Origin of the sequence: Pantoea septica (assembly GCF_002095575.1) — a bacterium.
Classification (GTDB): Bacteria; Pseudomonadota; Gammaproteobacteria; order Enterobacterales; family Enterobacteriaceae; genus Pantoea; species Pantoea septica.
In genome coordinates, this window is record NZ_MLJJ01000002.1 from 112,698 (window position 1) to 170,368 (window position 57,671).

The 57,671-nt window shown below is 59.2% G+C and carries 51 protein-coding genes (2 of these 51 cut by a window edge); 32 read left to right on the top strand and 19 right to left on the bottom strand.

All coding sequences use genetic code 11. The features are described from left to right. The 5 genes from leuD to leuL all read right to left on the bottom strand — a co-directional run. A protein-coding gene (gene leuD, locus HA46_RS01650; protein WP_084881983.1) for a 3-isopropylmalate dehydratase small subunit crosses the window boundary here: on the bottom strand, positions 1–140 show its start. 466 nt of this gene lie to the left of the window's left edge; 140 of the gene's 606 nt are visible here — the first part of the coding sequence; the start codon lies at positions 138–140; its stop codon lies beyond the left edge, outside the window. Positions 141–142: 2 nt separating this feature from the next. Further along, positions 143–1,546, bottom strand: coding sequence for a 3-isopropylmalate dehydratase large subunit (leuC, locus tag HA46_RS01655; protein ID WP_084881984.1), 1,404 nt, complete (start codon positions 1,544–1,546; stop codon positions 143–145). Between the two features lie 4 nt (positions 1,547–1,550). Further along, entirely contained in the window at positions 1,551–2,642 is a 1,092-nt protein-coding gene (leuB, locus tag HA46_RS01660; RefSeq protein WP_084881985.1) for a 3-isopropylmalate dehydrogenase, read from the bottom strand. A gap of 2 nt (positions 2,643–2,644) precedes the next feature. Then, entirely contained in the window at positions 2,645–4,201 is a 1,557-nt protein-coding gene (gene leuA / locus HA46_RS01665; RefSeq protein ID WP_033793477.1) for a 2-isopropylmalate synthase, read from the bottom strand. Between the two features lie 90 nt (positions 4,202–4,291). Next, positions 4,292–4,375 carry a leu operon leader peptide gene (gene leuL, locus HA46_RS21510; protein ID WP_127908400.1) on the bottom strand — a complete coding sequence of 28 codons (84 nt, stop codon included), beginning with the start codon at positions 4,373–4,375 and terminating at the stop codon, positions 4,292–4,294. 728 nt (positions 4,376–5,103) lie between these two features. Between leuL and ilvI the strand changes: the two genes are divergently transcribed. From ilvI to mutT, 22 genes are all read left to right on the top strand, one after another. Further along, complete coding sequence (gene ilvI / locus HA46_RS01670; protein ID WP_033793478.1) at positions 5,104–6,828, top strand: acetolactate synthase 3 large subunit; 1,725 nt, start codon at positions 5,104–5,106, stop codon at positions 6,826–6,828. 2 nt (positions 6,829–6,830) lie between these two features. Then, entirely contained in the window at positions 6,831–7,322 is a 492-nt protein-coding gene (gene ilvN, locus HA46_RS01675; protein WP_033749472.1) for an acetolactate synthase small subunit, read from the top strand. Between the two features lie 188 nt (positions 7,323–7,510). Beyond that, on the top strand, positions 7,511–8,521 hold the full coding sequence (gene cra / locus HA46_RS01680) for a catabolite repressor/activator (protein ID WP_033793479.1): 1,011 nt from the start codon (positions 7,511–7,513) through the stop codon (positions 8,519–8,521). Between the two features lie 488 nt (positions 8,522–9,009). Then, a complete protein-coding gene (gene mraZ, locus HA46_RS01685; RefSeq protein ID WP_033749475.1) occupies positions 9,010–9,468 on the top strand; it encodes a division/cell wall cluster transcriptional repressor MraZ in 459 nt (152 codons plus the stop codon). 2 nt (positions 9,469–9,470) lie between these two features. Then, on the top strand, positions 9,471–10,412 hold the full coding sequence (rsmH, locus tag HA46_RS01690; protein ID WP_084881986.1) for a 16S rRNA (cytosine(1402)-N(4))-methyltransferase RsmH: 942 nt from the start codon (positions 9,471–9,473) through the stop codon (positions 10,410–10,412). Continuing rightward, positions 10,409–10,729: a cell division protein FtsL gene (ftsL, locus tag HA46_RS01695; protein WP_033749477.1), complete on the top strand. Its 321-nt coding sequence runs from the start codon at positions 10,409–10,411 to the stop codon at positions 10,727–10,729. The genes rsmH and ftsL overlap by 4 nt, the downstream gene beginning before the upstream one ends. Before the next feature lie 16 nt (positions 10,730–10,745). Beyond that, on the top strand, positions 10,746–12,512 hold the full coding sequence (locus HA46_RS01700) for a peptidoglycan glycosyltransferase FtsI (protein WP_084881987.1): 1,767 nt from the start codon (positions 10,746–10,748) through the stop codon (positions 12,510–12,512). Continuing rightward, a complete protein-coding gene (gene murE, locus HA46_RS01705) occupies positions 12,499–13,986 on the top strand; it encodes a UDP-N-acetylmuramoyl-L-alanyl-D-glutamate--2,6-diaminopimelate ligase (protein ID WP_084881988.1) in 1,488 nt (495 codons plus the stop codon). Before HA46_RS01700 ends, murE begins: the two co-directional genes overlap by 14 nt. Then, positions 13,983–15,341: a UDP-N-acetylmuramoyl-tripeptide--D-alanyl-D-alanine ligase gene (gene murF / locus HA46_RS01710; protein ID WP_084881989.1), complete on the top strand. Its 1,359-nt coding sequence runs from the start codon at positions 13,983–13,985 to the stop codon at positions 15,339–15,341. The genes murE and murF overlap by 4 nt, the downstream gene beginning before the upstream one ends. Then, the gene (mraY, locus tag HA46_RS01715) at positions 15,335–16,417 is read left to right on the top strand and encodes a phospho-N-acetylmuramoyl-pentapeptide-transferase (RefSeq protein ID WP_033749483.1); all 1,083 of its coding nucleotides are present in this window, start codon (positions 15,335–15,337) and stop codon (positions 16,415–16,417) included. The genes murF and mraY overlap by 7 nt, the downstream gene beginning before the upstream one ends. 2 nt (positions 16,418–16,419) lie before the next feature. Continuing rightward, positions 16,420–17,736: a UDP-N-acetylmuramoyl-L-alanine--D-glutamate ligase gene (gene murD / locus HA46_RS01720; protein WP_033793485.1), complete on the top strand. Its 1,317-nt coding sequence runs from the start codon at positions 16,420–16,422 to the stop codon at positions 17,734–17,736. Then, positions 17,736–18,962 carry a cell division protein FtsW gene (gene ftsW / locus HA46_RS01725; protein WP_033793486.1) on the top strand — a complete coding sequence of 409 codons (1,227 nt, stop codon included), beginning with the start codon at positions 17,736–17,738 and terminating at the stop codon, positions 18,960–18,962. Before murD ends, ftsW begins: the two co-directional genes overlap by 1 nt. Then, positions 18,959–20,017: an undecaprenyldiphospho-muramoylpentapeptide beta-N-acetylglucosaminyltransferase gene (gene murG, locus HA46_RS01730; RefSeq protein WP_033793487.1), complete on the top strand. Its 1,059-nt coding sequence runs from the start codon at positions 18,959–18,961 to the stop codon at positions 20,015–20,017. The genes ftsW and murG overlap by 4 nt, the downstream gene beginning before the upstream one ends. A 69-nt stretch (positions 20,018–20,086) precedes the next feature. Beyond that, positions 20,087–21,562: a UDP-N-acetylmuramate--L-alanine ligase gene (gene murC / locus HA46_RS01735; protein WP_033793488.1), complete on the top strand. Its 1,476-nt coding sequence runs from the start codon at positions 20,087–20,089 to the stop codon at positions 21,560–21,562. After that, a complete protein-coding gene (locus HA46_RS01740) occupies positions 21,555–22,475 on the top strand; it encodes a D-alanine--D-alanine ligase (protein WP_084881990.1) in 921 nt (306 codons plus the stop codon). The genes murC and HA46_RS01740 overlap by 8 nt, the downstream gene beginning before the upstream one ends. Position 22,476: 1 nt before the next feature. Beyond that, positions 22,477–23,313: a cell division protein FtsQ gene (ftsQ, locus tag HA46_RS01745; RefSeq protein ID WP_033793492.1), complete on the top strand. Its 837-nt coding sequence runs from the start codon at positions 22,477–22,479 to the stop codon at positions 23,311–23,313. Further along, positions 23,310–24,566 carry a cell division protein FtsA gene (gene ftsA / locus HA46_RS01750; protein WP_033749492.1) on the top strand — a complete coding sequence of 419 codons (1,257 nt, stop codon included), beginning with the start codon at positions 23,310–23,312 and terminating at the stop codon, positions 24,564–24,566. Before ftsQ ends, ftsA begins: the two co-directional genes overlap by 4 nt. Positions 24,567–24,635: 69 nt before the next feature. Further along, positions 24,636–25,790: a cell division protein FtsZ gene (ftsZ, locus tag HA46_RS01755; RefSeq protein ID WP_033749494.1), complete on the top strand. Its 1,155-nt coding sequence runs from the start codon at positions 24,636–24,638 to the stop codon at positions 25,788–25,790. Between the two features lie 101 nt (positions 25,791–25,891). Next, on the top strand, positions 25,892–26,809 hold the full coding sequence (gene lpxC, locus HA46_RS01760; RefSeq protein ID WP_033749496.1) for a UDP-3-O-acyl-N-acetylglucosamine deacetylase: 918 nt from the start codon (positions 25,892–25,894) through the stop codon (positions 26,807–26,809). 304 nt (positions 26,810–27,113) lie between these two features. Next, complete coding sequence (gene secM, locus HA46_RS01765) at positions 27,114–27,620, top strand: secA translation cis-regulator SecM (protein ID WP_200879026.1); 507 nt, start codon at positions 27,114–27,116, stop codon at positions 27,618–27,620. 70 nt (positions 27,621–27,690) lie between these two features. Next, positions 27,691–30,396, top strand: a complete 2,706-nt coding sequence (secA, locus tag HA46_RS01770) for a preprotein translocase subunit SecA (RefSeq protein ID WP_084881991.1) — start codon at positions 27,691–27,693, stop codon at positions 30,394–30,396. A gap of 117 nt (positions 30,397–30,513) precedes the next feature. Further along, complete coding sequence (mutT, locus tag HA46_RS01775) at positions 30,514–30,909, top strand: 8-oxo-dGTP diphosphatase MutT (RefSeq protein ID WP_033793494.1); 396 nt, start codon at positions 30,514–30,516, stop codon at positions 30,907–30,909. Between the two features lie 24 nt (positions 30,910–30,933). On the opposite strand, the gene yacG is transcribed toward mutT, so the two are convergent. From yacG to coaE, 3 genes are read right to left on the bottom strand one after another with little or no spacing between them, the layout of a single operon-like run. Beyond that, entirely contained in the window at positions 30,934–31,131 is a 198-nt protein-coding gene (gene yacG / locus HA46_RS01780; protein WP_033793495.1) for a DNA gyrase inhibitor YacG, read from the bottom strand. A gap of 8 nt (positions 31,132–31,139) precedes the next feature. Beyond that, positions 31,140–31,883 carry a cell division protein ZapD gene (gene zapD / locus HA46_RS01785; RefSeq protein WP_033793496.1) on the bottom strand — a complete coding sequence of 248 codons (744 nt, stop codon included), beginning with the start codon at positions 31,881–31,883 and terminating at the stop codon, positions 31,140–31,142. A 4-nt stretch (positions 31,884–31,887) separates the two neighbouring features. Continuing rightward, positions 31,888–32,496 (bottom strand): dephospho-CoA kinase, encoded by a 609-nt coding sequence (gene coaE / locus HA46_RS01790; RefSeq protein WP_084881992.1) that lies wholly within the window; start codon positions 32,494–32,496, stop codon positions 31,888–31,890. Between the two features lie 216 nt (positions 32,497–32,712). Between coaE and HA46_RS01795 the strand changes: the two genes are divergently transcribed. Beyond that, the gene (locus HA46_RS01795; protein WP_033793498.1) at positions 32,713–33,753 is read left to right on the top strand and encodes a GMP reductase; all 1,041 of its coding nucleotides are present in this window, start codon (positions 32,713–32,715) and stop codon (positions 33,751–33,753) included. Between the two features lie 32 nt (positions 33,754–33,785). On the opposite strand, the gene hofC is transcribed toward HA46_RS01795, so the two are convergent. From hofC to nadC, 4 genes are all read right to left on the bottom strand, one after another. After that, positions 33,786–34,985 carry a protein transport protein HofC gene (gene hofC / locus HA46_RS01800; RefSeq protein WP_084881993.1) on the bottom strand — a complete coding sequence of 400 codons (1,200 nt, stop codon included), beginning with the start codon at positions 34,983–34,985 and terminating at the stop codon, positions 33,786–33,788. Next, positions 34,972–36,363 carry a type II secretion system protein GspE gene (gene gspE / locus HA46_RS01805; RefSeq protein ID WP_084881994.1) on the bottom strand — a complete coding sequence of 464 codons (1,392 nt, stop codon included), beginning with the start codon at positions 36,361–36,363 and terminating at the stop codon, positions 34,972–34,974. Before gspE ends, hofC begins: the two co-directional genes overlap by 14 nt. Further along, complete coding sequence (ppdD, locus tag HA46_RS01810; protein WP_084881995.1) at positions 36,350–36,805, bottom strand: prepilin peptidase-dependent pilin; 456 nt, start codon at positions 36,803–36,805, stop codon at positions 36,350–36,352. The genes gspE and ppdD overlap by 14 nt, the downstream gene beginning before the upstream one ends. 181 nt (positions 36,806–36,986) lie before the next feature. Continuing rightward, complete coding sequence (gene nadC, locus HA46_RS01815) at positions 36,987–37,883, bottom strand: carboxylating nicotinate-nucleotide diphosphorylase (protein WP_084881996.1); 897 nt, start codon at positions 37,881–37,883, stop codon at positions 36,987–36,989. Positions 37,884–38,081: 198 nt separating this feature from the next. Here nadC and ampD point away from each other — a divergent pair, with 198 nt between their 5' ends. Together ampD and ampE are read left to right on the top strand one after the other, a co-directional pair. Then, positions 38,082–38,633, top strand: a complete 552-nt coding sequence (gene ampD / locus HA46_RS01820) for a 1,6-anhydro-N-acetylmuramyl-L-alanine amidase AmpD (RefSeq protein ID WP_084881997.1) — start codon at positions 38,082–38,084, stop codon at positions 38,631–38,633. 16 nt (positions 38,634–38,649) lie between these two features. Continuing rightward, positions 38,650–39,504, top strand: coding sequence for a beta-lactamase regulator AmpE (ampE, locus tag HA46_RS01825; protein ID WP_033793505.1), 855 nt, complete (start codon positions 38,650–38,652; stop codon positions 39,502–39,504). Here the strand turns inward: ampE and HA46_RS01830 are convergent. The 3 genes from HA46_RS01830 to aroP form a co-directional block, all read right to left on the bottom strand. After that, on the bottom strand, positions 39,486–40,445 hold the full coding sequence (locus HA46_RS01830; protein WP_084881998.1) for a glycoside hydrolase family 43 protein: 960 nt from the start codon (positions 40,443–40,445) through the stop codon (positions 39,486–39,488). The genes ampE and HA46_RS01830 overlap by 19 nt on opposite strands. Beyond that, positions 40,442–41,854, bottom strand: a complete 1,413-nt coding sequence (locus tag HA46_RS01835; RefSeq protein ID WP_084881999.1) for a glycoside-pentoside-hexuronide (GPH):cation symporter — start codon at positions 41,852–41,854, stop codon at positions 40,442–40,444. The genes HA46_RS01830 and HA46_RS01835 overlap by 4 nt, the downstream gene beginning before the upstream one ends. Before the next feature lie 167 nt (positions 41,855–42,021). Next, positions 42,022–43,377 carry an aromatic amino acid transporter AroP gene (gene aroP / locus HA46_RS01840; RefSeq protein WP_033793508.1) on the bottom strand — a complete coding sequence of 452 codons (1,356 nt, stop codon included), beginning with the start codon at positions 43,375–43,377 and terminating at the stop codon, positions 42,022–42,024. 515 nt (positions 43,378–43,892) lie between these two features. Between aroP and pdhR the strand changes: the two genes are divergently transcribed. The 4 genes from pdhR (at position 43,893) to lpdA (ending at position 51,089) form a co-directional block, all read left to right on the top strand. Further along, positions 43,893–44,657, top strand: coding sequence for a pyruvate dehydrogenase complex transcriptional repressor PdhR (gene pdhR, locus HA46_RS01845; protein ID WP_033793510.1), 765 nt, complete (start codon positions 43,893–43,895; stop codon positions 44,655–44,657). A 132-nt stretch (positions 44,658–44,789) separates the two neighbouring features. Then, entirely contained in the window at positions 44,790–47,456 is a 2,667-nt protein-coding gene (gene aceE / locus HA46_RS01850; protein WP_033793512.1) for a pyruvate dehydrogenase (acetyl-transferring), homodimeric type, read from the top strand. Positions 47,457–47,470: 14 nt separating this feature from the next. Further along, a complete protein-coding gene (gene aceF, locus HA46_RS01855; RefSeq protein WP_033793513.1) occupies positions 47,471–49,366 on the top strand; it encodes a pyruvate dehydrogenase complex dihydrolipoyllysine-residue acetyltransferase in 1,896 nt (631 codons plus the stop codon). Between the two features lie 298 nt (positions 49,367–49,664). Next, on the top strand, positions 49,665–51,089 hold the full coding sequence (gene lpdA, locus HA46_RS01860) for a dihydrolipoyl dehydrogenase (RefSeq protein WP_033749657.1): 1,425 nt from the start codon (positions 49,665–49,667) through the stop codon (positions 51,087–51,089). Positions 51,090–51,131: 42 nt separating this feature from the next. On the opposite strand, the gene HA46_RS01865 is transcribed toward lpdA, so the two are convergent. Beyond that, positions 51,132–51,587 carry an NUDIX hydrolase gene (locus HA46_RS01865; protein WP_084882000.1) on the bottom strand — a complete coding sequence of 152 codons (456 nt, stop codon included), beginning with the start codon at positions 51,585–51,587 and terminating at the stop codon, positions 51,132–51,134. 362 nt (positions 51,588–51,949) lie between these two features. Between HA46_RS01865 and acnB the strand changes: the two genes are divergently transcribed. Together acnB and yacL are read left to right on the top strand one after the other, a co-directional pair. After that, positions 51,950–54,547, top strand: a complete 2,598-nt coding sequence (gene acnB, locus HA46_RS01870; RefSeq protein ID WP_143807567.1) for a bifunctional aconitate hydratase 2/2-methylisocitrate dehydratase — start codon at positions 51,950–51,952, stop codon at positions 54,545–54,547. A 153-nt stretch (positions 54,548–54,700) separates the two neighbouring features. Beyond that, the gene (gene yacL, locus HA46_RS01875; protein WP_033749520.1) at positions 54,701–55,063 is read left to right on the top strand and encodes a protein YacL; all 363 of its coding nucleotides are present in this window, start codon (positions 54,701–54,703) and stop codon (positions 55,061–55,063) included. 1 nt (position 55,064) lies between these two features. Here yacL and HA46_RS20675 read toward each other — a convergent pair whose 3' ends face one another. Beyond that, entirely contained in the window at positions 55,065–55,205 is a 141-nt protein-coding gene (locus HA46_RS20675; protein ID WP_143807568.1) for a type II toxin-antitoxin system VapC family toxin, read from the bottom strand. Between the two features lie 168 nt (positions 55,206–55,373). Here HA46_RS20675 and bla point away from each other — a divergent pair, with 168 nt between their 5' ends. After that, the gene (gene bla, locus HA46_RS01880) at positions 55,374–56,249 is read left to right on the top strand and encodes a class A beta-lactamase (protein WP_084882002.1); all 876 of its coding nucleotides are present in this window, start codon (positions 55,374–55,376) and stop codon (positions 56,247–56,249) included. Positions 56,250–56,296: 47 nt separating this feature from the next. Here the strand turns inward: bla and HA46_RS01885 are convergent, their stop codons facing one another. After that, positions 56,297–57,616 (bottom strand): MFS transporter, encoded by a 1,320-nt coding sequence (locus HA46_RS01885; protein WP_084882003.1) that lies wholly within the window; start codon positions 57,614–57,616, stop codon positions 56,297–56,299. A gap of 42 nt (positions 57,617–57,658) precedes the next feature. Next, positions 57,659–57,671 carry the 3' end of a phosphoglycerate dehydrogenase gene (locus HA46_RS01890; RefSeq protein ID WP_084882004.1) on the bottom strand. Its footprint extends 941 nt past the window's final position, so the window shows 13 of its 954 coding nt (coding positions 942–954); the start codon falls outside the window, past its right edge — the gene reads right to left on this strand; the stop codon is at positions 57,659–57,661.

Consider the following 57,671-nt stretch of genomic DNA (forward strand, 5'->3'; position numbering starts at 1 on the left):
CAGTCGTGAAACAGATGGGCGCCAAAGCCGGTGCGCGTCACCTTCTGCAGAAACTGCTTGGGAATAATGGCGTCGGTGTCGACATTCGCCGCGTCCAGCGGGGCGACGATGCCGGTATGCTGAGTAAATTTATTCGCCATGATTACGCTCCTGTCAGTTCACGAATGTCGGCAAAATGGCCGGAAACCGCGGCGGCGGCGGCCATCGCCGGGCTGACCAGATGCGTGCGTCCGCCGCGGCCCTGGCGCCCTTCAAAGTTACGGTTGCTGGTCGAGGCGCAGCGCTCGCCCGGATTCAGACGGTCGTTGTTCATCGCCAGGCACATCGAGCACCCCGGCAGGCGCCATTCGAAGCCCGCTTCGAGAAAAATCTTGTCCAGACCTTCCGCTTCCGCCTGCGCTTTCACCGGACCGGAGCCCGGCACCACCATCGCCACCACGCCCGGCGCGACCTTGCGCCCTTTGGCGATAGCCGCAGCGGCGCGCAGATCTTCAATGCGCGAGTTGGTGCAGGAGCCGATAAATACCTTGTCGATCGCCACGTCAGTCAGACGAATGCCCGGCTGCAGATTCATATAGGCGAGCGCCTTCTCGGCCGAGGCGCGCTCGACCGGGTCGGCAAACGAGGCCGGGTTCGGGATCGGCTCATCCACGGCGATCACCTGGCCCGGGTTGGTGCCCCAGGTCACCTGCGGCGCGATATCGGCGGCGTTCAGCGTCACCACGGCGTCATAGCGCGCGCCTTCGTCCGACTTCAGGGTGCGCCAGTACTCTACCGCCTGCTCCCACTTCTCGCCCTGCGGCGCGAACTGCCGGCCCTTCAGGTAGTTAAAGGTGGTATCGTCCGGCGCGACCAGGCCCGCCTTGGCGCCCATCTCGATCGCCATATTGCACAGCGTCATGCGACCTTCCATGCTCAGCGCTTCGATAGCCGGGCCGCAGAACTCGACCACGTGGCCGGTGCCGCCCGCGCTGCCGGTTTTTCCGATAATCGCCAGCACGATATCCTTCGCGGTGATGCCCGGCGCGGCGTCGCCCAGCACCTCGATTTTCATGGTCTTCGCACGACCCTGCTTCAGCGTCTGGGTCGCGAAAACATGCTCGACTTCCGAGGTGCCGATGCCGAAAGCCAGCGAACCGAACGCGCCGTGCGTAGCCGTGTGCGAATCGCCGCAGACGATGGTCATGCCCGGCAGCGTCATGCCTTGCTCCGGCCCGATAACGTGCACGATGCCCTGGAACGGGTGATTCAGATCGTAGAGCTGCACGCCGAACTCGGCACAGTTCTTCATCAGCTCCTGCATCTGGATGCGCGCCATCTCGCCGGAGGCGTTGATATCTTTGGTCTGGGTCGAAACGTTATGGTCCATGGTGGCGAACGTCTTCGACGGCTGACGCACTTTGCGGCCGTGGGCCCGCAGACCGTCGAAAGCCTGCGGCGACGTCACCTCATGGATCAGGTGACGATCGATATAGAGCAGCGGCGTCTCGTCAGGCGCTTCGTGAACGACATGTGCATCAAATAACTTCTGGTATAAGGTTTTCATTATTTTATTTTTCCTCGGCGATAAAGCGGGCAATCACGCTGCCCATATCATCCGTGGTGACGGCGGGGCCATCACCGGCCAAATCTCGGGTGCGGTAGCCTTCTTCCAGCGCGCGGCTGACGGCGCGCTCAATGCTGTCGGCGGCGGCGTCCGCATTCAGGCTGTAGCGCAGCAGCAGCGACAGCGACAGGATCTGCGCCACCGGGTTCGCGATATTCTGCCCGGCGATATCCGGCGCGGATCCGCCCGCCGGCTCATACAGACCGAAACTCTCTTCATTCAGGCTGGCTGACGGCAGCATGCCCATCGAGCCGGTGATCATCGCGCACTCGTCGGAGAGAATGTCGCCGAACAGATTGGAGCAGAGCAGTACGTCGAACTGGGACGGGTCTTTAATCAGCTGCATGGTGGCGTTATCGATATACATATGGCTCAGCTGCACGTCGGGATAATCCTGCGCCACTTCATTGACGATTTCGCGCCACATCACGGAGGTCTGCAGCACGTTGGCTTTATCGACAGAGGTGACTTTATTGCGACGCTTGCGCGCTGACTCAAAGGCGATGCGAGCGATGCGTTCAATCTCGAAACGGTGATAAACCTCGGTGTCGAAGGCGCGCTCATGCGGGCCGCTGCCTTCACGACCTTTCGGCTGGCCGAAGTAGATACCGCCGGTCAGCTCGCGCACGCACAGAATATCGAAACCTTTCGCGGCGATATCGGCGCGCAGCGGACAAAAAGCTTCCAGCCCCTGGTAGAGCGCGGCGGGACGCAGGTTGCTGAACAATTTGAAATGCTTGCGCAGCGGCAGCAGCGCGCCGCGCTCCGGCTGCGCGGCGGGAGGCAGATGCTCCCATTTGGGGCCGCCGACCGAGCCGAAAAGGATGGCGTCGGCCTGCTCGCAGCCTGCGACGGTGGCGGGCGGCAGCGGTTCGCCGTGACGGTCGATGGCGATGCCGCCAACGTCATACTCGCTGGTAGTGATGCGCATATCAAAGCGGTGACGAATGGCGTCCAGCACTTTCAGGGCCTGCGCCATGACTTCGGGGCCGATGCCGTCGCCGGGCAATACTGCGATATGAGAAGAGGTAGACATAGTTACACCGTTTCCTTCTGAAATTTGCGCTGCAATTCTTTTTCGACTTCTTTGGCGCGCCAGATATTGTTCAGCGCGTTCACCATCGCTTTCGCGGAGGATTCGACGATATCGGTCGCCAGACCCACGCCGTGGAATTTGCGTCCGTTATAGTTGACTACGATATCCACCTGGCCCAGCGCGTTCTCGCCGTGGCCTTTCGCCGTTAACTTGTAGTTCACCAGCTCGGCTTCGAAGCCGGTAATGCGGTTGATCGCCTGATACACCGCGTCGACCGGGCCGTTGCCGGTGGCGGCGTCTGCTTTGGTCTCTTCGCCGCAGCCCAGCTGCACCGAGGCGGTCGCCGTGACGCTGGAGCCGGTCTGCACGTTGAATTCGTTCAGCTGGAAATATTCCGGCTCTTCATGCTGTTTATTGATAAAGGCCAGCGCTTCCAGATCGTAATCGAACACCTGGCCTTTCTTGTCGGCCAGTTTCAGGAAGGCGTCATACAGCGCGTCCAGGCTGTAGTCGCTCTCTTTGTAGCCCATCTCTTCCATGCGGTGTTTCACCGCTGCGCGGCCGGAGCGCGAGGTCAGGTTCAGCTGGATTTTGTGCAGGCCGATCGACTCCGGCGTCAGGATTTCGTAGTTCTCGCGGTTTTTCAGCACGCCGTCCTGATGAATGCCGGAGGAGTGGGCGAAGGCGTTAGAGCCGACCACCGCTTTGTTGGCCGGGATCGGCATATTGCAGATCTGGCTGACCATCTGGCTGGTGCGGTAGATCTCCTGGTGATGGATATTGGTATGCACGTTCAGGATCTGCTGGCGGGTTTTGATCGCCATGATGACCTCTTCCAGCGCGCAGTTGCCGGCGCGCTCGCCCAGACCGTTCAGCGTGCCTTCCACCTGGCGCGCGCCCGCCTGGACGGCAGCCAGCGCATTGCCGGTCGCCATGCCTAAATCGTCATGGGTATGCACCGACAGAATCGCTTTGTCGATATTGGGCACGCGATTGATCAGCTGGCTGATGATGCTGGCGTATTCGCCCGGCAGGGTGTAACCCACGGTGTCTGGGATGTTGATGGTGGTGGCGCCGGCGTTAATCGCCGCCTCCACAACGCGGCACAGATCGTCGATCGGCGTGCGGCCGCCATCTTCGCAGGAGAACTCTACGTCGCTGGTATAGTTGCGCGCGCGTTTCACCATGTGCACCGCGCGCTCGATCACCTCAGGCAGGGTGCTGCGCAGTTTGGTGGCGATATGCATCGGCGAGGTGGCGATAAAGGTGTGAATACGATAGGCCTCCGCCACGCGCAGCGCTTCATAAGCGGCATCGATATCTTTCTCGACGCAGCGCGCCAGCCCGCAGACGCGGCTGTTTTTAATGGTGCGCGCGATGGTCTGTACGGATTCAAAGTCGCCCGGCGACGAGACCGGAAAACCGACTTCCATCACGTCGACACCCATGCGCTCCAGCGCCAGTGCGATCTGCAATTTTTCTTTCACACTCAGGCTGGCCTGTAATGCCTGCTCACCGTCGCGCAGAGTGGTATCGAAAATAATGACTTGCTGGCTCATCGTATTCATCCTTATGCGTTAACTTCACCGTGCAACGAGCATAAAAAAACCCGCGCAAGGCGCGGGTTTTTAACTTTCAGCAGGTTCGAATCAGTGTTTGATTCTGCCCACGAGTCTACCGCGCAAACTGAATGCGTTAAGTAGTAGACCGAGTAGGCGGAATGAATGAAACATGGATTCGAACCTCGTAAAATTTTGTGCTGCACATATTGGTACTGGAATCGCGACGTGATGTCAACCATAAGTAAAAGGGTATTTTCGGCGGACGTTAAGGAAATAATTCTGCGATTTCGCGCCAGATCAGTGGAACAGACAATGTACGGGGAAATGGCGCGCGGAAGAGGCGGCGTGCTGCGATGATTTTATTTTATCTGTTTGATTTTATGTTCTTTTTAAGGCTCGTCTCAACCGCGGGAGCAGAACTGTTTTACCGCTGCTCGGCAGCATATTGTCGTGCATCGCCTTTATTTCAGAGTTAATTACGCCAGAAATGAATTTCGCAGGAAAATTGTGGGCTGACGCAGGCGGAATTAATTTTTTATTATTTCTTATAACCCGCTGAAAATGATTTCGTCTTCAGCATTTTCTTCTGCCTAACTTCCGGTGAATTAGATAATTCCTCGCGCGCTTAACTTATCGCGCAGAGGCTTTACGGCCGGCTTCACGATAAGTGCAGATTCTGACGTTTGCCTGCCAGGTTTTCTACGGTTATGGTAATCGACCAACTCTTAAAACAATCAACCAAGCAGATTTCTCTGTATCTGGATGTCGGAAAGGCGTTCCGGCGTCTGCGCATAAACATAAGGTTTTGATCTTAACTGGCGAATGTGGGGCAGGATGCCAGTGGCGCGCAGGAACAGCGAGCGTCAGTGGATTCAGTTCCTCAAGCCTGGAGGCAGAAAATGGAGATGTTGTCAGGAGCCGAGATGGTCGTCCGTTCGTTAATCGATCAGGGCGTAAAACAGGTGTTCGGTTATCCGGGCGGCGCGGTGCTGGATATTTATGATGCGCTGCAAACCGTCGGCGGAATCGATCACGTTCTGGTGCGGCATGAACAGGGCGCGGTGCATATGGCAGACGGCCTGGCGCGCGCGACCGGCGAAGTCGGCGTGGTGCTGGTGACGTCGGGGCCCGGCGCAACCAATGCGATTACCGGTATCGCCACCGCCTATATGGATTCGATTCCGCTGGTGATCCTGTCGGGGCAGGTGCCGTCCTCGCTGATTGGCTACGACGCCTTTCAGGAGTGCGACATGGTGGGGATTTCCCGTCCGGTGGTGAAGCACAGCTTTCTGGTAAAAAGCACCGAAGAGATCCCGACCGTGCTGAAAAAAGCGTTCTGGCTGGCGGCCAGCGGGCGTCCGGGTCCGGTGGTGATCGATCTGCCGAAGGATATTCTAAATCCGGCCAACAAACTGCCTTATGTCTACCCGGAATCGGTGAGCATGCGCTCCTATAACCCGACGATCCAGGGCCACAAAGGACAGATCAAGCGCGCCCTTAACACGCTGCTCGCCGCGCGCAAGCCGGTGATGTATGTTGGCGGTGGCGCGATTACCTCGGCGTGCGAGGCGGAGCTGTTGCAGCTTGCGGAGCAGCTGAACATTCCGGTCACCAGCTCGCTAATGGGGCTGGGCGCTTTCCCCGGCACTCACCGCCAGTCGGTAGGCATGCTCGGCATGCACGGCACCTACGAAGCCAATATGACGATGCATAACGCCGATCTTATCTTCGCCGTCGGCGTGCGCTTTGACGATCGCACCACCAATAACCTGGCTAAATATTGTCCGAACGCGACCGTGCTGCATATCGACATCGATCCTACTTCGATCTCGAAAACCGTGGCGGCGGATATTCCTATCGTCGGCGATGCGAAACAGACGCTACAGCAGATGCTCGATCTGCTGGCGCAGAGCGAGACAAAGCAGGATCTCGATAGCCTGCGCGACTGGTGGCAGAGCATCGAGGGCTGGCGCAGTCGTAAATGCCTGGCGTTCGATCGCAATAGTGAAAAGATCAAGCCGCAGGCGGTGATCGAAACGATCTTTCGCCTGACAAACGGCGACGCCTACGTGACGTCAGACGTCGGCCAGCATCAGATGTTCGCGGCGCTCTATTATCCCTTTGATAAACCGCGCCGCTGGATCAACTCCGGCGGGCTCGGCACCATGGGCTTCGGGCTGCCGGCCGCGCTGGGCGTGAAAATGGCGCTGCCGGAAGAGACGGTGATCTGCGTGACCGGCGACGGCAGCATTCAGATGAATATTCAGGAGCTCTCCACCGCGCTGCAGTACGATTTGCCGGTGCTGGTGCTGAGCCTGAACAACCGCGTGCTCGGTATGGTGAAGCAGTGGCAGGATATGATCTATTCCGGCCGCCATTCGCAATCTTATATGGAATCGCTGCCGGACTTCGTGCGCCTGGCTGAGGCGTACGGTCACGTCGGCATCGCGATTCAGCATCCTTCCGAGCTGGAAGAAAAGCTGCAGCTGGCGCTGGATACGCTGGCGAAAGGGCGGCTGGTGTTCGTCGACGTCACCGTCGACGGCAGCGAGCACGTCTACCCGATGCAGATCCGCGGCGGGTCGATGGATGAGATGTGGCTGAGCAAAACGGAGAGGACATAATTATGCGTCGTATTTTATCGGTTCTGCTGGAGAACGAATCCGGCGCATTGTCTCGCGTGGTGGGCCTCTTTTCCCAGCGCGGCTATAACATCGAGAGTCTGACCGTCGCGCCGACCGACGATCCCACGCTGTCGCGTATGACCATCCAGACCGTCGGCGACGAAAAGGTGCTGGAGCAGATTGAAAAGCAGCTGCATAAGCTGGTGGATGTGCTGCGCGTCAGCGAGCTGGGGCAGGGCGCCTATGTCGAACGCGAAATCATGCTGGTGAAACTTCAGGCCACCGGTTACGGCCGCGAAGAGGTGAAACGCAGCGCGGAGATCTTCCGCGGTCAGATTATCGACGTGACGCCGACGCTGTACACGGTTCAGCTGGCAGGCACCAGCGACAAGCTCGACGCCTTCCTGAATACCGTGCGCGAAGTGGCGGAAATCGTTGAAGTGGCGCGTTCTGGCATCGTCGGCGTATCGCGCGGCGATCGCATTATGCGGTAATTGCTCAAGGTGACTGTCTCTAACCCGGCGTAATGCCGGGTTTTTTTATTTTATGCGCCAGGCGGAGATCGCTAAGAAAAGCGGTTGCTCAGCGCGAAGTTCTGCTGTTAGATGTTACAAACGAGTTACCCTTAGCTTAGTTGCGGGCATCTGCCGCAACGCGGCTCGCCGTGAAGTATGGAGTTATCGTGAAACTGGATGAAATCGCACGCCTGGCAGGCGTGTCGCGCACCACGGCCAGTTATGTCATCAATGGCAAAGCGCGGCAGTATCGTGTCAGCGAAAAAACCGTCGAGAAAGTGATGGCGGTCGTGCGTGAGCATAACTACCACCCCAACGCCGTGGCGGCGGGCCTGCGTGCCGGCCGTACGCGCTCGATCGGCCTGGTGATCCCCGATCTGGAAAACACCAGCTATACCCGCATCGCCAACTATCTTGAACGTCAGGCGCGTCAGCGCGGCTATCAGCTGCTGATCGCCTGTTCGGAAGATCAGCCCGACAATGAAATGCGTTGCATTGAACATCTGCTGCAGCGTCAGGTCGATGCGATAATCGTTTCAACCTCTTTGCCGCCTGAGCATCCCTTCTACCAGCGCTGGATCAACGATCCGCTGCCGATTATCGCGCTGGACCGCGCGCTGGATCGTGAACACTTCACCAGCGTCGTCGGCGCCGATCAGGACGACGCCTTTACGCTGGCGGCTGAATTGCGTCAGCTGCCGGTGAAAAACGTGCTGTTTCTCGGCGCGCTGCCCGAGCTTTCCGTCAGCTTCCTGCGCGAAATGGGCTTCCGCGACGCCTGGAAAGATGATCCGCGTTCCATCGACTATATCTACTGCAACAGCTTCGAGCGCACGGCGGCGGCGGCGTTATTTGAGAAGTACCTTGACGATCACGATATGCCGGAAGCGCTCTTTACCACGTCGTTCGGGCTGCTGCAGGGCGTAATGGACGTGACATTAAAACGTGACGGACGCCTGCCGACCGACCTCGCGATCGCGACATTTGGCGACCACGAATTACTGGACTTTTTAGAGTGTCCGGTGCTGGCGGTGGGGCAGCGTCATCGCGACGTGGCGGAGCGCGTGCTGGAGTTAGTCCTGGCTTCGCTTGATGAACCGCGAAAACCGAAACCGGGATTAACGCGTATTCGACGAAATTTATTTCGTCGTGGTCAGCTGAGCCGCAAAGTTAAATAGCCGACAGGGCAGCAATGCCGCTGCCCTTAAATTTTCGCGTATTAATAGTTGCCATTTTCCAGGGTAAAAAAGCGTAAAGCTGCGACACCTCATCTAACAAATTAACGGCGATGTGATTGTTAAATGTCCATTTCTTTGGGCTGGCGCGCACTCCTGACCTGCCTGAAGCGGCGGGTATCGCTTTCGGAACTCCCCTAAAATGCAGCCCCTGTCTCAGAAACAGTGAAGAATATTAGCGCAGGTCGTTAGGCTTATTTTTAAGCGTTTTTTAAAGCGACGTGGTTTTTATTCCATTATTCATCAGGTTAATTTTTAAAATTGACCTTTTGCCCGGTTTGCTGCTTTTCAATCAGCGAAATCACCCCTTGTAAATAGTTATATTCCCGCCGCGCTTCGGCTTGACAACGATTTCATCGCCTCCGTAAACTCGTGGCGTGGTAAAAAGTGGGGTAAAGTGGTGAAAATGGGGAGCTGAGGGGAAGGCTGGCATGTTCCGTGGAGCAACGTTAGTCAATCTCGACAGCAAGGGGCGACTGGCCGTACCAACGCGCTATCGCGACACGCTGATCGGGGAATCTCAAGGGCAGATGGTTTGCACCATCGACCTTCATCAGCCATGCCTGCTGCTTTATACCCTGCCCGAATGGGAAATCATCGAAAAAAAGCTGTCTCGCTTATCCAGCATGAACCCCGTTGAGCGACGCGTACAGCGTCTGCTGCTGGGACATGCCAGTGAGTGTCAGATGGACAACGCAGGCCGTTTGCTGCTGGCGAATACGCTTCGGCAACACGCGCACCTGACAAAAGAAGTGATGCTGGTCGGCCAGTTCAACAAGTTTGAACTGTGGGATGAACAGACCTGGTATCAACAAGTCAAGGATGACATTGACGCAGAACAGTCGGCTCAGGAACCTTTATCTGAGCGGTTGCAGGACTTGTCGCTATAGCTATGCAGGAAAATTTTAAACATACCACGGTGCTGCTGGACGAGGCGGTTAACGGCCTTAACATCAGGGAAGACGGTATCTACATCGACGGCACCTTTGGGCGCGGCGGACATTCACGTTTGATTCTGTCGCAGCTGGGCCCGCAGGGACGTCTTATCGCCATCGATCGCGACCCGCAAGCTATCGCCGCCGCCGCCGAGATCGCCGATCCGCGCTTCTCGATCGTGCACGGCCCCTTTTCCGCGCTGGCCGACTATGTCGAGGAGCTGGGATTAAGCGGGAAAATCAGTGGCATCCTGCTCGATCTGGGCGTCTCGTCGCCGCAGCTGGACGATGCGGAACGCGGCTTCTCCTTCATGCGCGACGGGCCGCTGGATATGCGTATGGACCCGACGCGCGGCCATTCCGCTGCCGAATGGCTGCTGCAAGCGGATGAGGCGGATATCGCCTTCGTGCTGAAGACCTATGGCGAAGAGCGTTTTGCTAAACGCATCGCGCGCGCCATCGTCGAGCGCAACCGCGAACAGCCGATGACGCGCACCAAAGAGCTGGCAGACGTTATCGCGGCGGCAACGCCGGTAAAAGATAAGTTCAAGCATCCGGCAACGCGCAGCTTTCAGGCGATCCGTATCTGGATCAACAGCGAGCTGGAAGAGATTGAAAAGGCGCTGAAAGGCGCTTTAACGGCGCTGGCGCCTGAAGGACGCCTCTCCATTATCAGCTTTCACTCGCTGGAAGATCGCCTGGTGAAACGCTTTATGCGTGACCAGAGCCGCGGCCCGCAGGTGCCGGCCGGTTTGCCGATGACCGAGTCGCAGCTTAAAGCGCTGGGCGGACGTCAGCTGAAGCTGCTCGGCAAAATGACGCCGGGCGACGCGGAGGTCGCGGACAACCCGCGCGCGCGCAGTTCGGTTCTGCGCATCGCGGAGAGAACCGACGCATGATCGGCAACGAACGTCACAGCCTGCCCGGCGTCATTGGCGGCGATCTATTGCGGTTCGGCAAAATCCCGCTGATTTTGCTGATAGCCGTACTGGTGTCGGCCGTGATGGTGGTGACGACGACGCACAAAACGCGTCTGCTGACCGCGCAGCGCGAACAGCTGGTGTTAGAGCGCGACGCGCTAGACATTGAATGGCGTAACCTGATCCTTGAGGAGAACGCGCTGGGCGATCACAGCCGGGTGGAGCGCATCGCCACCGAGAAGCTGCAGCTACAGCATGTAGACCCATCTCAGGAAAATATTGTGGTACAGAAATAAGGAACGCTAAATCGCAATGAGCGGCGCAAGCAAAACGCTGAAGTTAAAAAAACAGGAAGATAAAGCCAGCTTTGTAAGCTGGCGTTTTGCGTTGCTGTGCGGCTGTATTTTACTGGCGCTTTTCGGTCTGCTCTCACGCGTCGCCTGGCTGCAGGTCATCAGCCCGGACAAGCTGGTGAAGGAGGGCGATCTGCGTTCGCTGCGCGTACAGGCGGTGCCTACCGCACGCGGCATGATCAGCGATCGCGCCGGTCGTCCGCTGGCGGTCAGCGTGCCGGTCAACGCCATCTGGGCCGACCCGAAAGAGCTGCACGATGCGGGCGGCGTGACCCTCGACAGCCGCTGGAAAGCGCTCGCCGACGCGCTCTCTATTCCTCTCGATCAGCTGGCGACGCGCGTCAACGCCAATCCTAAAGGACGCTTTATCTATCTGGCACGCCAGGTTAATCCCGCCATCAGCGACTACATCAAGAAGCTCCGGCTGCCCGGCATCCATCTGCGCGAAGAGTCGCGCCGCTACTATCCGGCCGGTCAGGTGACATCTCATCTGATCGGCTTTACCAATATTGACGGCCAGGGTATCGAAGGCATTGAGAAGAGCTTCGATAAATGGCTGACCGGTGCGCCGGGCGAGCGAACGGTGCGTAAAGACCGCAACGGCCGCGTGATCGAAGATATCTCGTCGGTGGACAGCCGCGCCGCCCATAACCTGACGCTTAGCATTGACGAGGGCCTGCAGGCGCTGGTTTACCGCGAACTCAATAATGCCGTGGCGTTCAACAAAGCCGAATCGGGCACTGCCGTACTGGTGGACGTCAATACCGGCGAAGTGCTGGCGATGGCCAACAGCCCGGCCTACAACCCCAATAACCTCAGCAACACGCCGAAAGAGATGATGCGTAACCGCGCCATCACCGACATCTTCGAGCCTGGCTCGACCGTCAAGCCTATGGTGGTGATGACGGCGTTGCAGCGCGGCGTGGTGCGGGAAAACAGCGTACTTAATACCGTGCCGTACCGCGTTAACGGTCATGAGATCAAAGACGTGGCGCGCTATAACGAATTGACCCTTACCGGGGTTCTGCAGAAGTCGAGTAACGTCGGCGTTTCACGGCTGGCGTTAGCGATGCCCTCCTCAGCGCTTGTAGATACTTATGCGCGCTTTGGCCTGGGTAAACCGACCAATTTGGGGCTGGTCGGGGAAAGTAGTGGCTTATACCCTCAAAAACAACGGTGGTCTGACATAGAGAGGGCCACCTTCTCTTTCGGCTACGGGCTAATGGTAACGCCGTTACAGTTAGCGCGTGTCTACGCGACCATCGGCAGCTACGGCATTTTCCGGCCGCTGTCGATCACGAAAGTCGATCCGCCTGTCGCGGGCGAGCGCGTCTTCCCGGAATCGCTGGTGAAAACCGTGGTTCATATGATGGAAAGCGTCGCGCTGCCGGGCGGCGGCGGCGTAAAAGCGGCAATCAAAGGCTATCGCATCGCGATTAAAACCGGTACGGCGAAAAAAGTCGGACCGGACGGCCGCTACGTCAATAAATATATCGCATACACCGCAGGCGTCGCGCCTGCCAGTCATCCTCGTTTTGCGCTGGTGGTGGTGATCAACGATCCCCAGGCCGGCAAGTATTACGGTGGTGCGGTTTCCGCGCCGGTGTTCGGTGCCATCATGGGCGGCGTTCTGCGCACCATGAACATCGAGCCGGACGCGTTGCCGACCAATGACAAAAACGAGCTGGTGACAAACAGAAGTGAGGAAAAAAGTGACAGATCGTAACCTGCGCGACTTGCTGGACCCGTGGGTGCCAGGCGCGCCGGCGCGTCCCCTGGGTGACATGACACTGGATAGCCGCAAGGCGGCATCCGGCGATCTGTTTGTGGCCGTCGCAGGCCACCATGCCGATGGACGGCGTTTTATTCCGCAGGCGATCGCGCAGGGAGTTTCCGCCGTGATCGCAGAGGCCGAAGGCGAAGCCAGCGATGGCGATATCAAAGAAATGCACGGCGTGCCGGTAATTTACCTGACGCAGCTGCCGCAGCGGCTCTCTGCGCTGGCGGGCCGTTTTTACGATCGGCCCGGCGAAAAGCAGAAGCTGATCGGCGTGACCGGCACCAATGGCAAAACCACCACTACCCAGCTGCTGGCGCAATGGGCGCAGCTGCTGGGCGAAACGGGTGCGGTGATGGGCACGGTCGGCAACGGTCTGCTCGGACAGCTGGCCGCCGCGGAGAACACCACCGGCTCGGCCGTGGAGGTTCAGCATCTGCTGCAGGAGCTGGCGCAGCAGGGCGCAACGCTGACCGCGATGGAGGTTTCCTCGCACGGTCTGGTGCAGCATCGTGTTGCGGCGCTGCCGTTTGCCGCCGCGGTCTTTACCAATCTGAGCCGCGATCATCTCGATTATCACGGCGACATGCAGAGCTACGAATCGGCTAAAAAGCTGCTGTTTACCGACCATCAGGTCGGTGAAATGATCCTTAACGCCGACGACGAAGCAGGGCGCCGCTGGCTGGCGACGCTGCCCGACGCCGTCGCTGTCACCATGGAGAACAATCTCCAGCCCGGCTGTCACGGCCGGTGGGTAAAAGCCGACGAGGTCACCTATCAGGACAATGGCGCGCATATCCGTTTCAGCTCAAGCTGGGGCGAAGGCGAATTCGATAGCCGCCTGATGGGCGCTTTCAACGTCAGCAACCTGCTGCTGGCGTTCGCCACCCTGCTGGCGCTCGATTATCCGCTCGCCGATCTGGTGCGGACGGCGCCGCAGCTGCAGCCGGTATGCGGGCGCATGGAAGTCTTCAGCGCGCCGGGCAAGCCGACCGTGGTGGTAGATTACGCCCATACGCCGGACGCGCTGGAAAAGGCGCTGGAAGCAGCGCGCCTGCACTGCAAAGGCAAGCTGTGGTGCGTGTTTGGCTGCGGTGGCGATCGCGACAAAGGCAAGCGTCCCCTGATGGGCGCTATCGCCGAGCAGTTCGCGGACGTCGTGGTGATTACCGACGACAATCCGCGTAGCGAAGATCCGCAGGCTATCGTTAACGACATTTTGACCGGCCTGCTTGAGCCGCACCGCGCGCGCGTCGTCGCTGGACGGGCGCAAGCGGTCACTAACGCCGTTCTGCAGGCCCAGCCTGACGACATCGTGCTGGTGGCGGGCAAAGGTCACGAAGATTATCAAATCGTGGGAAATCGTCGTCTGGATTACTCCGACCGCGCCACGGTTGCCGCGTTATTAGGAGTAACGGCATGATCCCGGTTTCCCTTACTACGCTGGCCGACATCAGCGGCGGCGCGCTGCACGGCAGCGATCTTGTCCTGAGCGACGTCACTACCGATACGCGCAACGTGACGCCCGGCAGCCTGTTTGTGGCGCTGGTTGGCGAACGCTTCGACGCCCATGACTTTGCCGCTGACGCTATCGCCAGCGGCGCGCAGGCGTTATTAGTGAGTAAGCATTTACCTTTTTCTGTCCCGCAGGTGGTGGTTGCCGACACGCGTATCGCGTTCGGCAAGCTGGCCGCCTGGGTACGCCAGCAGTCGAAGGCGCGCGTCGTGGCGCTTACCGGCTCCTCCGGCAAAACCTCGGTGAAAGAGATGACCGCCGCCATTCTGCGTGAGTGCGGCGAAACGCTTTATACCGCCGGCAACCTGAATAACGATTTCGGCGTGCCGATGACGCTGCTGCGTCTTACTGAGCAGCATCAGTATGCGGTTATCGAACTGGGCGCCAATCATCAGGGCGAGATCGCCTATACCACCGAGCTGACGCGTCCAGAGAGCGCGCTGGTGAATAACCTGGCGGCGGCGCATCTGGAAGGCTTCGGCTCGCTGGCAGGCGTGGCGAAGGCGAAAGGAGAAATCTTCAACGGTCTGCCGGCGAACGGCACCGCTATTCTCAACGCCGACAGCAACGACTGGCCGCACTGGCAGACCAACCTGCACGACAAGCGCGTCTGGCGCTTTTCGCCGCAGGCTACCGACAGCGACTTTACCGCGCGCGATATCCGTCTGGGCGTAGACGGCACCCACTTTATCCTGCAGACCCCGCGCGGCGACATCGACGTCACGCTGCCGCTGCCTGGCCGCCATAATATCGCCAACGCGCTGGCCGCCGCCGCGCTGGCGCTGTCGGTCGACGCGCCGCTTAGCGCCATTCAGCGCGGGTTAAAAAATCTGCAGGCGGTGCCAGGCCGCCTGTTTCCCATTCGCCTCGGCGAGCATCAGCTGCTGCTCGACGACAGCTATAACGCCAACGTCGGCTCGATGACAGCCGCCGCGCAGGTGCTGGGCGAGATGCCCGGTTATCGCGTGATGGTGGTCGGCGATATGGCCGAACTGGGCGACGAGGCGGAACAGTGTCATCGCGAAGTCGGGCTGGCGGCGAAAGCCGCAGGCGTCGATCGCGTGCTGAGCGTCGGCACGCTGAGCGCCACTATTAGTGAAAGCAGCGGGATTGGCGAACATTTCGCCACTAAAACCGCGCTGACTGAACGTTTACGGACGTTGTTGTCCGAACATCGGGAATTAACCGTTTTGATTAAGGGTTCGCGAAGTGCTGCCATGGAGCAGGTCGTGCAGAACCTACAGGAGATGGGAACATGTTAGTCTGGCTGGCCGAGCATCTGGTCGCTTTTTATTCCGGCTTCAACGTCTTTTCGTATCTGACGTTTCGCGCCATTGTCAGCCTGCTGACCGCTTTATTTATCTCTTTATGGATGGGGCCGCGCCTGATCGCCTGGCTGCAAAAGCTGCAAATCGGCCAGGTGGTGCGCAACGACGGTCCGGAGTCGCACTTCAGCAAGCGCGGTACGCCGACCATGGGCGGGATTATGATCCTCACCTCTATCACCGTTTCGGTGCTGATGTGGGCCTATCCTTCCAATCCCTACGTCTGGTGCGTACTGGTGGTGCTGGTGGGCTTCGGCATCATCGGCTTTGTCGATGACTATCGCAAAGTGGTGCGCAAAGACACCAAAGGGCTGATCGCGCGCTGGAAATATTTCTGGATGTCGGTGATTTCGCTCGGCGTGGCGTTCGCGCTCTACGCCGCCGGCAAAGGTACGCCTGCCACGCAGCTGGTGGTGCCGTTTTTCAAAGACATCATGCCTCAGCTTGGCCTGTTCTATGTAGTGCTGGCCTACTTCGTTATCGTCGGCACCGGCAACGCCGTTAACCTCACCGACGGTCTGGACGGTCTGGCGATTATGCCGACCGTGTTTGTCGCGGCAGGGTTCGCGCTAGTGGCCTGGGCGACCGGCAACGTCAAGTTCGCCGAATATCTGCATATTCCCTATTTACGCCATGCGGGCGAGCTGGTGATCGTCTGTACCGCCATCGTCGGGGCAGGGCTGGGCTTTCTGTGGTTCAACACCTATCCGGCGCAGGTCTTTATGGGCGACGTAGGATCGCTGGCGCTGGGCGGCGCGCTCGGCACGCTCGCCGTGCTGCTGCGTCAGGAATTTTTGCTGGTGATCATGGGCGGCGTATTCGTGGTTGAAACGCTGTCAGTGATCCTGCAGGTTGGATCGTTCAAGCTACGCGGACAGCGCATTTTCCGCATGGCGCCGATTCATCATCACTATGAACTGAAAGGCTGGCCGGAACCGCGCGTCATCGTGCGCTTCTGGATCATTTCGCTGATGCTGGTGCTTATTGGCCTGGCCACGCTGAAGGTACGTTAATTATGGCTGACTATCGGGGCAGAAAAGTCGTCATTATCGGGCTGGGCCTGACGGGCCTCTCCTGTGTTGATTTCTTTTTAGCGCAAGGCGTAACGCCGCGCGTGATGGATACCCGTGTGTCGCCGCCGGGACTCGACAAGCTGCCTGAGCAGGTAGAGCGCTATACCGGCGGGCTTAACAGCGACTGGCTGCTGGCGGCGGATCTGATCGTCGCCAGTCCGGGCATGGCGCTGGCGCATCCGGCATTAACTGAAGCGGCCGAGGCTGGCGTGGAAATCGTCGGCGATATCGAGCTGTTCTGCCGCGAGGCGCAGGCGCCGATCGTGGCGATTACCGGCTCCAACGGCAAGAGTACCGTCACCACGCTGGTTGGCGAGATGGCGCGCGCCGCGGGCTGGCAAGTCGGCGTCGGCGGCAATATTGGTCTGCCGGCGCTGTCGCTGCTGAAATCGCCCGCGCAGCTTTACGTGCTGGAGCTCTCCAGCTTCCAGCTCGAAACCACCTGGAGCCTGAAAGCGGCGGCGGCGACCATCCTCAACGTTACCGAAGATCATATGGATCGCTATCCGCTCGGCATGCAGCAGTATCGCGCCGCGAAGCTGCGCATCTATGAAAACGCGCGGGTCTGCGTGGTGAACGCCGACGATGCGCTGACCATGCCGGTGCGCGGCGCCGATGCGCGCTGCGTCAGCTTCGGCATCGATTTCGGCGACTATCACCTTAATCGTCAGCAGGGCGCCATCTGGCTGCGCGTGAAGGGCGAAAAAGTGCTGAACACCGATGAGATGAAGCTGGTAGGCCAGCATAACTATACCAATGCGCTGGCGGCGCTGGCGCTGGCCGACGCCGTGGGCCTGCCGCGCGCCTCCAGCCTGGCGGCGCTGACCAGCTTTAGCGGGCTGGCGCATCGCTTCCAGCTGGTGCATGAAGCCAACGGCGTGCGCTGGATCAACGACTCGAAAGCCACCAACGTCGGCAGCACTGAAGCGGCGCTTAACGGCCTGCAGGTCAACGGCCGTCTCTGGCTGCTGCTGGGCGGCGACGGCAAATCGGCGGATTTCACTCCGCTGGCGCGCTATGTGCAGGACGAGAAGGTTCGCCTCTACTGCTTCGGCCGCGATGGCGACGCGCTGGCGGCGCTGCGCCCCGACGACGCCGTACGCACCGAGACGATGCAGCAGGCGATGGAGCTGATCGCGCCGCAGGTTCAGCCTGGCGATATGGTGCTGCTGTCGCCCGCCTGCGCCAGCCTCGACCAGTTCCGTAATTTTGAACAGCGCGGCGATCGCTTCGCGCAGCTGGCGAAGGAGTTAGGCTGATGCGTATTCCTGGCGGCGGAATAGTAATCGGGCTCTTCGCCTTTATCGGCAGCCGGCTGAAAGACTGGGTGATGGGCGCGCGCGAAAGCGACGATTCCGCCCTGGTGCTCTACGACCGCACGCTGCTGTGGCTCACCTTCGGTTTGGCTATTATCGGCTTCGTGATGGTGACTTCGGCCTCGATGCCGGTGGGCCAGCGTCTCAACGACGATCCTTTTTACTTCGCCAAGCGCGACGCCTTCTATATCGCGCTGGGGCTCGGCATCGCGCTGGTCACGCTGCGCGTGCCGATGGATTTCTGGCAGCGCTATAGCAACGCGATGCTGCTGGCCACGGTGGTGATGCTGCTTATCGTACTAGTGGTGGGTAGCTCGGTGAACGGCGCCTCGCGCTGGATCGCCCTCGGCCCGTTGCGTATCCAGCCGGCGGAACTGTCGAAGCTGTCGCTCTTCTGCTATCTCGCCAGCTATCTGGTGCGCAAAGTGGAAGAGGTGCGTAATAACTTCTGGGGCTTCTGCAAACCGATGGGCGTGATGGTGGTGCTGGCGGTGCTGCTGCTGGCTCAGCCTGACCTCGGCACCGTGGTCGTGCTGTTCGTCACCACGCTGGCGATGCTCTTCCTGGCGGGCGCGAAGCTGTGGCAGTTCCTGGCGATTATCGGCTCCGGCATGTTCGCCGTGGTGCTGCTGATCATCGCCGAACCCTACCGTATGCGGCGCGTGACCTCGTTCTGGAACCCCTGGGAAGATCCTTTCGGCAGCGGTTACCAGCTGACCCAGTCGCTGATGGCGTTCGGCCGCGGCGAATTCTGGGGGCAGGGGCTCGGCAACTCGGTGCAAAAACTGGAGTATCTGCCGGAAGCGCATACCGACTTTATCTTCTCTATCATCGGGGAAGAACTGGGTTATATCGGTGTGGTTTTAGCCTTGTTGATGGTATTCTTCGTCGCTTTTCGTGCGATGTCGATCGGCCGCCGCGCGCTGGAGATCGATCAGCGTTTTTCCGGCTTTCTCGCCTGTTCTATCGGCGTGTGGTTCAGCTTCCAGGCGCTGGTGAACGTCGGCGCGGCAGCGGGCATGCTGCCGACGAAAGGGCTGACGCTGCCGCTGATCAGCTACGGCGGCTCCAGCCTGCTGATTATGTCGACGGCGATCGTGTTTTTGCTGCGTATTGATTATGAAACGCGCCTGACCAAAGCGCAGGCGTTTACCCGAGGTGCCCGATGAGTGGGAAGCGTTTGATGGTGATGGCGGGCGGAACCGGCGGACACGTTTTCCCCGGTCTGGCCGTTGCCCATCATCTGATGGAACAGGGGTGGCAGGTTCGCTGGCTCGGCACGGCCGACAGAATGGAAGCGGATCTGGTGCCGAAACACGGTATCGAAATTGAGTTTATCCGCATCAGCGGTCTGCGCGGCAAAGGCCTGAAAGCGCTGCTGCTGGCGCCGATGCGTATTTTCAACGCCTGGCGTCAGGCGCGCGCCATTATGCGGGCGTGGCAGCCGGACGTGGTGCTGGGCATGGGCGGTTACGTTTCCGGGCCCGGCGGCCTCGCGGCCTGGAGCTGCGGCATTCCGGTGGTGCTGCACGAGCAGAACGGCATTGCCGGGCTGACCAACAAGTGGCTGGCGAAGATCGCCAGCAAAGTGATGCAGGCCTTTCCCGGCGCCTTCCCGCATGCGGACGTTGTCGGCAATCCGGTGCGCACCGACGTGCTGGCGCTGCCGCTGCCGGACGCGCGTCTGGCCAACCGCAGCGGCCCGATTCGCGTGCTGGTGGTTGGCGGAAGCCAGGGCGCGCGCGTGCTGAACCAGACGCTGCCGCAGGTCGCGGCCGCGCTGGGCGACAGCGTGACGCTGTGGCATCAGACCGGCAAAGGCGCGCTGCAGGATGTGCTTAAGGCGTACCAGCAGGTCGGCCAGACGCAGCACAAAGTCACGGAATTTATTGACGATATGGCGGCCGCCTACGCCTGGGCCGATGTGGTGGTTTGCCGTTCCGGCGCGCTCACCGTCAGCGAAATCGCCGCTGCGGGCTTACCGGCGATTTTCGTGCCTTTTCAGCATAAAGATCGTCAGCAGTACTGGAATGCGCTGCCGCTGGAAAAAGCGGGCGCGGCCAAAATTTTTGAGCAGCCGCAGTTTAACGCGGATGCCGTGGCGGAGACGCTGCGCCGCTGGGATCGCCCAACGCTGCTGAGCATGGCGGAAAAAGCCCGCCAGGTGGCGATACCCGATGCGACCGACAGGGTCGCGCGTGAAGTGGCGCGCGCCGCGAAGTGAATAATCGGGCCAGCGTAGCTGGCCGGTGCCGCAACAGGCACGGATAAAGATGACAGGTAACTGAGAACGATGAATACACAACAACTGGCAAAACTGCGCTCCATTGTGCCCGAGATGCGTCGCGTCCGGCACATTCACTTTGTCGGCATCGGCGGTGCCGGCATGGGCGGTATTGCCGAAGTGTTGGCGAACGAGGGTTACCATATTAGCGGCTCCGATCTGGCGCCGAACGCGGTGACGCAGCATCTGGCGGCGCTGGGCGCCACCATCTATTTCAACCATCGCCCGGAAAACGTCACCGACGCCAGCGTGGTGGTCGTCTCCAGCGCGGTGGCGCAGGACAACCCGGAACTGGTCGCGGCGCGCGAACAGCGTATTCCTGTGATCCGTCGCGCTGAGATGCTGGCAGAGCTGATGCGTTTTCGCCACGGCATCGCTATCGCCGGCACGCACGGCAAAACCACTACCACGGCGATGGTGTCGAGCATCTATGCAGAGGGCGGTCTGGATCCGACCTTCGTCAACGGCGGTCTGGTTAAGGCGGCGGGCACGCATGCGCGGCTCGGCAGCAGCCGCTACCTGATTGCGGAAGCGGACGAGAGCGACGCCTCTTTCCTGCATTTGCAGCCGATGGTGGCGGTAGTGACCAATATCGAAGCTGACCATATGGACACCTACCAGGGCGACTTCGAAAACCTGAAGCAGACGTTTATCAACTTTCTGCACAACCTGCCGTTTTACGGCCGTGCGGTAATGTGCGTCGATGATGCGGTGATCCGCGATCTGATCCCGCGCGTAGGGCGTCACATCACCACCTACGGCTTCAGCGATGACGCCGACGTGCGCATCGAACACTATGAGCAGCGCGGTGCGCAGGGGCACTTTACCCTGGTGCGCCATGACAAGCCGCTTCTGCAGGTGACGTTGAATGCGCCGGGCCGTCATAACGCGCTTAACGCGGCGGCCGCGGTCGCGGTTGCGAGCGAAGAGGGCATTGACGACAACGCTATCCTCGCCGCGCTGGAAAGCTTCCAGGGGACCGGCCGTCGCTTCGATCTGCTGGGCGAATTCCCGACGGAGCCGGTAAACGGCAATCCGGGCACGGCGATGCTGGTCGACGACTATGGCCATCATCCGACCGAAGTCGACGCCACCATTAAGGCGGCGCGCGCCGGCTGGCCGGATAAAAAACTGGTGATGGTGTTTCAGCCGCACCGCTATACGCGCACCCGCGACCTGTTTGACGACTTCGCCAACGTACTGTCGCAGGTCGACGTGCTGCTGATGCTGGATGTCTATTCGGCGGGCGAAACGCCGATCCCGGGCGCGGACAGCCGCGCGCTGTGCCGCTCAATTCGCGGGCGCGGCAAGGTCGACCCTGTGCTGGTGCCGGATCACGACGCGCTGCCGGAAATGCTGGCGCCGCTGCTGTCGGGCAAAGATCTGATTCTGGTGCAGGGCGCCGGTAACGTAGGCAAAGTGGCGCGCAAGCTGGCGGATTGCAAACTGCAACCTGAGCGCAAAGCGGAGGAGCGTCATGGCTGATAAAGTCGCCGTCCTGATGGGCGGTACCTCGGCGGAGCGTGACGTGTCGCTGCTGTCGGGCAGCGCGGTGCTGAAGGGGCTGCGCGAGGCGGGCGTTAACGCGCACGCGGTAGACACGCGCGACGTTTCGGTGCTGACGCTGAAAGAGCAGGGCTTCGACGCCGCGTTTATCGCGCTGCACGGCCGCGGAGGCGAAGATGGCACGCTGCAGGCGGTGCTGGAGTTTTTACAGCTGCCCTATACCGGCAGCGGCGTGATGGCGTCGGCCATCACCATGGATAAGCTGCGCACCAAACTGCTCTGGCAGGGGCGCGGGTTGCCTTCTGGCCGTTTTGTCTGGCTGACGCGCGAGCAGTATCAGGCGGGTCTGAATGCGGAAACGCGCGACGCCGTCGACGCGCTCGGCCTGCCGCTGTTCGTCAAGCCGAGCAGCGAAGGCTCCAGCGTCGGCATCAGCCGCGTCAATACGCTGGAGATGCTGCCTGCCGCGCTGGAAGAGGCTTTTCGTCATGACGACAATGTGCTGATCGAAGCGTTTCTCAGCGGCGCGGAGTATACGGTCGGCATTATTGGCGACCAGATTCTGCCGGCCATACGCATTCAGACCGCCAGCGAATTTTATGACTATGAAGCAAAATACATTTCTGACGATACTCAATACTTCTGCCCCGCAGGATTGAGCGCGGAGCGGGAAGCGGAACTGCAGACGCTGGTCTGGGACGCATGGCGCGCGCTGGGCTGTAGCGGCTGGGGACGGGTAGACGTGATGGCGGACGGCGAAGGTAACTTCCAGCTGCTGGAGGCGAACACCTCGCCGGGCATGACCAGCCACAGTCTGGTGCCGATGGCGGCAAGCGTTGCGGGCATGAGCTTCTCGCAGCTGGTGGCGCGCATCCTGGAACTGGCTGACTGATATGTCACAGGCGGCACTTAACGCACGGAACCGCGAGCCCCAGGAGCGTGCGCGCACGGGGCGCAGCAACGGGGCCAGACTGTTCGGCATCGTTTTTTTGCTGATGGTTATTGGCATTATGATTTTCGGCGGGCTGGTGGTGCTGAAGTGGATGAACGACGCGTCGCGCCTGCCGCTTTCACGGCTGGTGGTGACGGGCGAAACCCACTACACCACGCACGATGATATTCGGCAGGCGATTTTGTCGCTGGGTGCGCCGGGCACCTTTATGTCGCAGGATGTCAACATCCTTCAGCAGCAGATTGAGCGGCTGCCGTGGATTAAACAGGTCAGCGTGCGCAAGCAGTGGCCTGACGAGCTGAAGATCCACCTGGTGGAGTATGTGCCGGTGGCGCGCTGGAACGATCTGCATATGGTGGATGCGGACGGCGTCTCCTTCAGCGTGCCGGCCAGCCACATCGGCAAAGAAACGATGCCGATGCTGTACGGACCGGAAGGCAGCGAAAAAGAGGTGTTGGCGGGTTACCACAGCATGAGCGACGTGCTGAAGGCCAACAAATTTACCCTGAAGGTCGCGTCGATGACGGCGCGACGGTCATGGCAGCTGGTCACCAGCGACGATGTGCGCATCGAACTGGGGCGCGGCGAGCCCATGAAGCGTCTTAACCGATTTATCGAGCTCTATCCGGCGTTGCAGCAGCAAGGGCAGAACGAGCACAAGCGCATCAGCTATGTGGATTTGCGGTACGACTCGGGTGCAGCCGTGGGCTGGACGCCGGAGCCCGTAGAGCTCCAGGACAGTAATCAGCAACAGAACCAGGCACAGGCTAAACAATGATCAAGGCAACGGACAGAAAACTGGTAGTTGGACTCGAAATTGGCACCGCGAAGGTCGCCGCCCTGGTTGGGGAAATTCTGCCCGATGGTATGGTCAACATTATCGGGGTGGGCAGCTGCCCGTCTCGTGGTATGGATAAAGGCGGCGTAAACGACCTTGAGTCGGTGGTGAAATGCGTACAGCGCGCCATCGATCAGGCCGAGCTGATGGCGGATTGCCAGATCTCTTCCGTCTATCTCGCTTTATCGGGCAAACATATCAGCTGCCAGAACGAAATCGGGATGGTTCCGATTTCCGAAGAGGAAGTGACTCAGGATGATGTGGAAAACGTCGTACACACTGCGAAGTCAGTGCGCGTGCGCGATGAGCACCGCATCCTGCATGTTATTCCTCAGGAATACGCTATCGATTATCAGGAAGGCATCAAAAATCCGGTTGGTTTGTCGGGCGTGCGCATGCAGGCAAAAGTGCACCTGATCACATGTCACAACGATATGGCGAAAAATATCGTCAAGGCCGTTGAACGTTGCGGCCTGAAAGTTGACCAACTGATTTTTGCCGGTCTGGCGTCCAGTTTCGCGGTGCTGACCGAAGACGAACGTGAGCTTGGCGTCTGTGTTGTCGACGTCGGCGGCGGTACAATGGATATTGCTGTTTATACAGGCGGCGCGCTGCGTCACACTAAAGTGATCCCCTATGCGGGTAACGTGGTCACCAGCGACATCGCCTACGCGTTCGGCACGCCGCCGACAGACGCCGAAGCGATCAAGGTTCGCCACGGCTGCGCGCTGGGATCGATTGTCGGCAAAGACGAAAACGTCGAAGTGCCGAGCGTGGGCGGACGTCCGCCGCGCAGTCTGCAACGGCAGACGCTGGCCGAAGTGATCGAGCCGCGCTACACCGAATTGCTGAATCTGGTCAATGACGAGATTTTGCAGCTACAGGAACAACTGCGTCAGCAGGGCGTTAAGCACCATCTGGCAGCCGGGATCGTACTGACCGGTGGCGCGGCGCAAATTGAAGGGCTGGCCGCCTGCGCGCAACGCGTTTTCCATACGCAGGTGCGCATCGGGCAGCCGCTCAATATCACAGGATTGACGGATTACGCGCAGGAACCTTATTACTCGACCGCAGTGGGACTGCTGCACTATGGCAAAGAGTCCCATATGAACGGCGATGCAGAGACGGAAAAACGCGCATCGGTGGGCAACTGGTTCAAGCGCATCAATAGCTGGTTGAAGAAAGAATTTTGATTTTAGAAAGGAGACCATGCTGGCACTGTTTATGGTCTCCAGGCGACAGGCACATAACGGAGAGAAATCATGTTTGAACCGATGGAATTAACCAATGACGCGGTGATTAAAGTCATCGGCGTCGGCGGGGGCGGCGGCAACGCCGTAGAGCACATGGTGCGCGAGCGTATCGAAGGTGTGGAATTCTTCGCTGTGAACACCGACGCCCAGGCGTTGCGTAAAACAGCGGTTGGCCAGACTATCCAGATCGGCACCAATATCACCAAAGGTCTGGGTGCCGGAGCGAATCCGGAAGTTGGTCGTACCTCAGCGGAAGAAGATCGCGAAGCACTGCGTTCTGCGCTGGAGGGAGCAGACATGGTCTTCATCGCTGCCGGTATGGGCGGCGGCACCGGCACCGGCGCTGCGCCGGTGGTGGCGGAAGTGGCCAAAGACCTGGGCATTCTGACCGTTGCGGTCGTGACCAAACCGTTCAACTTCGAAGGCAAAAAGCGCATGGCCTTTGCCGAACAGGGCATTGCCGAGCTTTCTAAGCATGTAGATTCACTGATTACCATCCCGAACGACAAACTGCTGAAAGTGCTGGGTCGCGGCATCTCTCTGCTCGACGCCTTCGGCGCAGCAAACGACGTGCTGAAAGGCGCGGTACAGGGCATCGCCGAACTGATTACGCGTCCGGGCTTGATGAACGTCGACTTTGCTGACGTGCGCACCGTGATGTCCGAAATGGGCTACGCGATGATGGGCTCCGGCGTCGCCTGCGGCGAAGACCGTGCGGAAGAGGCGGCGGAAATGGCGATCTCCAGCCCGCTGCTGGAAGATATCGACCTGTCTGGCGCGCGCGGCGTGCTGGTCAACATCACGGCAGGCTTCGACCTGCGTCTGGATGAGTTCGAAACCGTGGGTAACACCATCCGCGCCTTCGCCTCAGACAACGCGACCGTGGTTATCGGCACCTCTCTGGATCCGGAGATGAACGACGAACTGCGCGTTACCGTGGTGGCAACCGGCATCGGCATGGACAAGCGTCCGGAAATCACCCTGGTGACCAACAAGCCAGCCAGCCAGCCTGTGATGGATCATCGCTACCAGCAGCACGGCATGTCGCCGCTGCCGCAGGAGCAGAAGCCGGCGGCCAAAGTGGTCAACGACCAGACCGCGCAGTCAAACAAAGAGCCCGATTACCTTGATATTCCAGCGTTTCTGCGTAAGCAGGCCGATTAGGAATAACCTGAGAATTGGGATTCTCCGCTCTTTGTGCTAAAGTGTTCGCCCGCTGGTAAAGTATACTAGCGGTCGGATGGGTAATATTGCGAGATAATACGATGATCAAACAAAGGACATTAAAACGTATTGTTCAGGCGACTGGCGTCGGTTTACATACCGGCAAGAAAGTCACGCTGACACTACGCCCTGCGCCGGCTAATACCGGGGTCATCTATCGTCGCACTGACTTGAATCCACCGGTTGATTTCCCGGCTGATGCAAAATACGTGCGCGACACCATGCTGAGTACCTGCCTGGTGAATGATGAAGGCGTACGTATTTCGACGGTTGAGCATTTGAACGCCGCGCTGGCTGGTCTGGGTATCGACAACATTATTGTTGAAGTGGATGCGCCGGAAATTCCGATTATGGACGGCAGCGCCGCGCCTTTCATCTATCTGCTGATGGATGCGGGCATCGAACAGTTGAACAGCGCCAAGAAATTCGTGCGCGTTAAGCAGACTGTTCGCGTGGAAGATGGCGACAAGTGGGCCGAAATTAAGCCGTACAACGGTTTCTCTCTCGACTTCACCATCGACTTCAACCATCCGGCGATCGACTCCAGCTCTCAGCGCTATCAGCTGAACTTCTCTGCCGACTCTTTTGTTCGTCAGATCAGCCGCGCGCGTACTTTCGGCTTTATGCGCGAAATCGAGTATCTGCAATCCAAAGGCCTGTGCCTGGGCGGTAGTCTGGATTGCGCGATCGGTCTCGACGATTTCCGCGTGCTGAATGAAGAAGGCCTGCGTTTTGAAGATGAATTCGTTCGTCACAAAATGCTGGATGCGATCGGCGACCTGTTTATGTGCGGCCACAATATTATCGGCGCGTTTACCGCGTTCAAATCAGGCCACGCACTGAACAACAAGCTGCTTCAGGCCGTCCTGGCGAAACAAGAAGCCTGGGAATGGGCTACCTTCGAAGACGAAGCGGAACTGCCGCTGGCGTTCAAGGCACCGAATCTGGTTCTGGCTTAATTACCCCGGAACCTTTAAAGGCTGGTATTTGCTGACAACCCTCTCCGGTCAGCAGCGCCAGCCTTTTTTTATTGCCCTTTTTTTGACCCCCTGAAATTTTCAGGCATGCTTCGCAGCAAAGAGTGCGACGTTGCTGAAACGCTGAACAAACAGGCGGCTTTTCTTCCGGAGCGACTTTAAACACTGATGTGGGCGCGCCACATTAATGGTACTATCAGGCGCTCTGATAAGCTGAGCGCCGCTGTTCGAAGAGAGCGGCAACCCCCTGACAACGGCGCGATCGTTAATGCGCAATGGAAGAGTTGTGATCGGAATTTTTCTACGCTGGCGACATTTAGGCAGACGCTATTTCTGGCCTCATCTCCTGTTGGGGATGGTGGCGGCCAGCTTTGGCTTGCCTGTCTGCGCCCAGAGCGCTGAATTCAACACTTCATCCGAATCCTCTTCCAGCAGCCTCTTTGTCGGCAACGCCGCGCGCTTCGATCATCTGATCCGGCTGCAGGAAACGGCGCGTCGTCCCAGCTTTACGATAGACTACTGGCATCAGCACGCCATCCGCACCGTTATCCGCCATCTTTCCTTTACCCTGACGCCGCAGGCGGAAACACCCGACAACCTGCCGCTGGCGGCGCACAAGCTGGCGTTGATCGATTCGCTTCAGGCGTTGCTGACCACCCATACTTCTTTGCGTCAGCCGTCGCAGCCGGTCGCCAACGCGCCGCGCGATGCGCTCGCACCCGCCACTTCACTGGCCGACTGGCGCAGTAAAACCCATGCAATTCGCGCCGGACCGTCTACGCTGCTTGTCTGAAACGTCTTTTAAAATACCTTTATTCATTATCGCAGCCCGCATTACGCAGCTGAATTGAGAAGTTTTTAATATGTTAATCAAGCTTTTAACCAAAATGTTTGGCAGCAGCAACGATCGTACCCTGCGCCGCATGCGCAAAGTCGTAGACGTCATCAATAAGATGGAGCCGGATTTCGAAAAGCTTTCCGACGATGAGCTGAAAGCGAAAACCGACGAGTTCCGCGAGCGCCTGAAAAAGGGCGAGACGCTGGAAAGCCTGATCCCGGAAGCGTTCGCCACGGTGCGTGAAGCAAGTAAGCGCGTCTTCGGCATGCGTCACTTTGATGTTCAGCTGATTGGCGGCATGGTGCTGAACGATCGCTGCATCGCGGAGATGCGTACCGGTGAAGGTAAAACGCTGACCGCAACCCTGCCGGCATACCTCAACGCGCTGAGCGGTAAAGGCGTGCACGTCGTGACCGTCAACGACTACCTGGCGCAGCGCGATGCGGAAAATAACCGTCCGCTGTTCGAGTTCCTGGGCCTGAGCGTCGGCATTAACCTGCCGGGCATGCCTTCGGTGGCGAAGCGAGAAGCCTACGCGGCGGATATCACCTACGGTACCAACAACGAATATGGCTTCGACTATCTGCGCGACAATATGGCGTTCAGCCCGGAAGAGCGCGTGCAGCGCAAGCTGAACTATGCGCTGGTGGATGAGGTCGACTCCATTCTGATCGACGAAGCGCGTACGCCGCTGATTATCTCCGGTCCGGCGGAAGACAGCTCGGAAATGTACACCAAAGTTAATAAAATCATTCCTAGCCTGGTGCGTCAGGAGAAAGAAGATTCTGACAACTTCCAGGGCGAAGGCGATTTCTGGGTCGACGAGAAAGCGCGTCAGGCGCACATGACCGAGCGCGGCCTGGTCAAGGTGGAAGAGCTGTTGGTGAGCCAGGGCATTATGGAAGAGGGCGAGTCGCTCTATTCGCCGACCAACATTATGCTGATGCATCACGTTACCGCGGCTCTGCGCGCCCACGCGCTCTTTACGCGCGACGTGGATTACATCGTGAAAGATGGCGAAGTGGTTATCGTCGACGAACACACCGGCCGCACCATGCAGGGCCGCCGCTGGTCGGATGGTCTGCACCAGGCGATTGAAGCCAAAGAGGGCGTGGAGATCCAGAACGAGAACCAGACGCTGGCTTCCATCACCTTCCAGAACTACTTCCGCCTCTACGAGAAGCTGGCCGGTATGACCGGTACGGCGGACACTGAGGCCTTCGAGTTCAGCTCTATTTATAAACTCGACACCATCGTCGTGCCGACCAACCGCCCGATGGTGCGTAAAGATCTGCCCGATCTGGTCTATATGACCGAAAAAGAGAAGATCGATGCAATCATCGAAGATATCCGCGAGCGGACCGCTAATGGCCAGCCGGTGCTGGTGGGTACGATTTCTATCGAAAAATCGGAAGTGGTCTCTAACGAGCTGACGCGCGCGGGCATCAAGCACAACGTGCTGAACGCCAAGTTCCACGCCCGCGAAGCGGACATCGTCGCCCAGGCGGGCCAGCCGGGCGCGGTCACCATCGCTACCAACATGGCGGGTCGTGGTACCGATATTATGCTGGGCGGCAGCTGGCATGCGGAAGTCGCCGAGCTGGCAGAGCCGACCGAAACGCAGATTGAAGCGATCAAAGCGGCCTGGCAGCAGCGCCACGATGCGGTGCTGGCTTCAGGCGGCCTGCATATTATCGGCACCGAGCGCCACGAGTCGCGTCGTATCGATAACCAGCTGCGCGGCCGCGCCGGTCGTCAGGGCGACGCCGGCTCTTCCCGCTTCTATCTGTCGATGGAAGATGCGCTGATGCGTATTTTCGCTTCGGATCGCGTCTCTAACATGATGCGTAAACTGGGCATGAAGCCTGGCGAAGCGATCGAGCACCCGTGGGTGACCAAAGCCATCGCTAATGCGCAGCGTAAAGTCGAGAGCCGCAACTTCGATATTCGTAAGCAGCTGCTGGAGTATGACGATGTGGCTAATGACCAGCGTCGCGCCATCTACAGCCAGCGTAACGAACTGCTTGACGTTTCCGACGTTAGCGAAACCATTAACAGCATTCGCGAAGACGTGTTTAAAACCACGATCGATACCTACATTCCGCCGCAGTCGCTTGAAGAGATGTGGGACGTGCCGGGGCTGGAAGAGCGCCTGCGCGCTGACTTCGACCTCGATCTGCCGATCGCTGAGTGGCTGGATAAAGAGCCGGATCTGCATGAAGAGACGCTGCGCGAGCGCATCATGACGCGTGCCCGCGAAAGCTACGCCAGCAAGGAAGAGATTGTCGGCGTCGAGATGATGCGCAACTTCGAAAAAGGCGTGATGCTGCAGACGCTGGATTCGCTGTGGAAAGAGCATCTGGCGGCGATGGACTACCTGCGTCAGGGCATCCATCTGCGCGGCTATGCGCAGAAAGATCCTAAGCAAGAGTACAAACGCGAATCTTTCGCCATGTTCGCGGCCATGCTCGAGTCGCTGAAGTATGAAGTAGTCAGCACGCTGAGCAAGGTGCAGGTGCGCATGCCGGAAGAGGTGGAAGCGATGGAGCAGCAGCGTCGCGAAGAAGCGGAACGTCTGGCGCAGCAGCAGCAGCTTAGCCATGTTGACGATGAAGCGGCCGCGGCCGCATCGCTGGCCGCGCAGAGCGGCGAGCGTAAGGTCGGACGAAACGATCTTTGCCCGTGCGGCTCCGGTAAAAAATATAAGCAGTGTCACGGCCGACTGGCCTGACAGTCGCAAAAAAAGGCGCTTCGGCGCCTTTTTTCTTGTCGACGCGGCGCGGTTAACTTTGCGCCATCCATGCTTTAAAATCAGCGCACATTCACTTACCGGACGTGGAAAAAATTTATGAAGCACCTGCAGGTTGCCGTTGGCATCATCCGTAACGCCGATAAAGAGATCTTTCTGGCTCAGCGCCCGGCGTCGTCCCATATGGCGAATATGTGGGAGTTTCCTGGCGGTAAAATCGAGGCTGGCGAAAGCGCAGAAGAGGCACTGAAGCGCGAACTGCTGGAAGAGACCGGCATTGAAGTGACGCAGGCGACAGCGATTGGCACGGCGGATCATACCTATGACGCGCTGCGCGTGACGCTCAACTTCTTTCTGGTGGAAGGCTGGGAAGGCGAGCCGTGGGGACGAGAAGGGCAGCCGCAGCGCTGGGTCGCCCAACGCGAGCTGGTCGCGGAAGAGTTCCCGCCGGCTAACCATTCGCTGGTTGCGCGTCTGGTCGCCGGCGATCTTTAATAGCAGGGGCGCGAGCCCCTGCTGTCAGTGCTGTTCTTCGCTCCAGTCATCGCTGTCGTTCAGATCGCCTTCGCTGGGGATCCGCTTCTCTTCGTCCGCCCATTCGCCTAAATCGATCAGCTGGCAGCGCTTGCTGCAGAATGGGCGCCATGGGCTGAGCTCATCCCAGATTACATCTTTCCCGCAGTGCGGACACTGAACGGTAATCACTTCATTTTGCATAGCTACCTCTAACAACATGCCAGTTCAAAGTTAAGTCGTGCGGGCACTTCGCCGCGTTCGCTGTCCAGCGGCAGAAAGCGAATGGCGTAACGACTTTTGTGGCCGGAAACCTGGGGATAAAGCGCATCTTCCAGCTGTAGCTGCAGGCGCAGCAGATCTGCGCCCTCGGCGTTGTCCTGATAAAAACCGTTCAGGCTGGTCTGATGGCGGAAAGCACCTGACTGACGAATAAGATCCAGAATCATCGCCAGGCTTTGATGAAGCGGCGCCAGCGTCTCCAGCCAGGCGGAAATGTGACCGTCGCGCACCTCCTGCGGCTGATGCAGCCAGATATGCAGACCTGGCAGATCGAAGCTGCAACAGCCGCCCGGAATGCTGAGGCGCTGACGCACCAGACCGATAAGTCGATCTTCGCGCAGCTGCTGTCCCATCCGCGGCGCGCTGTTGAGCTGAACCGCCTGCGCTTTGAGCTTGTCGCGCAGCGCATCGACCACGGCCATGTCGACGCCCGGCACGTCGGCCCAGGCGCGCAGCTTTTGCTGCTGACGCTCCAGCTCCTTCAGCAGCTCAGTGCGCATATCGCCGCGCTCGAAAATATCCAGCAGCTCGCCGATGATGCGAAAAAAGGTCAGCGCCGAGGCGGTGCCGGTAACCGGGACGGTTTCATGCAGCTGCTGAATTAAGAATTCCACGCGCAGCCAGGTGCGCATTTTTTCATTCAGGGGATGTTCAAACAGAACGACTGTACTCATGGCGTTAATCCTGTTGCGTTGCCGCCAGCGCCAGATAGCGCTGGTGCAGAGCGGCAACCTGCGGCAGCGCCTCATCGGGCGTGCCGCCGTTATTAATGACGTCGTCGGCTGCGGCGAGGCGCGCACTGCGCGTCGCCTGAGCGGACAGAATATTTTGCGCCTGCTGGCGATCTATGCCGTCGCGCTGGATAGTGCGCCTGAGCTGCGTCGCTTCATCGACGTCGACCACCAGAACGCGATCCGCCTGATGCTGCAGGCCATTTTCGACTAGCAACGGCACAACCCACAGCACATAGGGCGCGGTCGACAGCGCTCTTAGCTGCTGCGTGCGGGCGTTAATCAGGGGATGAAGCAGATTATTCAGCCAGGTTTTTTCATCGGGCGACTGGAAAATAATCTTTCTCAGTCGGGCGCGATTCAGTGCGCCTTGCTCTGTCAGGATGCTTTCACCGTGCCGCTCCACTATTTGCTGCAGCGCCGCCGATCCCGGCTCGACCACCTCGCGCGCGATAACGTCCGCGTCGATAATGGGTACGCCAAGCGCCGCAAAAGCATTGGCGATGGTGCTCTTTCCACTGCCGATTCCTCCGGTCAGCGCCACGGTATAAGGCATATTACTCTCTCAGGCGCGCTACGCAGCGGGCAAGCCGAAGCGCAAAACTGTGTGCGCGATCACAATGAAAATTCTCAGCTAAATTTATCGGATTGTAGCTTAAATAAAGTGAAATTCGCAGTCTTGTCGGCAGACGTAGGGCGCGTATGATTATGCCACTGGAGCCGTGTGCGCTACCCGAACTGCGATTCGCCGCCACTTACCAGGACAATTTTTATGCGTATTGAAGAAGATTTAAAGCTGGGTTTTAAAGACGTGCTGATCCGCCCTAAACGCTCCACGCTGAAAAGCCGCTCTGAAGTCGAACTGGAACGTCACTTTACCTTTAAGCATTCCGGCCTGAGCTGGAGCGGCGTGCCGGTGATTGCCGCCAATATGGACACCGTCGGCACCTTCAGCATGGCGGAAGCGCTGGCCAGCTTTGATATTCTTACGGCCGTGCATAAGCACTACGGCGTCGACGAATGGCGCGCCTTTATTGAGCGTTCGCCGGTGTCGGTGCTGAATCATATTATGGTGTCGACCGGCACATCCGAGGCCGATTTGCAGAAGCTGACGGCGATTCTGGCGCTCTCCGCCGATCTTAAATTCATCTGTATTGACGTAGCGAACGGCTATTCCGAGCACTTTGTCACCTTCCTGCAGCGCGCGCGCGAACGCTTTCCAGATCGCACCATTTGCGCAGGCAACGTGGTCACCGGCGAAATGGTGGAGGAGTTGATACTCTCCGGCGCAGATATCGTTAAGGTCGGCATTGGCCCGGGTTCGGTCTGTACCACGCGCGTGAAAACCGGCGTCGGCTATCCTCAGCTCTCTGCGGTTATCGAGTGCGCGGATGCGGCGCACGGCCTGGGCGGCCAGATTGTCAGCGACGGCGGCTGCGCGGTGCCGGGCGATATCGCCAAAGCGTTCGGCGGCGGTGCCGATTTCGTGATGCTGGGCGGCATGCTCGCCGCGCATGACGAGTGCGAGGGAACCGTCGTCGAGGAGAACGGCGAGCAGTTTATGCTGTTTTACGGCATGAGTTCGGAATCGGCGATGAAGCGCCATGTTGGCGGCGTCGCGCAGTATCGCGCGGCGGAAGGCAAAACGGTGAAGCTGCCGCTGCGCGGCCCAGTTGCCGAGACGGCGCGCGACATTCTCGGCGGCCTGCGCTCAGCCTGTACCTATGTCGGCGCAGAGCGGCTGAAGGAGCTGACCAAGCGCACCACCTTTATTCGCGTCGCCGAACAGGAAAACCGCGTTTTTAACCGTTAACCTTTCTCTTTCATCAGGGTGCCTGGCGCACCCTAATGAATCACATTTCCCAGCCCAAACACCGGCAGATACATCGCGATCACCAGCGTGCCGACGATGGCGCCGACGATTAACATCATTGCGGGTTCCAGTGAGGCGGCGAGCGTATCGGCCAGCGTCAGGGTTTGCGCCTCATGCCACTCCGCCAGCCGCGCCAGCATGGTGTCCAGCGCGCCGGCCTCTTCCCCCACATGCACCAGCTGCATGCAGAGCGGCGTAAACAGCGGATGATCCTGCATCGCCTGATGCAGCGGCGCGCCCTGCGCAATATGGTGCTGAAGCGCCACGACGGCGTCGCGCCACAGCCGCGTGGTCAGCGTCGCCTCCGCCGCCTGCAACCCCTGCAGCAACGTAATGCCCGCCCGCTGCGTAAGCTGCAAAACCGCATAGATCTGGCTCAGCTGGCTGCCGCGCCACAGATCAGAGAGCAGCGGCAGACGCAGCATCAGACGCTGCTCCCACAGCTGCCACGCCGGCGAGCGCCGCCGCAGCGCGCGCCAGGCGGCTGCGCTCAACAGCAGCGCGACCGCGAGCCAGCCGCCCCAGCGCTGCAGACCGACGGAGAGCGCCATCACCGCCGCGGTAAAGGCGGGGAGCGGAGCGTTAAACGAGGCGTAGACCGAGACGAATTCCGGCAGTACGAACAGCAGCATGCCAACGCTTACCGCCACGGCCACCAGTAAAATAAACAGCGGATAGCGCAGCGCTTTGATCACTTTATTCCATAGATGCTGCTGACGCGCCTGCTGATCGGCCAGCTGCGCGCAGCAGGCATCAAGCTGGCCGGTCAGTTCGCCCACCTGCATCAGCGCGGCGAACAGGGGCGGAAAAATCTGCGGCCACTGGCTTAACGCCTGCGAGAAGGGCTCGCCGCGCAATATCCGCAGCCGCAGCGCATGCAGCAGCAGTTGCCAGCCGGGATGCGGATGACCTTGCGACAGCAGCGCCAGCCCCTGCGCCAGCGGCAGGCCCGCTTTGAGCAGTGTGGCAAGCTGCCTGACAAGGTCGATTTTCTGCTGCCACTTCCAGTCGCGCGCACGCCAGGTCTTGCGGCGCTGCCAGCTAATTGGCAGCAGATCCTGTTCAGCCAGCTGGCGCAGCAGGCTCTCTTCATCAGCTGCCAGCAGCTGGCCTTCATGCAGCTGCTGCTGGCCGTTAACCGCCTGCCACCGGTAGAGGCTAAGCCGGGACATCTTCCAGACCCGTCACGCGCTGCATCTCCTCCAGCGAGGTTTCGCCGCGGCTGACCGCCTCTAGCCCGCTGCTCAACAAGGTGCGCATACCCTGTTTTTTCGCCAGCGCCAGTACGCTGTCGAGCGGCATCTCAGCGGCGATGGCGTTTTGCAGCTTGCCGCCGACCGGTAATATCTCAAACAGCGCCAGCCGTCCGAAATAGCCGGAAAAGCAGTGGTCGCAGCCGGGCGCGCGCCAGGTTTGCAGCGTGCCGGGCCAGATGTCGGGCGGAAAATGCGCCATCGCCTGCGCTGGCTGACGACAGTGCGGGCAGAGCCGCCGCACCAGTCGTTGCGCCACGATCAGCCGTAATGCCGGACCGAGCAAATAGCCGGGAATGCCCATCTGCCGCAACCTCGTCAGGGTTTCCGCCGTCGAGTTGGTGTGCAGCGTCGATAATACCAGGTGGCCGGTCTGCGCCGCTTTGACCGCAATCTCCGCCGTTTCCGCATCGCGGATCTCGCCTACCATAATGACGTCGGGATCCTGGCGCAGCAGGGCGCGCAGCACCCGGTTGAAGTCGAGTCCGCATTTAGGGTTGATCTGCGTCTGGTTAATGCCGGCCAGCGGAATTTCTACCGGATCTTCGACGCTGCTGACGTTCATTTCCGGCCGGTTCAGCGTGCTCAGGCAGCTGTAGAGCGTAAAGGTTTTTCCGCTGCCAGTCGGCCCGGTCACCAGGATGAGCCCCTGCGGCTGCGCCAGCGCGGCGCTGAGCAGACGGCGCTGCGCGGCGGGCAGGCCCAGCTTATCCAGCGACAGGGTGCTGCTTTCGCTCTGCAGCAGACGGATCACCGCTTTTTCGCCGTACTGCACCGGCAGCGTCGCCAGACGGAAGGCGGCGGGTTTACCCTCCAGCGTCAGAGTAAACTGTCCATCCTGCGGCAGCCGTCGCTCGGCAATATCCAGTCCGCCGAGGATTTTCAGCCTGGCGATCAGCGCGGCAGGCGGCGCCTCGCTGAGAGGCGTCAGCGGCTGTAGCGCGCCGTCGATGCGCAGCCGTATGCGTACGCCGTCGCGCTGCGGTTCGATATGAATATCGGACGCCCGCCGCCGCAGCGCCTGCTGCAGCATCTGGTTGACGGCGTCGACCGCCGATTCCGGCAGCGCCTCGCGCGGCGCATCCGCTGAGGCGCTGCCGTGCTCGTGAAGATCGAGTCGCGCCTGCGGCCAGCATTCGATCTCGATCTGACACTGGCTGGCAAAGTGCAGCGCCTCGCTGAGGCCCTCCGGCACCTGTTCCGCCACGGCGACGCGCAGCAGCGTCGCATCATGATGCAGCAACACGGCCCGATAGCGCTGGCACAGCGCACGTACAGCGGAATCAGGCATCGCCATCGTTAGCTCCTTTATCATCAAAGCGGAACTGCTCCAGGCAGTTATCGCGCAGGCTGTCGCTGCTGCTGGTACAGCTGCGCTGCCATCTCAGGCTGCCTTCCGTGCTGTCCCATACCGGCGTCATTACGACGCTCAGGCCGTTCAGGCTCTCCTGACCGGTTAAGGTAATGACGCCGTTTATCACGCTGAGCGCGGAGACGTAACGCGAGCCTTTGGCCGCCGGAATGCCCTTTTCGCCAGCCTGACACTGCGCTGGGCCGCCTCGTTCCATAGCGCACAGCTCGACGGCCGTTTTATAAGGCACCATGGTTTGCAGCATGTCGGTGAGCGCCGCGCGCTGCAGGTAGTTTTGATAGGCCGGTAAGCCGATAGCGCTGAGGATCGCGACGATCCCCACCACAATCATCAGCTCGACCAGGGTAAAGCCCTGTTGATTGGTCATTGCATCGCCTCTTTCATGGATAAGAGGAGGCAGAGTAGAAAAGCATGGGCGCCAAACCCAGCGGCGGATTTTCAGGCCGGAAAAAGGCGCGCAGTAAAAGGGCGGGGTTGCAGCGCGGAGAACAACGAAGCGGAAGCGGGCGCGCAAAAAAGGCCGTGCGCGGCGGCACGGCGTAGGGAAGTTACAGGCTGGTGAAGCGCATCGAGAGATCGAGCGCGCGCACGTGCTTGGTGAGCGCGCCGACGGAGACGTAGTCGACGCCGGTCTGGGCAATCTGCGGCAGCGTCGCTTCCGTTACGTTGCCGGAGACCTCAAGCTGCGCGTGTCCCTGCGCGCGCGCCACGGCGTCGCGCATCGCGTCGAGGGTGAAGTTATCCAGCATAATGATATCGGCGCCCGCTGCCAGCGCCTGATCCAGCTCCTCCAGCGACTCCACCTCAACCTCCACCGGCACGTCCGGGTGCAGCCAGAACGCTTTCTCTACCGCCTGCCGAATCGACCCGCTGGCGATAATATGGTTTTCCTTGATGAGGAAGGCGTCCGAGAGGCCGAGGCGGTGGTTCGCGCCGCCGCCGCACAGCACCGCATATTTCAGCGCGGTGCGCAGGCCCGGCAGGGTTTTACGCGTGTCCAGCAGCTGCGTGTCGCTGCCTTCCAGCAGCTGCACATAGCGTCGGGTTTCGCTCGCCACGCCAGACAGCGTCTGGATGAAGTTCAAGGCGGTGCGTTCGGCGGTCAGCAGCAGGCGAGAAGGGCCGCTGAGGGTAAACAGCGTCTGATCGGGCGCCAGGCTGTCGCCATCTTCGACCTGCCAGCTCAGCGTCGCATGGCCGCCAAGCTGGTTAACCACCTCTTCCACCCAGCGTTTACCACAGAAAACTCCCGCCTCGCGCGTAATGACCCGCGCCTGCGCCTGGCTCTCTTCAGGAAGCAGCTGGGCGGTGATGTCGCGGTCGGCATCGATCTCGCCGCCTAAATCCTCCTGCAAAGCGCGCGCGACCGTGGCAGGAATGTCCTGTTCGATGCGGGCGATCAGCGCCTGACGGCGACTATCGGCATTATAACGGCGGGTTGGCATAGCGATTTCGCTCCTGATGACCTGAACAAAGAGGAAGCCACAATAGATCGAAATGGCGCGTTCCACCAGTCGAAGTCGAACTTTTGTTTAGTATACTTAACTTTCGTGCGGCGGGGCATCGCCGCCGCACCTTTAGGCTGCAAAAAGTTATCGTAAATCATGCTATTCTCAGCCGGACTCTGCTAAGGAAATACCAGCATGAAACTGGAACAGGGCTGGCTGACCGACATTCGTCAGGTGCCGTCGCCGCATTTTAATCAACGTCCCAACGACGAGGCCCCCTCGCTGTTGGTCATCCACAATATCAGCCTGCCGCCGGGCGAATTCGGCGGGCCGTGGATCGATCGGCTGTTTACCGGCACCTTGCCGCCCGACGCCCATCCCTATTTTGCCGATATCGCTCACCTGCAGGTCGCCGCGCACTGCCTGATTCGCCGCGACGGCGAAATCGTGCAGTATGTCTCTTTCGATCATCGCGCCTGGCACGCTGGGGTCTCCCGCTACCAGGGCCGCGAAAACTGCAACGACTTTTCCATCGGCATCGAGCTGGAAGGCACCGACGATCTGCCTTACACCGATGCGCAGTACCAGGCGCTGGCCGCCGTCACGCAGCTCCTGCTGCAGCACTATCCTTTGACGCCCTCGCGCATTACCGGGCACAGCGATATCGCCCCGACGCGCAAGACCGATCCAGGGCCGGCTTTTGACTGGGAGCAGTATCAGCAGCTGTTGGGGCAAACTTCTTTTTGATTTTCGCGGAGTGGGTATGACGTTGTTTTCCTTGTTACTGGTTTTAGGTTGGGAACGCCTGTTTAAGCTGGGCGAGCACTGGCAGCTCGATCACCGGCTGGAGCCGATTTTTCGCCGCCGCCGCCATTTTTCGCTGCTGCGTACGCTTGGCATGACCCTGCTGGCGATGGCGCTGACGGCGCTGGCGATCTGGAGCGTAAAAGGGCTGCTGTTCGGCATCGCGCAGCTGCTGTTCTGGATCCTGATCGGCCTGCTCTGCATCGGCGCCGGATCGGCGCGCCTGCACTATCACGCCTATTTAAAAGCGGCGAGCCATGACGATGTCGCGGCGCATCAGGCGATGGCGGCCGAGCTGACGCTGATCCACGGCGTGCCGGTGGAGTGCAGCGAGCGAGAGTTCCTGCGCGAGCTGCAAAACGCGCTGATCTGGATTAACTTCCGCTTCTACCTGGCGCCGATGTTCTGGTTTGTGGCGGGCGGCCCCTACGGGCCGGTGCTGCTGGTGGGCTACGCCTTCCTGCGCGCCTGGCAGAGCTGGCTGGCGAAACATCAGTCGCCGCTGGAGCGGGCGCAGTCAGGCGTCGACGGCCTGCTGCACGTGATTGACTGGATCCCGGCGCGGCTGGCCGGCGTGGCCTATGCGCTGCTGGGACACGGTGAAAAAGCGCTGCCCGCCTGGTTCGCTGCGCTGACCGACCGTCGCCGTTCGCAGTATCAGGTGCTGACCAGCCTGGCGCAGTTTTCGCTGGAGCGCGATCCGCACCTGGACAAGGTCGAAACCCCGCGCGTTGCGGTGGCGCTGGCGAAGCGCATCTCGCTGGTGCTGGTAGTTGTGGTCGCGCTGCTCACCATCTACGGCACGCTGGTATAATCCGCTGGCGGCACGCCGAAATCGGGCGTGCCGTCTTCGCGCCAGACAAAACTTTTCAGCCGGGTATGACGATTGGGATCCCATAGCGGGTCCCCTTCAATTTCCGTGTAGTTGCGGGCGTGATAGACCAGCACATCCTCGCCGTTCTCATCCTGAGTAAAGCAGTTGTGGCCCGGACCGTACTGGTGGTTATCCCAGTTTGAGGTAAAGACCGGCCGTGCTGACTTGCGCCAGTTAGCGGCATCAAGCAGATCCTGCTCAATGCCGATCGACAGCAGCCCCATGCAGTAATTTTCGTCGGTGGCGCTTGCGGAGTAGGTAACGAACAGCCGATCGCCGTGCTGGATCACCGCCGGTCCTTCATTGACGCTAAACCCAGCGCACTCCCACTCATATTCCGGCCGGCTCAGCATCGTCGGCGCGCCTTTCAGCGTCCAGGGGTTAAGCAGCTCCGCCAGATAGAGATTGGAGTTGCCCGGGATCGCCGGATCCTTCTGCGCCCACAGATACCAGTTTTTGCCCTGATGCGCGAAGTGGGTAGCGTCCAGCGCAAAGGTGTCGAACTGACTAAATACCCGGCGCGGCGCCTGCCAGCGTCCGTTGAGCGGATCGGCGTCGTCGCATACCAGCGCGTACATGCGATGCTGGAACAGCCCGTCTTTGATGTCGCGCGTCGGCGCGGCGGCGAAATAGATCACCCACTGTTCGTCGATGCGGTGCAGCTCCGGCGCCCAGATCAGTTCGCTGCAGGGGCCGCTCTCCGGCTTGCGCCAGACCACGACCGGTTCGGCATGACGCAGATCGAGCAGCGTGCTGGCGCGACGCAGCTCCAGCCGATCATAGGCAGGTACGGAGGCGATAAAGTAGTAGTGCTGCTCATGGCGCAGGATAAAGGGATCGGCCCGCTGTTCAATAAAGGGATTCGGCCAGGGTGTGCTCATTTCGCTTCTCCGGGTTGGGTGACAGCGCCGTCGCGCTGACGAATTTCATGCAGTTCGCGGAAGTTGGCGCGGCGCAGCGCGAGATCGTTCTGAATCGTGCGCATTAGCGCGCGGTCGACCTTCAGCAGGCGCACGACGCCTGCGGTAATCAGGTAGCCTACGCCCGGGATGACGGTGAACAGCAGCATAATGCCGTTTACCGCCTGTGAAGACTGCTGTTTTGCGCCCGCGTCGTAGCCGTAAATCGAGAGTAAAAAGCCGACCATTGCGCCCGCGACCGCCAGGCCGACCTTGAGGAAAAACAGGTTGCCGGAGAAGCTGATGCCGGTGATGCGCTTGCCGGTTTTCCACTCGCCGTAATCGTCGACGTCGGCCATCAGCGACCAGTGCAGCGGCGACGGGATTTGATGCAGCACGTTCAGCAGGAAATAGGCGACCACTACCGCGACGGTGGCGTGCGGATCGATCCAGTAAAAGCCGCAGGAGAAGAGGGCCAGCGCGATATTGGTCCAGAAAAAGACTTTCAGCTTGCACCAGCGGTCGGTGAGCAGCTTCGCCAGGGTGCTGCCTGTCATCATGCCTATAACGCCAAGACTGATAAACAGCGTGGCGAAGTGCGTCGTCTGGCCCATTACCCAGGTCACGTAGTACATGGTGGCGGCCATACGGATAAAGCCGGGGCAGACGTTGCAGAAGGTGAGCAGCAGAATGCGTACCCACTGGTCGTTTTTCCACACGTCGCGCAGATCGCTTTTCAGCGCGTCATGGGTCGGCACCGCCGGGCGAATACGTTCCCGCACCGTGGCGAAGCAGAACAGGAACATCCCCAGCCCAATCAACGCCAGCACGCTCATCGCCAGCTGATAGCCGCGCGCCTTGTCGCCGCCGCCGAACCACTCTGCCATCGGCAGCAGCGACAGGGAGAGGATCAGCGTCGCAATGCCGACCATGACAAAGCGGTAGGACTGGCAGGAGACGCGCTCGCCGGGATCGCTGGTGATGACGCCGCCCAGTGAACAGTAGGGAATGTTGATGGCGGTGTAGGTCAGGGACATCAGGAAGTAGGTGACGAAGGCCCAGATCACCTTGTTTTCGTAGCTCCAGTCCGGCGTGGTGAACATCAGCACGCTAAAGAGCACATAGGGCACCGAAATCCAGAGCAGCCAGGGACGAAAGCGGCCCCAGCGGCTTTGAGTGCGATCGGCGATCGCGCCCATAATCGGGTCGGTAATGGCATCCAGCACGCGCACCGAGAGCAGCAGGGTTCCCACCAGCGCAGGCGCGAGACCGAAAACATCGGTATAAAAGTAATTAAGAAACAGCATGATGGCGCCGCCAATCATATTACAGCCCGCGTCGCCCATGCCGTAACCCAGCTTTTCGCGAAAAGAGAGTGCGGAATCCTTCATGATAATTCTCCTGCGCATTTGGTATGAGCAGAGAATTATCGTTGCTATATCAGCGGGATGGCTGCCAACAAATAGTCAGTAAGATGGACAAATCAGGCGAGGCGGGAAAAGTGTGAACTGGATCGAGAGGAAAAAGGCCCGCCGACGCAGGTCGGCGGGCGTAAGCATCAGGCGCGCTGCACCTTGTTTTTGATGGCGTAGCCGATGGCCAGGATCACCAGCCAGACCGGGATCAGCCAGACCGATATCGCCATGCCCGGCGTCATCAGCATAATCACCAGAATGCCGGCCAGAAACGCCAGGCAGAGCCAGTTGCCGAACGGATAGAGCAGCGCCTTAAAGCGCGTCGTCACGCCCTGCTGATCTTTCTTACGGCGGAATTTCAGGTGAGCAAGGCTAATCATCGCCCAGTTGATGACCAGCGCGGAGACCACCAGCGACATCAGCAGGCCGAAGGCTTCGCCCGGCATCAGATAGTTGATCAGCACGCAGAGCGCGGTCGCCACGGCCGAGACCAGAATGGTGGCCACCGGCACGCCGCGACGGTCTACTTTCAGCAGCGCTTTCGGCGCATTGCCCTGCTGGGCCAGACCGAACAGCATGCGGCTGTTGCAGTAGACGCAGCTGTTGTAGACCGACAGCGCGGCGGTCAGGATCACCACGTTCAGCGCGTTCGCCACCAGCGCGTCGCCCAGCTCATGGAAGATCAGCACGAAGGGGCTGGTGTCTGCGGTGACGCGCGTCCAGGGCATCAGCGACAGCAGCACCGCCAGCGAGCCGATATAGAAAATCAGGATGCGATAGATAACCTGATTGGTGGCTTTAGGGATGCTCTGCTCGGGATTATCGGCTTCCGCGGCGGTGATGCCAACCAGCTCCAGGCCGCCGAAAGAGAACATAATGATCGCCATCATCATTACCAGCCCGCTGAAGCCGTGCGGCAAGAAGCCGCCCTGCGCCCAGAGGTTGCTGACGCTGGCCTGCGGGCCGCCGGTGCCGCTGAGCAGCAGCCAGCCGCCGAACAGGATCATGCCGATCACCGCGATGACTTTAACGATAGAGAACCAGAACTCCATCTCGCCATAGACTTTTACGTTAGTGAGGTTAATGGCGTTGATCAGCACGAAGAAGACGGCGGCGGTAATCCAGGTGGGAATATCTGGCCACCAGAACTGAACGTATTTGCCGACGGCGGTCAGCTCGGCCATGGCCACCAGCACATAAAGCACCCAGTAGTTCCAGCCCGACGCGAAGCCGGCAAAGTTGCCCCAGTATTTGTAGGCGAAGTGGCTGAAGCTGCCGGCGACCGGCTCCTCGACCACCATCTCTCCCAGCTGACGCATAATTAAAAAGGCGATAAAGCCGGCGATGGCGTAGCCCAGAATAACGCCTGGACCGGCCGCCTGGATCACCGATGCGCTGCCCAGAAACAGGCCGGTGCCCACCGCGCCGCCCAGCGCGATCAGCTGAATATGACGGTTTTTCAGCCCGCGCTTCAGCGTATCGCCATGCTGTTGTTCCATACGAACCTCATGTTGTTTTAATTCTTCTTTTGCAGCGCGTGATGGCTGTCAGGAAGTGGTTACAATAACGTACTGATTTATTTACGGTATCAGGCGCCTTCTCTGTAAGCGGATGCTACCCTGGCGACAAGAATAGTGATATGCGGTGCGCTTTGCACCTGCTTTCTCTTTTCGTGCTGAGACTTGACTGAAAAAGCATCGTAGCCATCACACTGCCGCCTGCGCCTGTTCTGCCATGAATTGATGCCAAAGACGAATAAGGTTGTCTTATGGTCAAGGAGAGAATCCTCCTTAACGCCGTGTAAGGTTTGGTAAAAGTAGCGAGATTTAACATCTGCTTCGTCCCGCTATTTCTGTTTTTCCCGCGGCAACTTAAAAGCGTGCGGACGCCGGTATGGCAAGGAATGTGACCGGCGTCATATAGACACAAGGTGAATACTTTGTTACTTTACGGCCAACTTTTTAGAATTGGTATTACCAATTTACTCCGGACGTCGGCTTGATAAGAAGGGAAGATGGCTTACAGTAAGATTCGCCAACCCAAGCTCTCAGATGCCATAGAGCAGCAGCTGGAATCGCTGATTATGGAAGGGACGCTGCGTCCTGGCGAGAAGCTGCTGCCTGAGCGCGAACTCGCCAAACAATTTGATGTCTCACGTCCATCCCTGCGCGAAGCCATACAGCGTCTGGAAGCGAAAGGTTTGCTGCTGCGCCGTCAGGGCGGCGGTACTTTCGTCCAGCAGAATCTCTGGCAAAGCCTGAGCGATCCGCTCGTCAGCCTGCTTACTAAGCATCCGGAATCCCAGTTTGATTTACTGGAAACGCGTCATGCGCTGGAAGGGATCGCGGCTTACTACGCGGCGCTGCGCGGCACGGAAGAGGATATCGAGCGTATCCGCCACTGCCACGTGCAGATACAGCAGGCTCAGGAGAGCGGCGATCTCGACGCCGAGGCGAATGCGGTGATGCAGTATCAGATCGCTGTCACAGAAGCTGCCCATAATGTGGTGCTGCTGCATTTGCTGCGTTCGATGGGGCCAATGCTGGAACAAAACGTTCGACAGAATTTTGAATTGCTCTACTCGCGCCGGGAAATGCTGGCGAAAGTAAGCGGTCACCGCGCCAGTATTTTCGAGGCGATTGTGGCTCGCGAGCCGGAACAGGCGCGTGAAGCCTCGCATCGTCACCTGGCGTTCATAGAGGAAATCTTGCTGGACAGAAGTCGGGAGCAGACTCGTCGTGAACGCTCCCTGCGTCGTTTACAGCAACGTAAGGAATAACGCGCGGCAAAGAACGCGCGGACATCAACGACGGGCCTGTCTCCTTGTGCTTTGGCGAACCACACAAGCAGAACACATGGAGACAGGCTCCTGACAATTCAACGTATTAGACACAGATAAGGAATACCCCCCATGTCAGAACGTTTACAGAATGACGTGGATCCGATCGAAACTCGTGACTGGCTACAGGCGATCGAATCGGTCATCCGTGAAGAAGGTGTTGAGCGTGCGCAGTATCTGATCGATCAGGTGCTGAGCGCAGCCCGCAAAGGCGGCGTAAAAGTGGCGGCAGGCGGTAACGCCGTCAGCAACTATATCAACTCTATCGCCGTTGAAGACGAGCCGGAGTATCCGGGCAACACGTCTCTGGAGCGTCGTATCCGTTCCGCAATTCGCTGGAACGCCATCGTATCGGTGCTGCGCGCCTCGAAGAAAGATCTGGAGCTGGGCGGCCATCTCTCCTCATTCCAGTCTTCCGCGACCATCTATGAAGTGTGCTTTAACCACTTCTTCCGCGCGCGCAGCGACAAAGACGGCGGCGATCTGGTTTACTTCCAGGGTCACATCTCGCCGGGCATCTACTCACGCGCCTTCCTTGAAGGTCGTCTGACCGAAGAGCAGATGAACAACTTCCGTCAGGAAGTGCACGGCAACGGCCTCTCATCCTATCCGCACCCGAAACTGATGCCGGACTTCTGGCAGTTCCCGACCGTTTCCATGGGTCTGGGTCCGTTGAACGCCATTTATCAGGCGAAGTTCCTGAAATATCTGGAACACCGCGGCCTGAAAGACACCTCTAACCAGACCGTTTACGCCTTCCTCGGCGACGGCGAGATGGACGAGCCGGAATCCAAAGGCGCGATCACCATCGCAACCCGCGAGAAGCTGGACAACCTGGTGTTCATCATCAACTGTAACCTGCAGCGTCTGGACGGTCCGGTTACCGGCAACGGCAAGATCATCAACGAACTGGAAGGCATCTTCGCGGGCGCCGGCTGGAACGTCATCAAAGTAATCTGGGGCGGTCGCTGGGATGAGCTGCTGAAGAAAGACACCAGCGGCAAGCTGATTCAGCTGATGAACGAAACCGTCGACGGCGACTATCAGACCTTTAAATCCCGTGACGGCGCCTACGTGCGCGAACACTTCTTCGGTAAATACCCGGAGACGGCGGAGCTGGTTAAAGACTGGTCAGACGAAGAGATCTTCGCCCTGAACCGCGGCGGCCACGATCCGAAGAAAATCTACGCGGCACTGAAGAAAGCGCAGGAGACCAAAGGTCAGCCGACGCTGATTCTGGCGCATACCATTAAAGGCTATGGTATGGGCGACACCGCGGAAGGTAAAAACATCGCGCACCAGGTGAAGAAGATGAACATGGATGGCGTTCGCTACATCCGCGATCGCTTCAACGTGCCGGTTGCCGACGACAAGATCGAAGAGCTGCCGTACGTCACCTTCGAGAAAGGTTCGGAAGAGTACAACTACCTGCACGGCCAGCGCGAGAAGCTTGGTGGCTACCTGCCGACCCGTCAGGCGCAGTTCACTGAAAAACTGGAAATGCCGAAGCTGGAAGAGTTCAAAGCGCTGCTGGAAGAGCAGAGCAAAGAGATCTCGACCACTATCGCTTTCGTGCGCGCCCTGAACGTGATGCTGAAGAACAAGTCGATCAAAGATCGCCTGGTGCCGATCCTCGCGGACGAAGCCCGTACTTTCGGTATGGAAGGTCTGTTCCGTCAGATTGGTATCTACAGCCCGAACGGTCAGCAGTACACCCCGCAGGACCGCGAGCAGGTTGCTTACTATAAAGAAGACGAGAAAGGCCAGATTCTGCAGGAAGGGATCAACGAGCTGGGCGCAGGTTCATCCTGGCTGGCGGCGGCGACCTCTTACAGCACCAACAACCTGCCGATGATCCCGTTCTACATCTACTACTCCATGTTTGGTTTCCAGCGTATCGGCGACCTGATGTGGCTGGCGGGCGACCAGCAGGCGCGCGGCTTCCTGGTGGGCGGCACCTCCGGTCGTACCACGCTGAACGGCGAAGGTCTGCAGCACGAAGATGGCCACAGCCATATTCAGTCGCTGACTATCCCGAACTGTATCTCTTACGATCCGGCCTACGCCTATGAAGTGGCGGTCATCATGCATGACGGTCTGGTGCGTATGTACGGTGAAGCGCAAGAGAACGTTTACTATTACATCACCACGCTGAACGAAAACTACCACATGCCAGCGATGCCGGAAGGCGCCGAAGAGGGTATCCGCAAGGGTATCTACAAGCTGGAAACCGTGGAAGGCAGCAAAGGTAAAGTGCAGCTGCTGGGCTCAGGCTCTATCCTGCGTCACGTGCGTGAAGCGGCGCAGATCCTGGCGAAAGATTACGGCATCGGCTCCGACGTCTACAGCGTCACCTCGTTCACCGAACTGGCGCGCGACGGCCAGGACTGCGAGCGCTGGAACATGCTGCATCCGACTGAAGAAGCGCGCGTACCTTATATCGCTCAGGTGATGAACGACGCGCCGGCGGTGGCATCGACCGACTACATGAAGCTGTTCGCTGAACAGGTTCGCAGCTATATTCCGGCCAGCGATTACCGCGTGCTGGGCACCGACGGCTTCGGCCGCTCGGACAGCCGCGAAAATCTGCGTCACCACTTCGAAGTGGACGCCTCCTACGTGGTCGTGGCTGCGCTGGGCGAACTGGCTAAACGTGGCGAAATCGACAAGAAAGTGGTGGCGGACGCGATCGCTAAGTTCGACATCGATGCCGATAAAGTTAACCCGCGTCTGGCTTAAGAGGTAAAAGAGTAATGGCTACTGAAATTAAGGTACCGGATATCGGGTCTGATGAAGTTGAAGTCACCGAGATTCTGGTGAAGGTTGGCGACAAGGTGGAAGCCGAGCAGTCGCTGATCACCGTAGAAGGCGACAAAGCCTCTATGGAAGTTCCTTCGCCGCAGGCAGGCGTAGTGAAAGAGATCAAAATCGCGACCGGCGACAAAGTTGAAACCGGCTCCCTGATTATGATTTTTGACGCAGAGGGCGCGGCGGCAGACGCTGCGCCAGCGGCGGAAGAGAAGAAGGCCGAAGCCGCTCCGGCGCCGGCGGCCGCCTCTACCGCAGCCAAAGATGTCAACGTCCCGGATATCGGCGGCGACGAAGTTGAAGTCACCGAGATCCTGGTGAAAGTCGGCGACAAAATCGAAGCTGAGCAGTCGCTGATCGTCGTCGAAGGCGATAAAGCCTCGATGGAAGTGCCTGCGCCTTTCGCCGGCACGGTGAAAGAGATCAAGATCGAAACCGGCGCGAAAGTGAGCACCGGCTCGCTGATCATGGTCTTCGAAGCGGAAGGCGCGGCGCCTGCTGCTGCCGCGAAGCCGGAAGTGAAAGAAGCGGCGGCTTCAGCACCGGCGGCGACCGCTGGCGCGAAAGAGGTCAACGTGCCTGATATCGGCGGCGACGAAGTCGAAGTCACCGAAGTGCTGGTGAAAGTCGGCGACAAAGTCGAAGCCGAGCAGTCACTGATCGTCGTCGAAGGCGATAAAGCCTCAATGGAAGTGCCCGCGCCGTTTGCCGGCACCGTCAAAGAGCTGAAAGTCTCTACCGGCGATAAAGTGAGCACCGGATCGCTGATCATGGTCTTCGAAGTGGAAGGCGCGGCGAAAGCCGAAGCGCCGAAGCAGGAAGCCGCGCCCGCACAGGCTCCGGCTAAAGCTGAAGCGCCTGCCGCACCGGCAGCGCCGAAAGCTGACGCGAAAGGCGACTTCGCCGAGAACGACGCCTACGTGCACGCGACGCCGGTTATCCGTCGTCTGGCGCGCGAGTTCGGCGTTAACCTGGCGAAGGTGAAGGGCACCGGCCGTAAAGGCCGCATCCTGAAAGAAGATGTGCAGAGCTACGTGAAAGAGGCGGTGAAACGCGCTGAAGCGGCACCGGCTGCTGCCGCCAGCGGTGGAAGCCTGCCGGGTCTGCTGCCGTGGCCTAAAGTGGACTTCAGCAAGTTCGGCGAAGTGGAAGAAGTGGAACTGGGTCGCATCCAGAAAATCTCTGGCGCTAACCTGAGCCGCAACTGGGTGGTTATCCCGCACGTTACGCACTTCGACAAAACCGATATCACCGATCTGGAAGCGTTCCGCAAGCAGCAGAATGCCGAAGCCGAGAAGCGCAAGCTGGACGTGAAGTTCACCCCGGTGGTGTTCATCATGAAAGCGGTCGCTGCCGCGCTGGAGCAGATGCCGCGCTTCAACAGCTCGCTGTCAGAAGATGCGCAGCGCCTGACGCTGAAGAAGTACATCAATATCGGCGTGGCGGTCGATACGCCGAACGGTCTGGTGGTTCCGGTCTTTAAAGACGTGAATAAGAAAGGCATCACCGAGCTCTCTCGCGAGCTGATGGCGACCTCGAAGAAAGCGCGCGACGGCAAGCTGACCGCTAGCGACATGCAGGGCGGCTGCTTCACCATCTCCAGCCTTGGCGGCCTCGGCACCACGCACTTCGCGCCGATCGTCAACGCGCCGGAAGTGGCTATCCTCGGCGTCTCCAAATCGGCGATGGAGCCGGTCTGGAACGGCAAAGAGTTTGTGCCGCGCCTGATGATGCCGATCTCGTTGTCCTTCGACCACCGCGTGATCGACGGAGCGGATGGTGCTCGTTTCATCACCATCATCGGCAATATGTTGTCCGACATTCGCCGTCTGGTGATGTAAGCACAATCAAGGCCGGCAATCGCCGGCCTTGTTGTAAAGATTCGTGGCATCGCGGTTTGCAGTTTGTTAACAATTCTGTAAACTCTTGCGGTGAAAAATGTCCCGGTGGAGCAAAGGACATCGTGAGCCTGTTTCGTCAGGCGTACCTGGCGCAGTCAGTTGTTGACGCCCAGCGCGCAGAACCCGCAGCGTACTCAAGATACGCAAGGCGCCGCGCACTGCCCGGATGCAAGTGGCCGACCAGCCTGATGAGAAGCGCTCTACGTCTGACCCGCCGGATCACAACTAAGAGGTCATGATGAGTACAGAGATTAAAACCCAGGTCGTGGTACTTGGGGCTGGTCCTGCAGGTTACTCTGCAGCCTTCCGTTGCGCTGATTTAGGTCTGGAAACCGTACTGGTAGAGCGTTACAGCACCCTCGGCGGTGTCTGTCTGAACGTGGGCTGTATCCCGTCAAAAGCGCTGCTGCACGTTGCTAAAGTGATCGAAGAGGCGAAAGCCCTGGAAGAGCACGGCATCGTGTTTGGCCAGCCCTCTACGGACATCAACAAAGTCCGCACCTGGAAAGAGAAAGTGATCAACCAGCTGACCGGCGGTCTTGCTGGCATGGCGAAAGGTCGTAAAGTCAAAGTGGTTAACGGCCTGGGCAAATTCACCGGTGCAAATACTCTGGTTGTGGAAGGGGAAGGCGGCGCGACCACCATCAACTTCGACAACGCTATTATCGCGGCCGGCTCTCGTCCGATCACGCTGCCGTTTATTCCGCACGACGACCCGCGCGTATGGGACTCTACCGATGCGCTGGAGCTGAAAGAAGTGCCGGAGCGCATGCTGGTGATGGGCGGCGGTATTATCGGCCTCGAAATGGGTACCGTTTACCACGCGCTGGGTTCGCAGATCGACGTAGTCGAGATGTTCGATCAGGTTATCCCGGCTGCCGACAAAGACGTGGTGAAGGTCTTCACCAAACGTATCGCGAAGCAGTTCAATCTGATGCTGGAAACCAAAGTCACCGCGGTTGAAGCGAAAGAAGACGGTATCTACGTCACCATGGAAGGCAAAAAAGCGCCGGCCGAACCGCAGCGTTACGACGCGGTGCTGGTGGCGATCGGCCGCGTGCCGAACGGCAAAGGTCTGGATGCCGGTAAAGCGGGCGTGGAAGTGGACGATCGCGGCTTTATTCGCGTCGACAAGCAGATGCGCACCAACGTTCCGCACATCTACGCTATCGGCGATATCGTCGGCCAGCCGATGCTGGCGCATAAAGGCGTGCACGAAGGCCACGTGGCGGCAGAAGTTATCGCCGGCATGAAGCACTATTTCGACCCGAAAGTGATCCCGTCAATCGCCTATACCGAGCCGGAAGTGGCATGGGTCGGCCTGACCGAGAAAGAAGCGAAAGAGAAGGGCATCAGCTACGAGACGGCGACCTTCCCGTGGGCGGCCTCTGGCCGTGCTATCGCCTCTGACTGCGCTGACGGCATGACCAAGCTGATTTTCGACAAAGAGACGCATCGCGTCATCGGCGGCGCGGTTGTCGGCACCAACGGCGGCGAGCTGCTGGGCGAAATCGGTCTGGCGATCGAGATGGGCTGCGACGCGGAAGATATGGCGCTGACTATCCACGCGCACCCGACGCTGCACGAGTCGGTTGGCCTGGCGGCTGAGATCTTCGAAGGCAGCATCACTGACCTGCCGAACCCGAAAGCGAAGAAGAAGTAAGTTTTTTGCTGGTTCAGAGAAAGCCTCCGAAAGGGGGCTTTTTTACTGGCGGCTCTGTTTTGATTTCACTAAATCGATCATGAGATCGCGAGGAAAAATAGTTTCTTCCGACCGCTCAATCTCATCTATTGTCCACCAGTGATGCCTTCGAATGACGCGCTGTTCATTATGACTCCAGCCGGTAACGTTGATCTCCTTGCCCTTCACCCGCACCATAAAGAAACGCTCGTCGGCGAGAACGGCTTCTCCGCCCGGCAGCATCATCGTAAAGCTTCTTTTCGCTAACTGCGGGCCGGGTGTTTTACATATAAAGCCTGTTTCCTCGTACAGCTCTCGCGAGGCCGCTTCTTCGAAAGACTCCTCTTTTTTAAGTCCGCCACCTGGCGTTGCCCAGTAGGATTGACCGGCAAGCGCATCGTTTTGATGATGAAAATGAAAAAGGAGAATACGATTTTCAGGTGACAGAACAATCATTCTTGATGCCGGACGCTTACGCATAATCACTCGCTTTCAGCAATAAAACCCATAACCCTCACGTTCATATTCTCAATAAAAGTAAGTCAAAAAGTTATACCCGCATATTACAAAACACTCATGCCCATGCCTTTATGCCACGACGTAAGACCAGAGCGCGCTAACGAAATCTTTCTCAAACCAGCTTTGCTCGTCAGCTAGCCCATAAACGTAAAAACCGCACTTTTTTACCCTGTTAATTATGTTGTGTTTTTGTAAACAGATTAACAAACAGCCTGAACCCTGCTATGCTGCCCCACGCGGAACCGGGCACCTTACCCTACTCATGGAATGCTTTGTCACCAGGGTGCACCGGAAACCCATACAATGTGAGCGAGGAGAACGTCGTGCTAGTAGAATACCGTAAGCACGTTGCCGAGCGTGCCGCCCAGGGGATCGTACCTAAGCCGTTAGATGCTTCCCAGATGGCCGCGCTGGTTGAACTGCTGAAAAACCCGCCAGCGGGTGAAGAAGAATTCCTGACCGATCTGTTGGTCAACCGTGTCCCACCCGGCGTTGATGAAGCCGCCTACGTTAAAGCGGGTTTCCTTGCCGCGGTGGCTAAAGGCGAAACGACCTCTCCTCTGGTATCCCCCGAAAAAGCGATTGAACTGCTGGGCACCATGCAAGGCGGTTACAACATTCATCCGCTGATTGAGGCGCTGGACAACGAGAAGCTGGCGCCGATTGCCGCCAAAGCGCTGTCGCACACGCTGCTGATGTTTGACAACTTCTACGACGTTGAAGAAAAAGCGAAAGCGGGCAATACCCATGCGCAACAGGTAATGCAATCCTGGGCGAACGCCGAGTGGTATCTGTCACGTCCTGAGCTGGCAGAAAAAATTACCGTCACCGTGTTCAAAGTGACCGGCGAAACCAACACCGACGACCTTTCTCCGGCGCCGGATGCATGGTCTCGCCCGGATATTCCACTGCACGCGCTGGCGATGCTGAAAAACGCCCGTGAAGGCATCAATCCGGATGAGCCGGGCAACGTCGGCCCGATCAAACAGATTGAAGCGCTGCAGGCCAAAGGCTATCCGCTGGCTTACGTCGGCGACGTCGTCGGCACCGGCTCTTCCCGTAAATCAGCGACCAACTCCGTACTCTGGTTCATGGGCGACGATATCCCGAACGTCCCGAACAAAAAAGGCGGCGGTCTGGTGCTGGGCAGTAAAATCGCGCCAATCTTCTTCAACACGATGGAAGATGCGGGCGCGCTGCCAATCGAAGTGGACGTAGGCGAGCTGAATATGGGCGACGTGATCGACGTCTACCCCTATAAAGGCGAAGTGCGTAACCACGAAACCGGCGAGCTGCTTGCCAGCTTTACGCTGAAAACCGATGTGCTGATCGACGAAGTACGCGCCGGCGGCCGTATTCCGCTGATCATCGGCCGCGGCCTCACCAGCAAAGCGCGCGAATCGCTGGGCCTGCCGCACAGCGACGTTTTCCGTCAGGCGAAAGACGTGGCGGAAAGTACGCGCGGCTACTCGCTGGCGCAGAAAATGGTCGGCCGCGCCTGCGGCGTTGATGGCGTGCGTCCCGGCGCGTACTGCGAGCCGAAGATGACGTCGGTAGGTTCTCAGGACACCACCGGTCCGATGACGCGCGACGAGCTGAAAGATCTGGCGTGCCTCGGCTTCTCTGCCGACCTGGTGATGCAGTCGTTCTGCCACACCGCCGCCTATCCGAAGCCGGTTGACGTCAATACGCACCACACGCTGCCGGACTTCATTATGAACCGCGGCGGCGTCTCGCTGCGTCCGGGCGACGGCGTGATCCACTCATGGCTGAACCGCATGCTGCTGCCGGATACCGTCGGCACCGGCGGCGACTCGCATACTCGCTTCCCGATCGGCATCTCTTTCCCGGCGGGTTCTGGCCTGGTGGCCTTCGCCGCCGCGACCGGCGTAATGCCGCTCGATATGCCTGAATCCGTGCTGGTGCGCTTTAAAGGCAAAATGCAGCCGGGCATCACCCTGCGCGATCTGGTGCACGCTATTCCGCTGTACGCCATCAAACAGGGTCTGCTGACCGTTGAGAAGAAAGGCAAAAAGAACATCTTCTCTGGCCGCATTCTGGAGATTGAAGGTCTGCCGGATCTGAAGGTCGAGCAGGCGTTCGAACTGACTGACGCCTCGGCCGAGCGTTCGGCGGCGGGCTGTACCATCAAGCTGGATAAAGCGCCGATTATCGAATACCTCAGCTCCAACATCGTGCTGCTGAAGTGGATGATCGCGGAAGGCTACGGCGATCGCCGTACGCTGGAGCGCCGTATCCAGGGCATGGAAAAATGGCTGGCGGATCCGCAGCTGCTGGAAGCGGACGCCGACGCCGAATACGCGGCGGTGATCGAGATCGATCTGGCTGATATCAAAGAGCCGATCCTGTGCGCGCCGAACGATCCGGACGACGCGCGTCTGCTCTCTGACGTGCAGGGCGAGAAGATTGACGAAGTGTTTATCGGCTCGTGCATGACCAACATCGGCCACTTCCGTGCGGCAGGTAAACTGCTCGACAGCCATAAAGGTCAGCTGCCGACCCGCTTGTGGGTGGCGCCGCCGACCAAGATGGATGCGGCTCAGCTGACCGAAGAGGGCTACTACAGCGTCTTCGGCAAGAGCGGCGCGCGTATCGAGATCCCGGGCTGCTCGCTCTGCATGGGTAACCAGGCGCGCGTGCAGGACGGCGCGACGGTGGTCTCCACCTCGACGCGTAACTTCCCGAACCGTCTCGGCACCGGCGCCAACGTTTATCTGGCATCGGCTGAACTGGCCGCGGTCTCTTCGCTGCTCGGCAAACTGCCGACGCCGGACGAGTACCAGCAGTTCATGGCGCAGGTGGATAAAACCGCCAGCGACACCTACCGCTACCTCAACTTTGATCAGCTGGATCAGTACACCGATAAAGCGGACAATGTGATTTTCCAGACCGCGGTCTGAATGACTCACTAAAAACCAAAGGGGCGATTATCGCCCCTTTTTCTTTTGTCTTTTCCCCGCAATAATGTCGCCCCGATCTCACTTTAGCGTTGATGATGCGCACACACTATTTTGGTGCGGATTCACTCGCGTCATTAACCAAAGGGTTAGCCCATGGAATACGAATTTTTACGCGACCTCACCGGACAGGTGAAAGTACGCATGTCGATGGATCACGAGGCGGTGGGCCACTGGTTCAACGAGGAAGTGAAGGAGAACCTGGCGCTGCTGGACGAGGTCGAAGCCGCGATGCGCGGCATCAAGGGCAGCGAGCGCCAGTGGCAGCGCATTGGCCACGAATATACGCTGTGGATGGACGATGAAGAGATCATGATCCGCGCCAACCATCTCGCCTTAGAGGATGACGGGCTGGAAGAGGGCATGAACTACTACGACGAAGAGAGCCTGTCGTTCTGCGGAGTGGAGGATTTTCTCGCCGTGATGAACGCCTACCGTCAGTTTTTACAGGGACGCTGAGTCAGCTCGGCCATTCCCAGGGATTAAGCAACTGCGCGCCCATGCCGGTAAAGTCCTCTACGTTGCGGGTGACCAGCACCATATCGTGCTGCCAGGCGATGGCGGCAATAATGGCGTCGTTCGCGGCACGCTTATCCGGCACGTGCAGCCGGGCGCAATAGCGCGCCGCTTCTTTTTCAAAAATTTTTCAATTGCCAGCCGAGCGAATATACCGCTGACAGACTGAGTTAACGACCTTGCGGTTTTAGCTTTGCGTAGCGGCACGCGAAAGGGCAAGCTCTATGCGAACCCTACATTAAGGACAATCATGATGTTTTCAGTGACAAAACTTCTTGCCGCTTCCCTACTGCTTAGCGCCGCGCTCGCTCAGGCTTCGATAAACAACGAAGGAGTGGCGGCCGTTGCGCAGCAGGAAGAGCAGGCGCTGAAGGCGCGTATCGGCATCGCCGTCATCGATACCGGCGCGGAAAGCGTCGCCAGCTATCGCGGCAACGAGCGCTTCCCGCTTAACAGCACGCATAAGGCGCTGCTGTGCGGTGCGCTGCTCAGCGCGCAGGATAAAGGCAAACTGCGGCTTACGGAGCGCACGCAGTTCGATCGCACCGCGCTGGTCACCTATTCGCCGGTGACCGAAAAGTTTGTCGCACCCGCCGAGATGAGCTGGCAGCAGCTCTGCAGCGCGGCGATAAGCTACAGCGATAACGCGGCGGCGAATCTGATCGCGAAAAAGCTGGGCGGCCCGATCGCGGTGACGCGTTTTTTCGCCGATCTGGGCGACAAGGTCACGCGGCTCGACCGCTCCGAGCCGGAGCTAAACAGCGCTATTCCCGGCGATGTGCGTGATACCACCACGCCGCTGGCCGTTAGCGAGACGCTGCGCCAGCTGACGCTGGGCGAGGCGCTGACGCCCGCTTCCCGCGCGCAGCTGCTGCAATGGATGCGCGATGACAAAGTGGCGGATGCGCTGCTGCGTTCTGTTTTGCCGACGGGCTGGAGCATCGCCGACAAAACCGGCGCAGGAGAGTATGGCTCGCGATCGATTATCAGCGTGGTATGGCCGCAAAACGGCAAACCGCTGATTATCGCTATCTATATTACGCAAACAGAGGCGACGCTTGTACAGAGTAATGCGGCGATTGCCCGCATCGGCAAAGCGATTTTCACCGGGGTACGCGTGCCGCGTTAAACGCAAAAAGGCTCCGATCGCTATCAGAGCCTTTTTTCACGCGCCGGTCAGACGCCGCTGGCGACCGCCTGCGGCTCCTGCGCCTTCTCTTCATCGACAATCGGCTCAACTTTGCCCATCAGGAACAGATAGTTGAGGATGCCGATCACCACCAGCACGGCGGAGAAGACCAGCGCCCAGGTAAAGTTGCCGGTGGCGCCGACAATGGCGCCGGTAATAATCGGACCGACCGCGCCGCCCATATTCGACACCGTGTTCTGCAGCCCGGCGACGATAGAGACGCTGTTCTTCGGCGCGACATCGCCCGGCAGCGCCCAAACCTGCGAGGCGGCGACGGTGGTGCCCGACTTGGCGATACAGAGCAGCAGTACGGTCATAAACACCGATTCGGTAAAGGGCGCAAAACCGATGCAGAGCGCCATCAGCAGGCCAATGGTCAGGAAGAGCTTGCGCGTGGCGGTCAGCGACAGCACCTTTTTATGCACCATGCGATCCGACGCCCAACCCGCCAGCACCTCGATCACCATGCCGCAAATCAGCGGCAGCGCGGCGACGAAGCCCATCTTCAGAAAGTCCATGCCCTTGTCTTTCACCAGGTAGGTCGGCAGCCAGGTAATAAAAAAGTAGGAGGTGTAGTTGATGGTGAAAAAGCCGATGCACATCGCCCAGATATTGCGGTAGCGCAGCAGCCTGTACCACTTCATCGGACGCACGCCTTTCTCGCCGTGCTTCTGCGCCTGGCCGTCACGGATTAGCCGAACTTCGTTCTGATCGATCTTTTTATGATCTTCCGGGTTCTCGGCATAGATAAAATACCAGGCGATGACCCAAAACAGGCCGACGGCGCCGATCGCCAGAAAGGTGATGCGCCAGTCCACCATGGCGATCATCCAGACGATCAGCGGCATCGCCACCGCGCCGCCGAATTTCGAGGCGCTGTCGAACAGTCCCGATACGGTGGCGCGCTCGCGATCCGGGAACCAGCGCGCGGCAATGCCCGCGTTGCTGGGATAGGCGGCCGCTTCGCCGACGCCCAGCGCCAGGCGCAGCGCCAGCAGCGATTTAAAGCCGGTCGCCAGTCCCATCGCCATGGTGGCGATCGACCACCAGCCTACCGCGATGCCGAGCCCTTTTTTCTGGCCGAAGCGATCGGCGAACCAGCCCGCCGGGATTTGCAGCAGCGCATAGGACCAGAAGAAGGCGGCCATAATCAGGCCCATCATCTCCGGGTTGATCTCCAGCTCGGTGATCAGATGCGGCGCGGCGGCGGAGAGCACCGTCCGGTCAATATAGTTAATGGCGACGGCCAGCCACATCAGGCCAGCGATCCACCAGCGGATTTTGGTCGAGCGCAGCGTAGGGTTCATCATTATTTTCCACTCGAATCTGGTTGCAGGCGAGGGCGGCGCTTATGCCAGCCCA

Excerpts from the sequence above, each read along its gene's own strand:
- lpdA (WP_033749657.1), top strand. The coding sequence starts at position 49,665 with ATGAGTACAGAGATTAAAACCCAGGTCGTGGTACTTGGGGCTGGTCCT.
- bla (WP_084882002.1), top strand. The coding sequence starts at position 55,374 with ATGTTTTCAGTGACAAAACTTCTTGCCGCTTCCCTACTGCTTAGCGCC.
- HA46_RS01700 (WP_084881987.1), top strand. The coding sequence starts at position 10,746 with ATGAGCGGCGCAAGCAAAACGCTGAAGTTAAAAAAACAGGAAGATAAA.
- ftsW (WP_033793486.1), top strand. The coding sequence starts at position 17,736 with ATGCGTATTCCTGGCGGCGGAATAGTAATCGGGCTCTTCGCCTTTATC.
- mutT (WP_033793494.1), top strand. The coding sequence starts at position 30,514 with ATGAAGCACCTGCAGGTTGCCGTTGGCATCATCCGTAACGCCGATAAA.
- yacG (WP_033793495.1), bottom strand. The coding sequence starts at position 31,131 with ATGCAAAATGAAGTGATTACCGTTCAGTGTCCGCACTGCGGGAAAGAT.
- murG (WP_033793487.1), top strand. The coding sequence starts at position 18,959 with ATGAGTGGGAAGCGTTTGATGGTGATGGCGGGCGGAACCGGCGGACAC.
- ampD (WP_084881997.1), top strand. The coding sequence starts at position 38,082 with ATGAAACTGGAACAGGGCTGGCTGACCGACATTCGTCAGGTGCCGTCG.
- lpxC (WP_033749496.1), top strand. The coding sequence starts at position 25,892 with ATGATCAAACAAAGGACATTAAAACGTATTGTTCAGGCGACTGGCGTC.
- mraZ (WP_033749475.1), top strand. The coding sequence starts at position 9,010 with ATGTTCCGTGGAGCAACGTTAGTCAATCTCGACAGCAAGGGGCGACTG.
- rsmH (WP_084881986.1), top strand. The coding sequence starts at position 9,471 with ATGCAGGAAAATTTTAAACATACCACGGTGCTGCTGGACGAGGCGGTT.
- HA46_RS01830 (WP_084881998.1), bottom strand. The coding sequence starts at position 40,445 with ATGAGCACACCCTGGCCGAATCCCTTTATTGAACAGCGGGCCGATCCC.
- leuA (WP_033793477.1), bottom strand. The coding sequence starts at position 4,201 with ATGAGCCAGCAAGTCATTATTTTCGATACCACTCTGCGCGACGGTGAG.
- ilvN (WP_033749472.1), top strand. The coding sequence starts at position 6,831 with ATGCGTCGTATTTTATCGGTTCTGCTGGAGAACGAATCCGGCGCATTG.
- ftsZ (WP_033749494.1), top strand. The coding sequence starts at position 24,636 with ATGTTTGAACCGATGGAATTAACCAATGACGCGGTGATTAAAGTCATC.
- HA46_RS01865 (WP_084882000.1), bottom strand. The coding sequence starts at position 51,587 with ATGCGTAAGCGTCCGGCATCAAGAATGATTGTTCTGTCACCTGAAAAT.
- murF (WP_084881989.1), top strand. The coding sequence starts at position 13,983 with ATGATCCCGGTTTCCCTTACTACGCTGGCCGACATCAGCGGCGGCGCG.
- ilvI (WP_033793478.1), top strand. The coding sequence starts at position 5,104 with ATGGAGATGTTGTCAGGAGCCGAGATGGTCGTCCGTTCGTTAATCGAT.
- HA46_RS01795 (WP_033793498.1), top strand. The coding sequence starts at position 32,713 with ATGCGTATTGAAGAAGATTTAAAGCTGGGTTTTAAAGACGTGCTGATC.
- aceF (WP_033793513.1), top strand. The coding sequence starts at position 47,471 with ATGGCTACTGAAATTAAGGTACCGGATATCGGGTCTGATGAAGTTGAA.
- leuB (WP_084881985.1), bottom strand. The coding sequence starts at position 2,642 with ATGTCTACCTCTTCTCATATCGCAGTATTGCCCGGCGACGGCATCGGC.
- ftsL (WP_033749477.1), top strand. The coding sequence starts at position 10,409 with ATGATCGGCAACGAACGTCACAGCCTGCCCGGCGTCATTGGCGGCGAT.
- pdhR (WP_033793510.1), top strand. The coding sequence starts at position 43,893 with ATGGCTTACAGTAAGATTCGCCAACCCAAGCTCTCAGATGCCATAGAG.
- nadC (WP_084881996.1), bottom strand. The coding sequence starts at position 37,883 with ATGCCAACCCGCCGTTATAATGCCGATAGTCGCCGTCAGGCGCTGATC.
- hofC (WP_084881993.1), bottom strand. The coding sequence starts at position 34,985 with ATGTCCCGGCTTAGCCTCTACCGGTGGCAGGCGGTTAACGGCCAGCAG.
- aceE (WP_033793512.1), top strand. The coding sequence starts at position 44,790 with ATGTCAGAACGTTTACAGAATGACGTGGATCCGATCGAAACTCGTGAC.
- aroP (WP_033793508.1), bottom strand. The coding sequence starts at position 43,377 with ATGGAACAACAGCATGGCGATACGCTGAAGCGCGGGCTGAAAAACCGT.
- mraY (WP_033749483.1), top strand. The coding sequence starts at position 15,335 with ATGTTAGTCTGGCTGGCCGAGCATCTGGTCGCTTTTTATTCCGGCTTC.
- murD (WP_033793485.1), top strand. The coding sequence starts at position 16,420 with ATGGCTGACTATCGGGGCAGAAAAGTCGTCATTATCGGGCTGGGCCTG.
- leuC (WP_084881984.1), bottom strand. The coding sequence starts at position 1,546 with ATGAAAACCTTATACCAGAAGTTATTTGATGCACATGTCGTTCACGAA.
- ftsQ (WP_033793492.1), top strand. The coding sequence starts at position 22,477 with ATGTCACAGGCGGCACTTAACGCACGGAACCGCGAGCCCCAGGAGCGT.
- HA46_RS01885 (WP_084882003.1), bottom strand. The coding sequence starts at position 57,616 with ATGAACCCTACGCTGCGCTCGACCAAAATCCGCTGGTGGATCGCTGGC.
- yacL (WP_033749520.1), top strand. The coding sequence starts at position 54,701 with ATGGAATACGAATTTTTACGCGACCTCACCGGACAGGTGAAAGTACGC.
- HA46_RS01740 (WP_084881990.1), top strand. The coding sequence starts at position 21,555 with ATGGCTGATAAAGTCGCCGTCCTGATGGGCGGTACCTCGGCGGAGCGT.
- zapD (WP_033793496.1), bottom strand. The coding sequence starts at position 31,883 with ATGAGTACAGTCGTTCTGTTTGAACATCCCCTGAATGAAAAAATGCGC.
- secA (WP_084881991.1), top strand. The coding sequence starts at position 27,691 with ATGTTAATCAAGCTTTTAACCAAAATGTTTGGCAGCAGCAACGATCGT.
- ampE (WP_033793505.1), top strand. The coding sequence starts at position 38,650 with ATGACGTTGTTTTCCTTGTTACTGGTTTTAGGTTGGGAACGCCTGTTT.
- murC (WP_033793488.1), top strand. The coding sequence starts at position 20,087 with ATGAATACACAACAACTGGCAAAACTGCGCTCCATTGTGCCCGAGATG.
- HA46_RS01835 (WP_084881999.1), bottom strand. The coding sequence starts at position 41,854 with ATGAAGGATTCCGCACTCTCTTTTCGCGAAAAGCTGGGTTACGGCATG.
- coaE (WP_084881992.1), bottom strand. The coding sequence starts at position 32,496 with ATGCCTTATACCGTGGCGCTGACCGGAGGAATCGGCAGTGGAAAGAGC.
- ftsA (WP_033749492.1), top strand. The coding sequence starts at position 23,310 with ATGATCAAGGCAACGGACAGAAAACTGGTAGTTGGACTCGAAATTGGC.
- gspE (WP_084881994.1), bottom strand. The coding sequence starts at position 36,363 with ATGGCGATGCCTGATTCCGCTGTACGTGCGCTGTGCCAGCGCTATCGG.
- ppdD (WP_084881995.1), bottom strand. The coding sequence starts at position 36,805 with ATGACCAATCAACAGGGCTTTACCCTGGTCGAGCTGATGATTGTGGTG.
- leuL (WP_127908400.1), bottom strand. The coding sequence starts at position 4,375 with ATGTTTCATTCATTCCGCCTACTCGGTCTACTACTTAACGCATTCAGT.